Here is a 56,284-nt window from a genome sequence, read left to right on the forward strand (position 1 = left end):
GCTTTTTCATTTGCAGGCCCAGAAAGGGCAGTCCCTGCGGACTGCCCGCAGGGACGCGAAAAGCTTGCGCCTGCCGGCGCAATCCGGGGTCGCGCCCGGGTGACCGAGTCCTCTTCTGGGCCCCAATATTTGAACGCCCCGCTCACCGGGCAGGGCTTTTTCATCTCGGCAGTCTCTCCCGAATTTGGCGACTCGGCCGCTCGTCCGACATCGTCTCTCTCATCCGCGCTCTCCGTCTTTTAGCGGGCGGCACACCCCACATTCGTCTCTAACCATCGCGCGGCCTTTGACCTATGCTCAAGCTGATCGGGCATGGTCCACACAACGCCCGACGAGGTGGTTGCCATGTCCGTACAGCTGATGTGCGGGAGAGAGGAGCGTGCCGGACGGTTGTCTGGCAGGGCGCATGTCGCCCGCCTGCATGCGGGGCACCCCGGTCTCCCCCTGTGTTTCGTACTTGCGCTGCTGGCCTGCGCCGTGGTTCATGCCGAGGAGTCCCTGGACGGCATGTCAGGGCGTGATGCACTGCAGTTCGTCCAGGACGCGCGCGCCCCGGATACGCCGCCGCCCGACCGGGCCGCCCCGCCAGCCGTGCCGGAAGACACAGCACTATCGGTCGTGCCGCCGCGCATGGTGATCGGCAACGACGACCCCGACCTGCCGATTCCCGTCCATGCATCGCGGACGTCGCCGGAATCCGCGCCCGAGGCCGAACCCATCGCCATCAATCTGGCAAGCATCGATCGCGTCGTGGAGCGATTCAACAGTACGCCCCGGACACCGCTCGTCCATGTTGAAGATGCGACGACTGCCACCGGCCTTATCGACAGCCGTGCGCGCAGCATGGCCGTGGCGCTCGACGCGCCGTTGTCGCGCAGCGGCGCGGGCCTGACGCTGCAATCGCGGGTGGAAATGGCCTTTCGGCCAGGCATGGCGCCCGTCCCCAGTAACTGGGATGCGCCGCCCGGCGAGGTCAGCGCCACGGGGCTGGCAGTGCGACTCTACGGCTCCAAGCCGACGCGGCTCAACGGGGTCTATCCGTTCGTCGAGGCCGACTGGTGGCAGGACAACCGCGCGAAAACCATCAACATCAATGGCACACGTATCGATACCGATCTGCTGCGCGGCCTGTTCTCGTTCAACATCGGCGCACACAGCAGTTCGACCACGGGCCTGCGGCTCTGGATGAAGGCGCGCGCCGGACGCAACGCGGGCGGCACGGTGGGTGCCAGATATCGCTGGTAAACAAATACGGCAGCGTCCTGCGCAGGCAGTGAAATAATTTTCACAAGGGGCTTGCACGGAAGGTGAATTGCGATACAATGCGTCCCTCGCGTGCGGCTGTAGCTCAGTTGGATAGAGTACTTGGCTACGAACCAAGGGGTCGTGGGTTCGAATCCTGCCAGCCGCGCCACCTATTGGAAGGGCCTCCAGCAATGGAGGCCCTTCGTCATTTGGGGCCGGGATTTACGTCCCAAATCATTTCAGCTCCGATCATCAGGCCGCCATCATCGATGGCCGCCGTCACGGGTACCGCCATCGTATCCGTATCACCCAGGCCGCTCGCCGCACATCACCCCGTCCCGGCCTGACCGCCAGGGCAGTCGCGTGATGTCTTGCTCACAAATTACACCGCACCCCGCACGCGTTCCTATCAGTGTTCGGTATCGCCCGGAGGCGGACTCCGGAATCATTGACAGTGGCCGAGTCGCGGGCACATCATTCGTTCGGAATAGATGCGCCTCCGGAGCTACACGCGTCCCCCCCGGACCCGTCGTGCACATTCCCCCGGAAGGCCGCCACCATACTGGGAAACGGGGTCATGAACCGATCGATACGCCAACTGGCAAGCGTGGTCGCGCTTGCCGCCTTCCTTTCCGCCTGCGCATCCGCGCCGCCATCCGCGCCGGACATTCCCGCCGCGGAACAGCCGCCGTCGGATCAGGCGATGAAGGCACTGTCCGCCGAGGTATTTACTTATGGCTATCCGCTCGTGCTGATGGATGTCACGCGCGAGGTGATGACGGCCAAGACCCCGGTCAACACGTTCAACCATAGCCGCGCGTTCCCCGACGCCACCTACACCACGGTGGTGAGCCCGAACGCGGACACGCTGTACTCGACCGCCTGGGTGGACGTGTCCAGGGAGCCGGTCGTCCTGTCCGTGCCCGATACGGCGGGCCGCTACTACGTCATGCAGATGCTCGATGCCTGGACCAATGTGTTCGCGTCGCCGGGCAAGCGCACCACGGGCACGCGGCGCGGCGCATTTGCGATTGTCGGCCCCGATTGGGAAGGGACGCTGCCCAAGGGCGTGACGGAAATCCGTGCGCCGACCAGCATGGTCTGGCTGATCGGCCGGATCCAGACCAACAGCAAGGCGGACTACGCCAACGTCCACCGCCTGCAGGACCAGTTCCGCCTGGTGCCGCTGTCAGCCTGGCGCAAGGGCATCCGCACCACGCCGCCGGCCACGCCACGCGCAGGGATGATCGATACCGAAACGCCGCCCGCCGAGCAGGTGGCAGCGATGGATGCGCAGGCGTTCTTCAGCCGTATGGCCGCGCTGCTGCCGGAAAATCCGCCCGGGCCCGATGATGTGTCGATGCTCGAAAAGATGCAGCGCATGGGCGTCAAGGCCGGTGAGCCGTTCAAGACCACGGTGCTGGAACCGTCCACGGCGCGCGCCGTGCAGGAGGGCGCCACCGCCGCGCTGGCCACCATCGTCGCCAACGGCCGCAAGAGCGCTGCGGGCAGCACGGGCTGGCGACTGCAGCGCGACACCGGCGCGTACGGCGCCGATTTCGACCGCCGTGCCGTGGTTGCGATGTATGGGCTGGGCGCCAACCTTGCCGAGGATGCGGTCTACCCGGTTGCCCGCGCCGACGCGTCGGGTCGTCCGTTCGATGGCGGCAGCCGCTACGTCCTGCATTTCGACAAGGGCCAGCTCCCGCCGGCCAAGGCGTTCTGGTCGCTGAGCGCCTACAACAACAAGCAGGCCTTCGCCAGCAATCCGCTGCAGCGTTACACCATTGGCAGCCGCGACCGGCTGCGCTACAACCGCGACGGCTCGCTGGATATCTATATCCAGTACGAACGGCCCGCGTCCGACCAGGTGACGAACTGGCTGCCGGCACCGCCCGATGCGTTCAGCCTGATGCTGCGTGCGTACTGGCCCGAGCAGGTCGTGCTCGACGGCAAGTGGATGCCGCCGGCCGTGCAACGCGTGAACTGAGCGCGGCGCCCGCGGCGCCAGAATGCAAAAACCCTTCCGGTCCGGAAGGGTTTTTTCGTTTCCGGGCACCTGCCGGAGGCGTCCGCCTAGAACCTGTATTTCACCCCGGCGTAGAACGCGCGGCCCACGCCCGGATAGAACACGGCGGTGTTGGCCGTGCGCGCGTCGGTGACGGTACTGAAATCGCTGATGTAACGCTTGTCGGCCAGGTTTCGGGCGTCGAGGAACAGCGTCACGCCGCGCTCGAACTCGTAGCTGGCCTCGATGCCGAACAGCACATACGACGGCACCTTGAGCGTATTGGCGTAGTCCACGTAGGCACCTGTCGGCACCCAGTCGATCGTGCCCGCCACGCGCAGGCGGCTGTTGCGGCTGTAGGCCAACGTGGTGCGCAGCACGTGCTTCGGCACCCCGGCGATGCGGTTGTTGCCGTAGACCGGATCGTTGTCGAAGCGGAAATCGCTGTAGTTCCAGATCTGCGATACGGTGAACTTGTCGCCCTTGCCGACGATATCGCGCAACACCTCGGCGCTGGCGCCCAGTTCCACGCCCTGCAGCACCGTCTTGTTGGCGTTGAAGGTCGATGCCGGAATATCGGCGCTCACCGTGTACTGCAGCAGCTGGTCGCGCAGGAGCGAGCGGTACGCGGTGACATCCCACGCAAAGCGGTCCCACTTGCCGCGCGTGCCGAGTTCCAGCGTCCAGCCGTGCTGGGCCGCCAGCGGCACGAACTGCTGCGTGGCGCCGATGGTCTGGCTCAGGTCGGTAAAGTCCGGGACGTCGGCGCTGCGCGTGATGTCGATGAACGCCTGGATGTCGGGCTTCGGTTCCCACAGCACGCCAAATTTCGGATTGACGCCGCTGAAAGTCGCGCCGTCGGACTTGGCGGTGGGGTTGGTTGGCAGGCCGCCGTAGTCCGTGTATTCGCGCCGGTTGCGGTAGGCTTTGGCGCCCGCCATCAGCGCCACGGTGGGCAGCACGTACAGGCGGTCTTCCAGGTAGGCCTCGTAGTTGTACGCGTCCTGCTTCGCGTTCAGCGTCTGGGCGCCGCGATTGCCGTTGACGTTGACGTACTGCCGCGCGTCGTTGTTGCCGCCGAAGAAGCGCGCCCCGGCGATCAGCTGGTTGCGCAGGCCACCCAGCGTGAAGTTGCCCGTGTAGCGCGGCGCGAAGCCGTAGGTCCAGCTGTCCTGATCCACGACCTGGAAGATCGGGTGGTACAGGCTCTTGTGAATGCCCCAGGTGGTCAGGTCGATCTGGCCGTTATCGAGCTTGATGCTCGTGACGTTGGCCACCCGCTCGGTGCGGGTATTGCGCGCCTGGTCGCCCGCCAGCGCACTGGCCGACGCCATGCGCGGCGTGGTCAGCGCCTGATTCAGCGTCAGCGCGCCGGGCAGCAACTGGTCGACGATATAGGCCCCGAAGTAGAACCGCGTTTCCACCGACGGGCTGAAGCGATAGCCGACGTTGGCGTTGATCTGCTCGTACTGCCCGCGCTCGTGGTCGCGCCAGCCTTCGGAATGGCTGACCGTGGCATTCGCCAGGAAGTCCCACGGGCCGATCTGGCGCGATACCTGGCCGCTGCCGCGTATCGTGCCGAAGCTGCCGCCGTCCACGCGCACCATGTTCCGGGCTTCGGCAGTCAGCGCCGTCGGCGTGGTGAAATTGACCGCGCCGCCCAGCGTCGTGCTGCCATACGCCAGGCCGTTGCCGCCCTTGTAGACCTCGGCGGCCGACAGCGCCAGCGGATCGATCTGGTAGAAATCACCACTGCCGTCGGCAAAGTTCGTCGGTACCCCGTCCTGCAGTATCTCGATGCCGCGTGTGTGGTAGCCACGCGCCACGCCCGAGCCACGAATCGACAGGCGCAGTTCCTGGCCGTAGCGTTCCTGCACGTACACGCCGGGCGAATCCTTCAGGACGTCGCGCAGGTCGTATGCGTAGGTATTGGTGAACGACTGCGCGTCGACAAAGCCGACCGATCCGGCCGACTGGAACAGCGACTGCCGCTGCTGTGCCAGGCCGGGCGCGGTCAGCGACCCGACGGCGGCAGCCGTGGCGGTAACGGTGGGCAGGATAGGGATAGGGGCGGCATCCGGGCTGGTGATGGTTGCCGACTGGGCGAAGGCCGCGCTCGATAGTGCGGCTGCAGGAAGCGCCGCGACGCGGCGCCAGGGTGTGGCTCGTTTCATTCCTCTTGGTCGAAGATCGCGCCGGATGCCGACACGACCTCGCAATTTTCTTGTTTGGCTCGACCGAAAGGATACGGAGCCGCACGCGGCGCCGCCATGCGACACAGCGACGCAACGTGCGCTCCAGCGCATAAGCTCAGGCGTTCAGCGTATGACCTTACGCACTGGCCTGCCCTGCGCACGACGGTCCGCATGCCGCGCCATGCACATGCGAGGCGGGCCTGGCCGTGCCGGCGGGCCGCACCACGCGCTTCCAGGTGGCCGGCGCCTGGCCTGCCAGCTTCTGGCGCAGTGCCCGGGTGGCACTGACCATATTGGCCAGGGCCGCCTCGGTCTCGCTCCAGCCACGGGTCTTCAGGCCGCAGTCCGGGTTGACCCACAGGCGTTCCGGGGGGATCACCTCGCAGGCGCGCTCCAGCAGGCGCGTCATGGCTTCGACGGAAGGCACGCGCGGCGAGTGGATGTCGTAGACGCCCGGGCCGATCTCGTTCGGATAGTCGAAATCGCCAAACCCTTCCAGCAGTTCCATGGCCGAGCGCGAAGTCTCGATTGTGATCACGTCGGCATCCATGGCGGCGATGGCGGGCAGGATGTCGTTGAACTCGGCATAGCACATATGGGTGTGGATCTGCGTTTCGTCGCCCACGCCCGAGGCCGACAGGCGGAAGGCGCTGACGGCCCAGTCCAGGTAGGCGGCCCAGTCGTCCCGGCGCAGCGGCAGCCCTTCGCGCAGCGCGGGTTCGTCGATCTGGATCACGCGGATGCCGGCGGCCTCCAGGTCGCAGACCTCGTCGCGGATGGCCAGCGCCAGCTGGCGGGTGGTCACGGCGCGCGGCTGGTCGTCGCGCACGAACGACCACTGCAGCATCGTCACCGGGCCGGTCAGCATGCCCTTCATCGGCTTGTCGGTCAGCGACTGCGCAAAGCGCGCCGTATCCACGGTCATGGGCTCGGGACGGTACACATCGCCGAAGATCACCGGCGGCTTCACGCAGCGCGATCCGTAGCTCTGCACCCAGCCATTCTCGGTGAATGCGTAGCCGCATAGCTGTTCGCCGAAATACTCGACCATATCGTTGCGCTCGGCTTCGCCATGGACCAGCACGTCCAGGCCCAGCGCCTCCTGCTTGCGCACCGCGAGTTCGATTTCGGCGCGCATGCGGTCCAGGTAGTCCAGCGCGCCGATCTCGCCGCGCTTGTAGGCGGCCCGGGTCTGGCGAATCGCGGACGTCTGCGGGAACGAGCCGATCGTCGTGGTGGGCAGCGCGGGCAGCTTCAGCGCGTCGCGCTGGCGGACGATGCGCACGTCGAACGGGCTGTCGCGATCGGCCATGTCGGCGGTCACGGCTGCCAGCCGCTTCTGCACCTGCTGGTTGACCACGCGGCGCGATGTGCGGCGCGCGGCCTGCGCCGCATCGGACGCGGTAAGCTGCGCGGCCACCGCCGACTCGCCAAGGTTCAGCGCCTGGGCCAGGGTATGCAATTCTTCCAGCTTCTCGGTGGCAAACGCCAGCCATGCTTTCAGTTCGGGGTCGAGGCGGGTTTCGGTATCGAGCGACACCGGCACATGCAGCAGCGAGCAGGAGGGAGCCAGCCAGAGGCGGTCGCCCAGTTGGGCGTGCAGCGGCGTCACGGCCGCCAATACCTTGCGCAGGTCGGTGCGCCAGATATTGCGGCCGTCGATCACACCGACCGACAGCACGGCACTGCTTGGCAGCACGGCCTGCCACGCTGCCAATTGCTGGGGTGCCCGCACCAGATCGATATGAAAACCGTGTACCGGCAGGGCGGCGACGCGGGCGGCATGATCGGCGGCGGTGTCGAAATACGTGGCCAGCAGCAGCTTCACGCCGGCATCGGCCAGCGCCGGGTAGGCCTGGTCATAGGCATCGAGCCATTGCGGCGGCAGGTCCAGGCACAGCGCGGGTTCGTCGATCTGTACCCACTCGATGCCGCGCGCCTGCAGTTGGGACAGGATGCGGCGGTAGGCCTGCACCACCTTCGGCAGCAGACTCAGCCGGTCGAAATCGGCCGCGTGCGACTTGGACAGCCACAGGTAGGTGACCGGGCCGATCAGCACCGGACGCGTGGACAGGCCCAGCGCCAGCGCTTCGTCAATTTCGTCGAAATACCAGTTGGCACCGCCGTCGAAGGTGCTGTCGGCGTCGAGCTCCGGCACGATGTAGTGGTAGTTCGTGTCGAACCACTTCGTCATCTCCATGGCCGGTTGGGCTGCATTGCCGCGTGCCAGTTCGTAGTACTGCGCCAGCGTCAGCGCGGCCGGATCCAATCCGAATCGCCGGGGCAGGGCGCCCAGCAGGGTGGTCAGGCCCAGCATCTGGTCGTACCAGGCGAAGTCGCCCGCTGCCACCGTGGCCAGTCCCGCATCGGCCTGCAGCTGCCAGTGGCGGCCGCGCAGCGTGGCACCCACCTCGCGCAGCGCCGCTTCCGATGTCTCGCCGCGCCAGAACGCTTCCTGGGCGAACTTCAGTTCCCGTCGTGCGCCAATGCGCGGAAATCCCAAAACGTGTGTACGTGCCATGCCGTGCTCCAGTGATGTCTGATCTGGCGCACAGTGTCGTTTCGCGGCTAGAATGAATCAAGCGAGATGTTTTAAACAAAGTATGAATTTCATTCAACTCAAAAGTTCGGCTGGCTGGACGGGGCTGCGATGATCGAAGTCCGCCATTTCCGGTCGTTGGTGGCGATTGCGGACTCCGGCAAGCTGGCCACGGCGGCCGAACGGGTGCACGTGAGCCAGTCGGCGCTGTCCCATCAGATCAAGGCCATCGAGGCGCACTACGGCATGGCGCTGTTCGATCGCACGCGCCAGGGCCTGCGTTTTACGCCGGCCGGCGAGCGGCTGCTGACGCTGGCGCGCGAAACGCTTGCGGCCATCAGCGCCGCCGAGCGCGACCTGCTACGCCTGAAAAGCGACACGCGCGGTGAATTGCGCGTGGTGCTGGAATGCCATACCTGCTTTGACTGGTTGATGCCCGTCATGGACGAATTCCGGCGCCGCTGGCCGGAGGTGGAAATCGACCTCGTGGCCGGCTTCCACGCCGATCCGCTGGGGCTGCTGGCGCAAGGCAAGGCCGACATGGTGATCGGATCGAAGCCCCCCACCAGGCGCGGGCTGACCGTGGCCCCGCTGTTCCGCTTCGAGATCCTGGCGGTGATCGCCAACGAACACCGGCTGCGCAACAAGCGGCGCATCGAGGCGGCAGACCTGGCTGGCGAAACGCTGATTACCTACCCGGTGCCGGAGCAGCGGATCGACCTGATCCGCGAAGTGCTGGAGCCGGCAGGCATCCAGCTCGAACGGCGCACGGCCGAACTGACCGTGGCGGTGCTGCAATTGGTGGCGAGCCGGCGCGGCGTGGCGGCGCTGCCCAACTGGGGCGTCAAGAACTACGTCGACCACGACTACGTGCTGGCCAAGCGCATCGGGACGAGGGGGCTGTGGAGCGAACTCTACGCGGTACTGCCGTCGGCCATGGCCGATCGGCCGTATGTGGACGACTTCGTATCGATCGTGCGCGAGACCTGTGCGGCTGAACTGGATGGCATCGAACTGCTCGAAGACACCCCGCGCACCGCGTAATCAGGCCGCCAGGGCCTCGGGCTCCTTCAGCGTAGGCCGCTCGTCAGTGAATTCGGCGTCAACGATTTCCAGGTCCACGCCATGGGCCACGCGCCGCACGAACAGCTCCAGCAATTCCACCGTATCAGCTTGGCAGATGAGCCGCGCGACGTTGGCGCGGCCGGCATCGAACGACATCTGCTGAAGCGACAGGCCCGTACGACGGGCATTGGCCAGCACCCATTCCAGACTGCCGAAGGTGTCGCTCAGGGTGGAGCGGTCGAGTCGCAGGGCAAGATGAAGGGCGGGCATGGCGGGTTCCGGGTGGCGCATTGGAGGATGCGATGTGATTCGCAAGGAGTCCGGTAAATTTACCAGCCATGCCGCAAAATTGGCTTCCGAAATTTCTTCGATCGGCATCCGATAGGAGAATAATTCACCTTAATGATGTAAATTGACGGGTAAATCATCCTCAGCCCTCGGATTGCCGTGACAAACGTTCCCAAACTTGATGACATCGACCGCCGCATCCTGCGCGAGCTGCGCCGCGATGGGCGAATCTCCAACGCCAAGCTGGCCGAGCGGGTGGGGCTGTCCGCCACGCCCTGCTGGAACCGGGTCAAGGCGCTGGAGGACGCTGGGGTGATTGGCGGCTACGCGGCGCTGCTGAACCAGAAGGCGCTGGGACTGCCGGATACCGTGCTGATCGAGGTCACGCTGGACCGTCACGACGACGATATGCTGCACCGCTTCGGCGAGGCGCTGGCCGAATTGCCAGAAGTGCTGGAGGCCCATCTGCTGACGGGCGAGTACGACTACCTGATCAAGGTGGCCGTGGCAGGAACGGAGGGCTATGAGGAATTCCTGCGCCACAAGCTCTACAAGCTGCCGGGCCTGCGGCACAGCCATTCCACGTTCGTGCTACGCACGCTGAAGCGCGAGCTTTCGGTTGAGCCCTGACAAGCGCGATCCGCGCGATCAGCGCGACGCCAGGCGGCCCAACCGCGGCGCCAGCGCAGTGGTTACCACGCCCAGCGCGATCAATCCAAGGCCGATCGACAGATCCGCCGAAATCCGCTCGTGCCAGGCCACGGCGGACAGCACCAGCCCCAGCAGCGGCACGCCCAGCATGGCGATGGACGTGGCCGCAGGCGGCAGCGACTGCGTGACGTTGAGCACCACGATAAACGTCAGGGCCGTGGCCAGCGGACCAGTGTACAGGACGGCGGGCCAGATTTCACCGATGGCGGCCAGGTCGGGCGCTCCGTCCCGCAACAGGGCCAGCAGCACCAGCGGCACCGTCGCCACCGCGCATTCCCACGGAATCATGTCGGCACCGAGCCGCACGTGACGGTGGGCCCGCAGGTGGATGATGCTGACCGACCAGGCCAGCGACGCACCGAGCAGCATCGTCAGGCCCATGACCGTGTGCAGTTCCCAGCCGCCCAGCGCTGGGGCGACGATCACCCCGATGCCGGCGTAGCTGAAGCCGGTGGCCAGCCATTGCCAGCGCGACGGCCGCTCGCCCAGCACCAGCGACGACAGCGGAATGACCCAGATGGCCGTGGCGTAGGCCACCACCGAGGCGCGTCCCGGCGCCACATATTGCAGCGCCCACAATGCCAGCGCGGTAAAGGCGGCCATCTGCAGCAAGCCGACACTGAACACCAGCGGCCATTCCTCGCGCGACGGCAGGCGCAGCCGCTTGAGCGCGCCCAGCACGACAAGGCTGATCAGGGCAGCCGAGCCGAAGCGCAGCGCGGCAAACCATAACGGGCTGACGTGCGACAGTCCGAATTTCATGACGGGCCAATTGCCGCCCCAGATGATGACGGCGCCAATCAACGGCAGAAATGACTTGAAGGAGGCAGCACGTGCGCTGCCGGCGGGAGCAATGACGGACATGAAATCGTGGGGTGTCGGAGCGGGCCGGCGAGTCACCGAATGACTCGCCGAATGTCCAAAAGTCTACGATTCATTGCACCGCAGCATTGTCCGGATCACTTCGTCATGAACGGCCGATACAGCATAGAATGCCGGCAAACATGACTACCGAAGCCGAACATGCTGGACATCGATCTGGACGCCACTGACATCCGTATCCTGGGGGAATTGCAGCGCGACGGCAGCCTGACCAATGTGGAATTGGCCAGCCGTATCAATCTGTCGCCGTCGCCGTGCCTGGCCCGCGTGAAGCGCCTGGAAAAGATTGGCGTGATCTCGCGTCGCGTGACACTGCTGGATGCCCGGCGGCTGGGCCTGAAGGTGGTGGTGTTCATCTCCGTGTCGCTGGACAAACAGCGACGCGAAACACTCGATACGTTCGAGCGCAAGATCGGCGCGCTGCCGCAGGTGATGGAGTGCTACCTGATGTCGGGCGATGCCGATTACCTGTTGCGCGTGGTGGTGCCCGACGTGGAGGCATTGGAGCGGCTGATCATCGACCAGATCACGCGCATTCCTGGCGTCGCCAGCATCCGGTCGAGCTTTGCCCTGAAACAGGTGCTCTACAGTACCGCGCTGCCGCTCGGATGAGTGCAGTCATCGGCACTGCCGTATCATCGCGGGTTCGCCCGCGGGCCGCCGCCCAACACGCATCAAGCCATACCCAAGACGCCCCATGAATCCGTCCGCGCTAAATCCCGCTTCCATTTTCTTCGTGCAGGCCTGCCTGGTCGTGGGTGTGCCGCTGGTGTTGTGGCGCGGCCTGCGCATGGGCGGCATCGTGCCCCTGGTCGTGATGCAGATCGCTGGCGGCATCGTGCTCGGGCCGTCGGTGCTAGGGGCGCTCTGGCCCGACAGCTGGCACGTGGTGTTCGGCGCGCAGAAGCTCACCGCGCTGTCGGGGCTGCAATGGCTGGCGGTGGTACTGTTTGCGTTCCTGTCGGGGCTGCACGTTGGCGGCCCGGAGGCCCGGGGCCTGCGCCGTATCGCCCTGTGGGCCGCGCCGGGCTGCGTTGCGCTGCCGTTCGTGCTGGGTGTGGGCGCCGGTTATGTGCTCGGCGCCTGGCGCCCGACGTTGGCGGGTGAGGCGGCCACTCCCTGGCAGTTCGCCATTGCCGTGGGCGTGTCGATGGCGGTCACAGCGTTGCCGGTGCTCGGCGCCATCCTGCGCGAGATGAAGCTGACCGATTCCACGGCCGGACGCCTGGCGCTGGCCTGTTCGGCGTTCAGCGATGCCGCGATATGGATCGTGCTGTCATGCATCCTGGCCAGCACCGGCCAGGCCGCCGCGCAGCCGCTGAAGCTGGTGATCGGCGGCGCCATCTATCTGGCCGTGATGTTCGCGCTGGTACGGCCGTTACTGGCGCGCTGGCTGCCGGCCATGCGTGGGCACGATGCGCGGCTGGCGGCGGTGGTGGTGCTGATTTTTGCGTCGGCATGCACGTCGGAGCTGATCGGCCTGCACTACATCCTTGGCGGGTTCCTCGCAGGCGTGGTGCTGCCGCGCCAACTGGCCGCCGATATCGGCAGGCAGCTGGAGCCCACCACCGTGGTGGTGCTGATGCCGTTCTTCTTCCTCATGACCGGACTGCGGACCGATCTCAATACGGCCGGGACCGACGCGCTGATCGTCTTTGCCCTGACGACGGTGGTGGCCGTGGTCGGCAAGATGGCGGGCACTGCGCTGCCGGCACGATGGGCCGGTCTGGGCCGGCGCGATGCCTGGGCGGCTGGCGCACTGGCGCAGACCAAGGGCCTGATGGAAGTGGTGGTGCTGGCCATCCTGCTGGAAAACCGCCTGATCAGCACGCCGGCGTTCTCCGGCCTGCTACTGATGGCACTGGCCACCACGGTACTGGCCAAGCCGTTCACGCTCGCCGCCCTGCGGATGCGCGAGGACTGAGGCTTCAGCGCGACAACCGCGCCCGCACGGCTACCTGCAGCGCAGGCAGCAGCGCCGACTCGAACCACGGGTGCTGGCGCATCCAGAGCACCACGCGCCAAGACGGGTGGGGCAGCGGAAACACGTTAGGGCCGAAATTTCGGAAATCGGCTACCAGTTCGGTCATGGACCGCTTTGGCCGCGCCGGCTGCTTCGGCAGATAGGCGGCCTGGGCATAGGTGCCGACCAGCAGGGTCAGGCGGTTGTCGGGCAGGCAGGCCAGTACGCGTTCGTGCCAGAGCGGCGCGCATTCGCGCCGGGGCGGCAGGTCGCCGCTCTTGCCCTTGCCGGGGTAGCAAAACCCCATCGGCATGATGGCGATGCGCGAGGCGTCGTAGAAATCGTCTCGGGTCACCCCCATCCACGACCGCAGCCGGTCGCCGCTCGGATCATCGAACGGCACGCCACTGGCATGCACGCGCGAACCGGGCGCCTGGCTGATCACCACGATCCGGGACGTGGCGCTGAACTGCACCACGGGGCGCGGCCCGGCCGGCAGCTCGGCGGCGCAATGGGTGCAGGCGGCGATCTCGCGCTGCAGGGTCTGTATGGCACCCTGTGCGCGTTGTGGAGACTTCATGGTGGTCAGCGAGTTTCGTGGGGTATGCGTATATTACGAGGCTCGATGTATTGCGATGGAATATCACGATGACCACACAAACCGAAACCGCGATTCTGGCCGGTGGCTGCTTCTGGGGCATGCAGGACCTGCTGCGCCGCTACCCCGGCGTGCTGACCACGCGCGTTGGCTACACCGGGGGCGACGTGCCAAACGCCACCTACCGCAATCACGGCACGCACGCCGAAGGCATCGAGATCGTGTTCGATCCGAAGCAGATCAGCTATCGCCAGATTCTTGAGTTCTTCTTCCAGATCCACGACCCCACGACGAAGAACCGCCAGGGCAACGATATCGGCACCAGCTACCGTTCCGCGATCTTCTACCTCGACGACGAGCAGAAGAAGGTGGCCGAGCAGACCGCGGCCGACGTTGACGCGTCTGGCTTGTGGCCGGGCAAGGTCGTGACGGAAATCGCCCCCGCCGGGCCGTTCTGGGAGGCCGAACCCGAGCATCAGGATTACCTGGAGCGCATTCCGAACGGCTATACCTGTCACTTCATCCGTCCGGGCTGGAAACTGCCGCAGCGCGGGTAACCGGTCCAGGCAGGCTCAGGCGGGCCGGTCTTCCACCAGCAAGTCCAGCGGTACCGCCAGCGCGGTGGCCAGGGCGCGCAGCACATCCACGCTGCCGTCGCGCCTGCGGTTTTCGATCTGGCTCAGGTAGGGCTTGCTGACGCCGGCCGTGGTGGCCAGCGCGTCCTGCGTCAGCCGGCGATGGTCGCGCCACGCCTTGATCGGGTGGTCGCCCGCGAGCAGGGCGTCGAGCACGGCAGCAGGAATCCGGAAACCGTCGTCGGCGGCCATGGCGGCGTCGTGGATCCGGACATCTTCCATGGCTTCAAACAGGTGCTGGACGCGCTCCCACAGGTCGATCGGAACGATCGCATATTCCCGGTTGCCTTCGCGCTGGATGAACTGTATCGCGGTCATTGGTATGCACTCCCACGTGGTTTGACGGTCAGCACGACGACCACCAGTTGCCCGGCTTCGATCCGGTACAAAACCCGCCAGTCGCCAACGCGCAGCCGAAAGGCGTCCCGGCCCATCAGCTTGCGTACGTTCTGGTTCGGCGCATAAGGGTCCGCTGCCAGCAGACCTACCTTGGCCCGGATGTTGCGGGCCACGTTTCGTGGCATCGACAGCAACTGCTGTGTAGCCTCTCTGGTGAACTCGATCTCGTGCTGCATCCCGATGTTAGCGTATTGCTAATATTATGCAAACCATGTTTGCTCAATTCGGGGGCGACTTGAACGTGGGCATGCATTCTCGCGCAAGATCCGGTTGCAGTGACACGCGGTTTCCGAAATCAGAATTGTCTGCTGGCTGTCAGGAAGCCTGTACGTTTATACAGTATAGTTAGGGCACTTCCGCGCCCGCGTGGCGTGGTGAAAGCCATCCAAAGAACATTAAGTTCCGCATCCAACTCACTGATTCGAGGCAGGAAATTGTCACATTCCGGTACGATCCGCATTCGCGGTGCCCGTCAGCACAATCTCAAGAACGTTGATCTCGACCTGCACACCGGGCAAATGACCGTGGTGACGGGGCCGTCGGGGTCGGGCAAGTCGAGCCTGGTGTTCGACACGCTGTACGCCGAAGGCCAACGCCGCTATGTGGAGACCTTCAGTGCCTATGCGCGCCAGTTCCTCGACCGCATGGACCGGCCGCAGGTGGACAAGGTGGACGGCGTGCCGCCCGCCATCGCCATCGACCAGACCAACCCGGTGCGCAGCTCGCGGTCGACCGTGGGCACGATGACCGAGCTCAACGACCACCTGAAACTGCTGTACGCGCGTGCGGCCGAGCTTTTCGACAAGCAGACCGCGCTGCCGGTGCGACACGACTCGCCCGAGACGATCTACGCCGAACTGCTGGCCCGCACGGCCGCCGGCCAGCCGTTTGCCGATGCCCGGCTGGTGGTGACGTTTCCGGTGGAACTGCCGGAATCGGCCACCGAGGACGAAGTGACGCAATGGCTGTCGGTCAGCGGCTATACGCGCGTGCACGGGCAGCGCATCGTCGAATCGCCAACTGGCAATCGCAAGGTGCTCGATGTGGTGGCGGACCGCTTCCGCATCGGCAACGTCGAAAAGGCGCGCGCGATCGAGGCCATCGAGGCATCGCTGAAGCGGGGCGGCGGCCGGGTCAGCGTCAATGTGGTGACCGACGAGGGCGACGGTCCGGTGTGGAAGTTCTCCACGGGACTGCACAGCCCCGAGAGCGATATCCGCTATGCAGACCCGCAGTCGGCGCTGTTCTCGTTCAATTCCGCCTACGGGGCCTGCGAGACCTGCCGTGGGTTTGGCCGGGTAATCGGCGTGGATCTGGGCCTGGTGATCCCGGACGGGCGCAAGTCGCTGCGCGACGGGGCGATCAAGCCGATGCAGACGCCGGCCTGGAAGGAATGCCAGGACGACCTGATGCGCTATGCGGCCAAGGCCGGCATTCCGCGCGACCTGGCGTGGAACCAGCTCAGCGAGGCCGAGCAGCACTGGGTGATTCACGGGTCGCCTGACTGGAATGGCCAGTGGAACAAGCAGTGGTACGGCGTGATGCGGTTCTTCAACTACCTGGAGTCGAAGGCCTACAAGATGCACATCCGCGTGCTGCTGTCGAAATACCGCAGCTACACGCCGTGCGAAACCTGCTGCGGCGCGCGCCTGAAGACTGAAGCCCTGCTGTGGCGCCTGGGCAGCAAGGACAACGCCGACGCCGTGCTGGCGCCGGCCAGCCGCTTCCTGCCGAAGGGCGTGGACTGGAACCGCGCCCAACTGGAAAGCCTGCCGGGTTTGACCGTCCACGACCTGATGCTGATGCCGATTGCGCGCATCCGCCGCTTTTTCGACGACCTGACCCTGTCGAGCGCCTTGCTAGACGATGCGCTGAAGCTGCTGCTGGCCGAAGTCCGCACGCGGCTGAAGTACCTGTGCGACGTGGGCCTGGGCTATCTGACACTGGATCGCCAGAGCCGCACGCTGTCGGGCGGCGAGGTGCAGCGGATCAACCTCACCACCGCGCTGGGCACCTCGCTGGTCAACACGCTGTTCGTGCTGGACGAGCCCAGCATCGGCCTGCATCCGCGCGACCTGAACCGCATCGTCGAAGCCATGCACCGGCTGCGCGATGCCGGCAATACGCTGGTGGTGGTGGAACACGACCCGTCGGTGATGCTGGCGGCCGACCGCCTGATCGACATGGGGCCCGGCCCCGGCGAGCGCGGCGGGTCGATCATCTTCGACGGCACGCCGGACACCATCCGCAAGGAACCGACGCTGACGGGCGACTACCTGGGCGGCCGCCGGCGCGTGACCGATGCCACCGACTGGCGCCTGCGGCCCGTGGACGACACCACGCCGCGCCTGAAGCTGGAAGGGGCCACGGAGCACAACCTCAAGGATGTGACCGTCGAGATCCCGCTGAACCGGCTGGTCTGCGTGACCGGCGTGTCGGGTTCGGGCAAGTCCACCCTGCTGCAGGATGTGCTGTATCCGGCCATGGCGCGTCACTTCGGCAAGGCCACGGAATCGCCGGGGGCATTCCGCGAGCTGGTGGGTGCCGATCTGGTCGATGACGTGGTCTTTGTCGACCAGTCTCCCATCGGCAAGACCGCGCGTTCCAACCCGGCCAGCTACGTGGGTGCGTTCGACGAGATCCGCAAGCTGTTTGCCAAGGCGCCGCTGGCGCTGCAGCGCGGCTACACGGCAGGCACGTTCAGCTTCAACTCGGGCGACGGCCGTTGCCCCACCTGCGGCGGCTCGGGCTTCGAGCACGTGGAGATGCAGTTCCTTTCCGATGTCTACCTGCGCTGCCCGGACTGCGACGGCACGCGCTATCGCGCCGAAGTGCTCGAAGTGAAAATCGAGCGCGCCGCACGTGGCCAGGCGCCGCGCACGCTTAGCGTGGCCGATGTGCTGGAACTGACCGTCAGCGAGGCGACGGCGTTGTTCGAGGGCGATGCGGCCGTGTTGCGCGTGCTGGCGCCGATTGCCGACGTGGGCCTGGAATACGTGAAGCTGGGCCAGCCGGTGCCGACGCTGTCGGGCGGCGAGGCGCAGCGCCTGAAGCTGGCCGGCTTCCTGGCCGAAACAGCCGCCGCGCAGCCGGTGAAGAACCGCAAGGCGGTGGTGCTGCCCAAGCGGCTGTTCATGTTCGACGAACCGACCACCGGGCTGCACTTCGACGATATCGCCAAGTTGATGCGCGCGTTCGGCAAGCTGCTGGACGGCGGCCACTCGCTGATCGTGATCGAGCACAACCTGGACGTGATCCGAGCGTCCGACTGGATCGTCGATCTGGGCCCCGAAGGCGGGGATGCCGGGGGCGAGGTCCTCTGCGTGGGCACGCCCGACATGGTCAAGGGCTGCGCCGACTCGCATACCGGCCATGCGCTGCTGGCCTATGACAAGGCCCTGGGCGAATCGGGCACGCTGGCCGCCGAGCGCGAGGAACAGGCCAGGCACGGTTTGCCGCTGCAGGCCGCGGTGCAGGCGGCCCGGGCGCGCCGCGCCGTGGAAGGCGAGGGCGTGGTGCGCATCGTCAACGCGCACGAGCACAACCTGAAGGCGCTCAACGTCGACATTCCGCACGGCAAGTTCAACGTGATTACCGGCGTGTCGGGCTCGGGCAAGTCCACGCTGGCATTCGACATCCTGTTCCACGAAGGGCAGCGCCGCTATCTGGAATCGCTGAACGCCTATGCGCGGTCTATCGTGCAGCCGGCGGGCCGGCCGGAAGTGGATGCGGTCTATGGCATTCCGCCGACGGTGGCCATCGAGCAGCGACTGTCGCGTGGCGGCCGCAAGAGTACCGTGGCGACCACGTCCGAAGTCTGGCACTTCCTGCGCCTGCTCTACGTCAAGCTGGGCATCCAGCATTGCGTGCATGACGGGGCGCCGGTGACATCGCAAAGCCCGGCGTCGATCGCGGCCCAGTTGCTGCGCGACTATCGCGGCCAGCACGTGGGTCTGCTGGCCCCGCTGGTGGTGAATCGCAAGGGCGTTTATACCGACCTGGCCAAATGGGCCAAGGCGCGCGGGAATACGCACCTGCGCGTGGATGGTGAATTCCTGCCGGTGGATCCGTGGCCGCGCCTGGACCGTTTCCGCGAGCACACCATCGAACTACCGGTCGGTGACATCGTCGTTTCTCCAGACAACGAGGCCGCCCTGCGCGCCTTGCTGGATCAGACGCTGGAACTGGGCAAGGGCGTGATGCACTTGCTGGCGCCGCTGGACGGACTGCACGACGCCATGCACGACGGCAAGGGCTCGGGCGAGGTTGGTGAAACCAAGGTGTTTTCGACCAAGCGTGCCTGTCCGGTCTGCGGCACCAGCTATCCGGAGCTGGACCCGCGCATGTTCTCGTACAACAGCAAGCACGGCTGGTGCGGCACCTGTGTCGGCACGGGTCTGGCGCTGACGGGCGAACAGCGCGCGGCGTTCGATGACACCGTGCTGGGCGGCGACGACCGTGGCCGCGAGCAGAGCCTGCCTTCGGAGGAGCAGGAACCCGAAGGCGTGGCCGATACGCCATGTCCGGACTGCGGCGGCACGCGCCTGAACCCTGTGGCCCGGGCGGTCACGTTCGACGCGAATGCCATTACCGACGTGGCGCAATGGACGGTGTCCGACACCCGGGGCTGGGTCGATGGCCTGCGCCTGAAAGGGCGCGATGCCGAGATCGCCCGCGATGTGGTCACCGAAATCGCCAGTCGCCTGCAGTTCCTGGAAGAGGTGGGGCTTGGCTACCTGAGCCTGGACCGTGCCGCGCCGAGCCTGTCGGGCGGCGAGGCGCAGCGCATCCGCCTGGCGGCACAGCTTGGCAGCAACCTGCAGGGCGTGTGCTACGTGCTGGACGAGCCGACCATCGGCCTGCATCCGCGCGACAACCAGATCCTGCTCGATGCCCTGCGCAAGCTGGGCGACAAGGGCAACACGCTGGTCGTGGTGGAGCACGACGAGGACACCATCCGCCGGGCCGACCACATCATCGACATTGGCCCCGGCGCCGGCAAGCGCGGCGGGAACCTGGTGGCGCAGGGCGGCGTGGCTGCGCTGTCGGCCGCTGCCGATTCCACGACCGGCCGGTTCCTGGCACATCCGATGATCCACCCGCTGCAACCGCGCAGGCCGGTCAAGCCGGCACGAGCCGGCAAGGAAGCCGAGCCGGCCCAGTGGCTGACCGTCGAGGGCGCGCACCTGCACAACCTGCGGGACGTGACGGCGCGGATTCCGTTGGGGCGGCTGGTGGCCATCACGGGCGTGTCGGGTTCGGGCAAATCCACGCTGGCGCGGGACGTGCTGATGACCAACCTGCTGGATGCGGTGGGTCGCTCGGTGATGTCGTCGCCGGCCACGCGCCGTGCACGTGCCGCGGCCGAAAAGGCCGGCAAGCCCACGGCCACGAAGGCGCTCAGCGTGGAGCACGCGTGGCACGGCTGCCAGGCCATCAGCGGCTGGGAATCGATCGACCGCGTGCTGGAAGTGGACCAGACCCCGATCGGCAAGACGCCGCGATCCTGTCCGGCGACCTATATCGGCGTCTGGGATGCGATCCGCAAGCTGTTTGCCGAAACGCTGGAAGCCAAGGCGCGCGGCTACAGCGCATCGCGTTTCTCGTTCAACACCAGCGACGGCCGCTGCCCGGCCTGCGAGGGGCAGGGCGTACGCACCATCGGCATGAGCTTCCTGCCCGATGTGAAGGTGCCGTGCGACGTTTGCCACGGCCAGCGTTTCAACCCCGAAACCCTGGCGGTGACGTGGCGCGGCAAGAACATCGGCGACGTGCTGACGATGGAGATCGACGAGGCCGTGGAGTTCTTCGCGGCCATCACACAGATCGGCCATCCGCTCCAGCTGATGAAGGATGTCGGCCTGGGCTATCTGACGCTGGGTCAGCCGTCGCCGACGCTGTCTGGCGGCGAGGCGCAGCGGATCAAGCTGGTGACGGAACTGTCGAAGGTGCGGGATGACATCACGCGGCGCGGCCAGAAGGCCCCGCACACGCTGTACGTGCTCGACGAGCCGACCGTGGGCCTGCACATGGCTGACGTGGCGCGGCTGATCCGGGTGCTGCACCGGCTCACGGACGGCGGCCACAGCGTGGTGGTGATCGAGCACGACCTGGACGTGATTGCCGAGGCCGACTGGATCATCGACCTGGGGCCGGAGGGCGGCGCCCATGGCGGTACCATCGTCGGGGCCGCAGATCCTGAAACGCTGTCGCGCATCAAGGCCAGCCATACAGGTGCGGCACTGGTGCCCGTGCTGGCCCGTACGGCCCCCGACGCGGCCCGCGCCACGGGCTGATCAGCGCGGCCGGGCAGCCCTGGCCGGCTTCGGGGATGTCGCCGGCCCCAAGGCTGCCCCGGGCATGCTGCCCGGCGGCGGCCTTGGACCCGCCAGGGCCGCCGCACAGAAATCGATCAGCTCCTCCACGGGCGGCCCGCTGCGGGCCCGCTTGCTGCGTTCCCGCACCCAGTGGGCCAGCGAATACACCACCGTATCCATGAACCAGATCAGCCGAAGCTTCATGACGTCGCGTGGCACGTCGGGCAGCAGCGCATAGAGGTGTTCGCGCACCCGGTACAGCGCGCTCATGGCGGTCTTGTCGACCAGACCCTTGTTGAGCAAGGCCGGGCTGAACGTGGTCTGGGCCAGCACCTGCAGGTAGTTGGTGCCCCAGTCGGTATCCAGCACCACCTCGACCAGCGGACGGATGGTGGCTTCCACCACGCCGTGGATGTCGATCGGCTGGCCGCGGCCTTCCAGTTCGTCCAGATGCCGGTGGCGGATTTCGTTGACCTGATGCAGGCGCCGGTTCAGCAGGTGGCTGACCAGGGCCTCGCGCGATCCGAAATGGTAGTGCAGGGCAGAACGGTTGCGCTGGCCGCTTTCCACCACGATCTGGCGTAGCGGCACCTGTTCCACGCCCTGTTCGGCAAACAGGCGCTCGGCGATTTCGAGAATGCGCCGGGCGGTATCGGTAAGCCCGTCAAGGGCGGCAGGGGCGGTGGAGGCGGAGGCGGCAACGTCGGCCCGTTCGGCGCGTTCGGCGCGTTCGGCGTTTTTGACCCGTTCGGCGCTTTCGGCCTCGGGAATGCCTGTCGGCCGGCCGCCATCGGTGGCGTCGGCCTTGCGACCTGGCGTGCGGCGGGGGGCGTGCGCGGGTGGGCGGTGCTCATCCGCGATCATGGCGCGCGCTTGCTTGAGCTTCATGGCGTAGTGGCGTCGCTGGCAGGCTTGTCGTTAGCAAAATGAAAGCCTCGCAAGGATACGGAAAAATCCGATGTCCGACATCCATTTGACGTCGTATTTCCTTCAATTTCGTACCTCTCCGGGAAAATCCTAACTAACTGAACGTGCGTATGCCGTTAGCCTGCGGTCCATGTCAATTTAATACGAGAGATTAATTTGACGTGACGCGATTGGCGACGATCGCACCCGGGCGCTGGACGGAGGAGACCACTGGCGCCATCAGCCACCACACTCGGAACCCTAAAACAATGAAGAAGACGCTGTTCGCCGCCATTGCCGGCGCGCTGCTTGCGCCCGCCGCCTGGGCCCAATCGTCCGTGACGCTCTATGGCGTCGTCACGTCCAGCATCCAGTACGTCAACCACGTGCAGAACACCAGCAATGGGGTACTGGCACCGGGCAGCGGCTCGGCGGTGTTCATGAATTCGTCGGGCATCGCGCAATCGCGTTTCGGCCTGCGTGGCGTCGAAGAGCTTGGCGGTGGCCTGAAAAGCCTGTTCGTGCTGGAAAACCAGTTCAATACCGATGACGGCAAGATGGGCAATGGCGGGTTGCTGTTCGGCCGCCAGGCGTTCGTGGGCCTGCAGAACCAGTGGGGCAAGGTGACCTTCGGCCGCCAGTACACCTCGGCGTTCCTGACGATGGGCAGCTTCACGCCGGTGGCGTATGCACCGGAATTCGAGCCGGTCGTGGGTATCGCCGGCCCGAACTTCCGCGAGAACAACGTGGTGCAGTACCAGGGCACGTTTGGCCCACTCACGGCCATTGCGCACTGGTCGTTCGGTGAGCGCGCGGGCACGTTCGCCACGGGTTCCGCCTATGGCCTGGGCCTGTCTTATTTGAACGGCCCGCTCGGCATCGCGGCGGCCTATGACGAGGTCAAGACGCTCAACACCGCGCAGGCCGCCGGCACATCCGGATCGAACGACTATGGCCGCGATATGCGCGCGATGCTGGGTGCCAGCTACCGGCTGGGGCAGGTCAAGATGGTGGCGGGCTATCGCTGGGGCAACTCGGTGGCACCGGCGACCGGCACGCCAACCCTGCTGCCGCACCGCGACGACATGTACTGGGTGGGCGTGAACTGGGACGCCACCGCTGCACTGCGCCTGTCGCTGGCCTATTACTACGACGACATCAAGTCCGCGCGCATCGGCGGGGTGACGACCAACCCCAAGAATCCGCAGCAGTACCTGGCGCTGGCCGACTACAGCCTGTCCAAGCGGACCGATGTGTTCTTTGCGGTGAACTACGCGCGCAACGCGTCGCTGAACTGGGACAACATCACGTACCTGCCGAACGGCCAGTCGGTGGGGTACCTGCCTTCGACGTCGCAGGTCTATTACAAGACGCCCGACGCCAGCGGCCAGCTGGGCGTGTCGCTGGGTGTTCGGCACATTTTCTGATTCCGGAGCCGATTCCCGGGTCAATGCAAGGCAAGCGAGGGGCCGGCGCGGACTCCACGACGCGCAGGCATTGCGGCGCCACGACCAATGGTCGGGGCGCCTTTTTTCGCTGGGGCCGCGCTGGTTGTCGGCCGTTCCGATGGGGCTTTGGCCGATGCGCGCCGAAAGGTGGGTATCATCGGGCCGATACACCGACAAACGGGAACGACATGCAACGCAAGACTTTCCGCAACATGCAATGCCCGATCGCCCGCAGCCTCGAACGCGTGGGCGAGTGGTGGAGCATTCTGATTCTGCGCGATGCGTTCTATGGCACGAAACGCTTCGACGAATTCCAGCGCAACCTGGATATCGCGCCAAACATGCTCACGCGCCGGCTCAATGGCCTGGTCGAGGAGGGCCTGCTCGAAAAGCGCCAGTATTCGGAACGGCCCCCGCGCTACGAATACGTGCTGACTGACTGCGGGCGCGATTTCCGGCCCGTGCTGCTGGCGCTGCTGGCCTGGGGCAACCGCAATTTCGCGCCGGAAGGCGCCAGCGTGCAGATTGTCGACCGCGACACAGGCAAGGTGGTCGAGCCTCAACTGGTGGATGCGGCCAATGGCGAGCCGCTGCAGATGGGCAAGCGCCATGTGGTGCGGGCCGGGCCCGCGGCAGACGACCGCACGCGCGAGCGCCTGTCATCGGCGGCGTCCTACATGACGGCGCCGGTACCGGCCAAAGCCAAGGCGCCCGCCGCCTGACCTTGACGCGTCAGGTTGCTCCGAAAGCATTTCTGGCATAGAGTCCAAGAGATCAGCACCCCGTTTTCCGACGGTTTTTTCGCCGACTCCGGACAGACCCGATGCCACGTTTCACGACTTTTTCCCCGTTTTCGACAGCTCTCCTGGCGATGGTCCTGGCAGGCTGCGCCAGTGCGCCCTTGCCGCCGCCAACCCCGCCGCGCACGACGCAGCAGCCGACGACCATCATCACCACGCCGCAAACGGGGGTCAGCCGTGCGCAACTCGATGCCGCCGGCAACGCCTGCGAAAAGAGGGTGGCCGACGCGGTCAAGACACGCTATCCGCAGCCGGGCAGCGTGATGATGATGCCGGATCGCGAACGCATCGCGCAGCAGACGACCAACCAGACATCGATCAGCGGCGAAGGCACGTTCGAGCCCGATGCCAGCGAAGAGGCCATGGCCTTCCGCTACACCTGCCTCTACAACATGCGTACGCAGCGCGTGGACGATGTGCAGATGAAGTACGGGCCGCACTGACGGGTCGCCAGTTACGATCTGGTTCTGTTGCCGGGAATTTGCATGATGTTGGCCCGTGTTCGGCGACGAACACGGGCCAATCTGCTTTGTTCTTCCCAAAAATGGCGTCAGTGGCCCGCTCAGCACTGAAACGGCGGCCAGCACGCGGGCGCGTTTTGTCGTATCGTCTCGACTTGCGATACTTGACGGCGCAATGATTGCTGCGTCATTTGTACCGCTGCTTCCCATCCGTTCCAGCCCCACCTCGGATCGATATCGTGCAGAACCACGCAAGCCCGCCCGCCGAAAGCGACGCAGCAGCCCCGGCAAGCCCGGCCGCCGCCGCTGCCTTTCCCCCTGCAGACAGCCCGATGACCGCCCGCGAAAAGCGCGGGATGGCCGCCATCATGATCGCCGTGTCCCTGGCCACGCTGGACACGGCCATCGCCAATACGGCGTTGCCGAATATCGCCGCCGACCTGAACAGCACGCCGGCCGCGTCGGTGTGGATCATCAACGCCTACCAGCTGGCAATGGTGGCCACGCTGCTGCCGTTCGCCGCGCTGGGCGGCGTGCTGGGACATCGACGCATCTACCTGGGTGGCGTGGTGGTATTCATCGTGTCCTCGGTGGTGTGTGCGATGGCCTGGTCGCTGCCGTCGCTGGCGGCGGCGCGGCTGCTGCAGGGCGTGGGCGCCGCGGCCATCATGAGCGTCAACACGGCGCTGATCAGTGCCATCTTTCCGATTCACCGGCTTGGGCGCGGCGTGGGCCTCAACGCGCTGGTCGTGGGGGTATCGTTCGCCGTGGGACCGACGGTGGCCTCGGTGATCCTGTCGTTCGGCCCATGGCCATGGCTGTTTGCCGTCAACCTGCCGATCGGGCTGCTGGCGCTGGTCATCGCCTGGCCGTCGCTGCCGCAGACCAGGCGCAGCGAGCACGGTTTCGATCCGGTGGCGGCCGTGCTGAACGCCATCACGTTCGCCGCGCTGATCTTCGCGCTGGGCGAGGGTGTGCAGCGCGAGCCGGTGGAATACGTGCTGGCTGCCGCAGCCATCTTCGTGGTGGCCTTCGTGCTGCTGCTGCGCCGCGAGCGCGGGCATCCGGCGCCGATGCTGCCGGTGGATCTGCTCAAGCGGCCGATGTTTGCGTTGTCGACGGCCACCGCCGTCTGCTCGTTTGCCGCGCAGGGCCTGGCCTTCGTCTCGCTGCCCTTCTACTTCGAGCATGTGCTGGGGCGCAATCCGGTGGAGACCGGCTTCCTGCTGACGCCCTGGTCCGCCGTGGTGGCCGTGATGGCGCCGATTGCCGGCAGGTTGTCCGACCGCTATCCGCCGGGCCTGCTCGGCGGCATCGGCCTGGCGATCATGGCGGTGGGCATGGCGTCGCTGGCGATGATGCCGGCCGATGCCAGCGTGCTCAATATCGGCATCCGCATGGCGATCTGCGGTGCCGGATTCGGCTTCTTCCAGTCGCCCAACCTGAAGGCTCTGATGGCCAGCGCGCCGCGCGAGCGGGCAGGGGGCGCCAGCGGCGTGGTCGCCACCGCGCGACTGCTGGGCCAGGCAACGGGCGCGGCGTTGGTGGCCTTGTCATTCGGCATCGCCGGCAAGCACGGGCCGACCCTGGCACTGAGCCTGGGTGCCGGTTTCGCGGCGGCGGCAGCGGTCGCCAGCGGGCTGCGGCTCGTGACGCCACAGAGTGCCGATAGCGCCGCAATGCAGGGCGCCCGCAAATCTTCCTAGGCAGCAAGACCTGCGCGCAGGCCTTGTAGAAACTGCATGGCGCCGGTGCCTCCGGCGCCATTTTTCATGGTCGGCCGCTCCGGTACGAAACTTGCCGGCCTTTATGCATCGGGGGCGATCGTCGCCCCGGCTTCACGGAGGCATGGCAATGAACCGATCAGACGACTACGGCCGTCGCCGCAGGCCCGATCAGCAGTACGGAGGCTACGAGGAGGGCTATGGCAACGTGCCTGGCGACGATCGCCACTGGCGACGCCGCGATCTGTCGGCAGGCCGCTATGGCAATGCCGGCGAACGCAATCCGTACGACGCCTATGAAGATCGCGATGCACGCTCGCGGGACGAAGATCCACGCAACCGCGACGCCTGGCGCCAAGGACGCACCGCGCAACTGAGCGGCGGATGGCGTTCACGCGGCGCCACCGTCTACTATCCCGGCCGGCCCACTTACGATGAGTCGCGCGACGAAAGTTCGCCCCATAGCCCAGGCTACGTCAGCGCCTACAGCAGCGGCTACGAGGACGGTTACGACGCGGGCACACGGACGTCGAACTCGCCGATGCCGGGCCGCGACGAGCGGTGGAGCGGCACGCGCAGCGGCTATGAAGGGGGCTACGAACGGGGTCGCGAGAGTCAGCGTGGCTCGGGCTACGAGGACTACGGCGTCGAATCGGGCCGCAATTTCCGCCAGCGTCCGCGCCTGGGCCAGGCGGTGCATGGCCGCGGCCCCGAGGTCTATGGCCGCCGCCCGGCCGGCCCCAAGAACTACACACGCTCCGACGAGCGCATCCGCGAAGAAGTCTGCGAGCGCCTGACGCACGCGCCAACGCTGGACGTGAGCGACGTGACGGTGGCGGTGACGGGCAGTGTGGTGACCCTGACCGGCACGGTGGACAACCGGCGCATGAAGTACGAGATCGAAGATCTGGTCGACGACACGTATGGCGTGTCGGATGTGGTCAACCAGCTCCACGTTCGCCCGTACGGTGTGCTGGCATCGGAATAGTCATCGACAGATTCGGAACATTCGCGGCGCTTATCCGGACCACCCGCCTGCGAGCCCCGGCACTGCCGGGGCTTTTTACATGGCCCTGAGGTCAACGGACACGTTGCTACAGGTCGCTGCCGCTGGGCGGATTCTCCATCCGCTTGTCGGTCTGGTCGGCGCGATCCACCGGCGTATCGGCCGGCAGTTCCTCGGCGGCGCGTCGTACTTCGTCGAAAATCTCGTCCTCAGGCAGTTCGTCGTCGTCCGGCTCATGCCGCTCTCGCGATACGTCTCCGAGTTCCCTTTCGATGTCTTCGGTCGCTTCGCTGTCCAGGCGGGGGTCGAGCGTGCTGGGGATGCCTTCCGGGTCTGCGGCCTCCAGGTTCCGGCTCTTGCTGTCGGCGTCCGGACGGCCGTGTCGGGTGGTCTTGCTCATTGTCACTCCTGTTGTCGTATTGCATCGTCGGGTTTCAGGACATGCGGCAAGTTGCATGCCAATGGGGCATTGCAGGCGGCCGCGGCAAAGGATTCGCATGCGAGGGGCCCGGCGCCTATAGTGACTTCAGGGGACCGCCGCAGAACCAGTCGGCCGTACTGCCCGTGAAGAGGCTGGAACGGCAATTGCTGAAGCAAGGCAAGCATCGTGCGAGGGAGATAGCGATGAACCTGACCGGCGTCCTGGCCACCCTCAGCGTGGCTTCCTCCGTGGCCGTATCTTCCACGCCCGTCGAAAGACAGCTGCTGGCCATCAGCCCGCACGACTTTGCCCAGCAGTTCAACGTGGTGGCACACGATGTGGGCGCCAAGCTGACGCTGCCCGATTTCCGGGCCAAACCGGGTTGGCACCGCGCCAACACCAGCGAAGGTGTATCGGTCATGGTGCGCGCCGCGCATACCGGCTATGCCATTGACGAAGTGGTGGTGGTATGCCGGGCCGCCGAGCAGTGCATGATGACGATCTGCACGGCCGCCCGGGCCATCGACGCGACGGTGGAGCCCAATCTGCTGCAGTACTTCGTGGCGGCACGCATCGCGGGGCATCTGGGGGAAGTGGCCCTGGTGATGTCCGGACTGGTTTATCTGGTGGTGAATCCCGACGACGAGGACTATGTGGCGCTGGTGATCCGGCCCTATCAGCCGCAGCGGGAACTGACCGCACGCCGCCAGGCAGCACTGAGGCTGCCGCCGCGCACAACCTGAATCGGGATGGGCCGGGAATGCCTTGGCTGCCACCGCACTCGCATCCCACGCCCCGGCTGCTAATGCACCGGCTGCTAATGCACCGGCGGCACCATGCGGCGTGCGCTCGCGCCCGGTGATCGCGCCGGGGCGAATTCCATCGCGCGTTGTTCCAGCAGCCGCTGCAGTTCCGTGGCTCCCCGATAGTAATGCGCCAGCAGCAGGCGCAATTCCGGATCGGGAAGCGGCTCGCGCAGCAGTTCGCCATAGGCTGACGCGGCACGGCCGGCCTGCTGGGCGGCATGTCGCAACAGGGGCAGCTCGCCAGCCTCGGCGGGCGGCGAGACAGGTTGCGGGTCGCGCGCGCGGCCTTCGGCGCTAATGTGCTTGCCATCGCCGGCCGCCGCGGCACGCGCGCCCAGTTCGGCCGACGCGCAGCGTTGCATATTGGCACGGTGGGCCAGCACCGCTCGAATCTGCGGGTCCGATGCCGCGGCCGCCACGGCGGACAACGCCTCTGCACACTGCATGGCGTGACGGCTAAGCCGCGCCAGCGTGGTGTTCAGTGCATCCATGTACGTCTCCGGTTGATGCTCTAACTTTAGGTGAAGCGCGCTGGCTGGCGGCCGAATTGCACGGCCGGCGTGGTTAATCTTTTGCAGATCGGAATTCACCCGATTCGATACGGGCGGGATAGTCCGATCGACCCGGGCATGACACACGCAAAAAACGCGCCGCACGCTGCTCCGGTTTGGGGAACAACGTGCGGCGCGCCGCAAGCGGGTCTACGGGGCATGCCCGTGGAAAGGCAGACCCGCTGGCGAGACCTGACCGTTAAGGCTTTTGGACCGGATCGGGCGAATCGCCCTTCGGACCCGAAGGTGCGGTCGGCGTGGCTACCGGCGAGGCGTCCTGTTCGCGAGGCTTCTTCGCGTGCTGGCCAGTGTTCTTCTTGGTCTTGTGTGCGCTCTTGGCTTGCGTGTCCTTGTCGTGCTGCATGGTCGAGTCGCCGCTCATCATCGCGCCGCTGCCCGAACTGCCGCGTTGCGTTGTCGGACCTTCCGGAGCCGGCGGGGCGCTGGGGTTCGGTGCGGTGGGCGAGAGCGGCGGATCATTCTTGGGCTGGGCCATGGCCGGCATGCAGAGAATGGCACTGATGGCCAGGGCAGTGGTCGTGAGCAGGCGTTTCATCGGTCGTCTCCCGAAAATGTGTCGCGGTGACTTCACGATATGACTCAGCCACCCGTGCGCTCAGGGGGAGGCCACTGAATCGGGTGTAGGCCGTTGACTACAGCATGTGGAGCCCGTTGGCAGGATTTATATGGCCATGTAAATCGAACCGGCGTCCTGCATCGGGCAGGCGCCTGCCGGGCCCTGGCCCGGCCTGCTGGGGGCGCATGCCCGTCAGCGGTATGGAATTTGCGTCGCAGGGTCCGTATTGACTGTATTGACCCGGAACCGGAGACGCTCATGAACCAGGGAAACAACAGGGGTAGTGGTTCGGACGACCGCTACAGCGCCTATGGCGCGGACCGTGACGATCGCAGCGATCAGGACGAACGCGACGACCGCCGCCGGCAGGGCGGCACGCAGCGCCAGCAGGAGGCCTACAGCGGTGGAGACTGGCTCACCCACCGCCAGCAGGGCGGCAGCGACTGGCAGGGCCAGGGACGCAGCCAGTCACAGCCGGGCCAGCAGGGCGCGGGCAGCGACTGGCAGGGCAGCGGTCAGCAGCCCGGCGGTCGCCGCTGGAGCGGCGGGACGTCGTCGCAAGGTTCGACGCCGATATCGTCGAGCGGCTACGGCGGTTATGAAGGGCAGAACCGGCGCTTTGAGGAAGGCTATGGCGAAGGGCGCTATGGCGAGCACGGTGAAGGCCGGCAGACCGGGCGCCAGCAATTCGGCCAGTCCGGCCGGGACAGCGACGAGCGCAATTCCCCGCAGCGTCACGCCGAACGTGAACGGTGGGGCGACTGGCACCAGGAGGGCGCCTCCGGGCGCGGCAGCGAATGGTCGAGCCAGCAAGGCAGCCAGGGCGACGAATGGGGGCAGGGCCGCGGCGTCTGGGATCAGCCGGCACGGGGTGGATCGGCGCAGCGCCAGGGCGGATGGGAACAAGGGCGCGAAGGCCGTCAGCAGGGTCGCCAGTCGGCGGGCCGTGACGCCGGGGGCGCCTGGGGCAGCAGTTGGGAAGGCCCCACCGGATCGGAACCCGACATGCGCACCCACTATCGCGGCGGCTACGGCGTATCCGACTATGGCGACCAGGACCAGGGCGCCCAGCCCTGGCAACGCCGCGCTGGGGGCGACTGGCAGTCCGAGCGCGAACGGTACGGGTCGGGCCAGGGTTCCATGCGCGACCGTGGAGGACGTGGCTTCGGCGGCAGCACCGGCGCCGGCGGCTACGATCCGAACGAACGGGCCTACGAACATTTCACGGGCGCCAACGAACGCAGCGACCTGAACCGGGGCTATGGCGGAGCAGGTGGCTCCGCGGCGGCACGCCGGGCGCAACGCGCCGGCCCCAAGGGCTACCAGCGTTCCGACGAGCGTATCCGCGAAGACCTTTGCGAACGCCTGGCGATGAGTGGCCGCGTGGATGTGCGCGAGGTCGAGGTATCGGTCAGCAGCGGCGTGGTCACGCTGAGCGGCACGGTACAGGACCGTCAGCAGAAATACCGGATCGAGGACATGGCCGAGGAAGTGTTCGGCGTGAAGGACGTGCACAACCAGATTCGGGTCACGCGCGAATCAGCCATGGGCCGGGAAGGTAGCGGGGGCAGAGAAGGGCAGACCGGCGGGTCGCGCATGTCGCAAGGCATGGGCAGCCCCAGCGGCCAGGGCAGCACCGCGCCTTCCAGCGCGGCGGGCAGCTCGGGCAGCCTCGGAACCGGGATTGGCTCCGATACGTCATCCGGCGCTGGCTACGGCTCCGGCACGACGTCGGGCAGCACATCGGGCTCCACGTCGGGCAAGTCGGGAAGCTGACTGCCGACGCACTGCGCCAGCGTGTGGGGATGGCCCCGCGCGCTGGCGGCTTTACCTGCAAGCATCCATACACCAAGCATTCGAACGAGGAGATGCCCCATGCCTTTCGCCTATGCAGGAACCCGCCGCCGCCGGAATCGCGACAGGCGTCGCACTCACGAATCGCCGGAGAACAACGCCGCAACCCAGAACCGCGAGGGTGCACCCGATGCGCGGGATGCGCGGGATGTCAGGGAGGAGCGCGACCCGCTGGCCACCCGTCGTGCATCCAGCGAGGAAAGCCCCGGCGCGGGCGAGGGGCAGCGGGCTACCATCCGGCAGGAAGACCAGCCGGCCGGCATTGGAAGCCAGGATCTGCTGGACCCGGGCAGCCGCGATCCGGATGCGCCGCCGGTCGATAACCGCTCGTAGTCTCGCCAATGGATGACAGGAGCCCCACCATGCGACATGTACACCTGATTCCGACCCGTGCCCGCCGCGCCTTGTGCGTGGCCGCCTGCCTGTCACTGAGCGGTGTGGCGTGGGCCCAGACACCGTCTCAGACACCGAAGGTCGACAACCGGGCGCCCGGCACGGCCGCGTCCGATGTGGCGCCCGGGGCACGCGAGTGGGGATTGACCAAGGACGGGCATCGCAAGCCCGGTAGTGCGCCCGCGCTCAATGAGGGGGCGTCGTCAGCGCAGACCTATGACTATCCCGCTTCCGCGCCGAAGACGGCGCCGGCCAAGCGGCCCTAGCGATATGTGGCAAGCGGCCCGGCGTGCATCACTGGTGCACGTCGGCCGCATCCAGGGACCAGTAGCGTTCCGGCGCGCAGACATCGGCCAGTTCGGCGGGTGAGAACAATGCCAGCTGGCTGGCGTAGGCCTGCACGGCGCGCGCCTTCTGCGCCGTGAAGACGCTGATCGGCATGTGGACGGGTGAAGCGAGCAAGCCTTCCTGCCACCAGCCGGCCATCCGGCTTTGTACGGCGCCCGGCATGCGACGGTAAATCGCTTCCTCGTAGAAAATCCAGCGGAACGCGGGCATGTGCGGCTCGACTTCGGCATGCGGGACGGTTTCCGGCAAGTCGACAAAGGCTGCTTCGCGCACCAGCATGCATGCCGCATTGACCAGCATATGATCCGCATGCCGGAGCCCCATTGGCGCCACAACCGTGCCGCCGGGTTGCAATGCCAGCAGGCGCCCGAGCCGCAGCGCAATACTGACGGCGTCGTAGTGCTGGCCGTACTGCTGTTCCAGAAAGTCGAGCCAGACCGGGTCCGCACCCAGCGCGGACAAAGCGCGCGCATCTTCATGGCGCCGGGCTTCCATGGCGTCCCGGGCCGATACAAAACCGGCCGCACTGTCATGGGCCGGCGCCGCCAGATCCGGCCGTGGGAGGCCGGCAAACACCGTAATCACCATCGCCTGCCGGCTGGCGGCAAGCAGGCTGCCGCAACTGAAGACCGCGTCCTCAAGGTGCGGGGAAATTATCGTCAGCGGATGTGGAATTTCCATGATTTTGCAATGCCGACCGGGTGGTGATGAGCCCGACCCGCCATGGGCCGGGGTTACCTGTGGCATTGCAAGGGGCATGCCGGTCGGTCATACGACGGTATGACGCCGCCGACCGCCGTTCCGCGCTTCACTCCGGCAGCACCGCTACCGCCTCGATCTCGAACAGCATGCCGTCCAGCGCCAGCCGCGGCACCGGGATCAACGTGCATGCGGGCGCGGGCCAGTCACCCAGCAGCGCCTGCCAGGCCCGGCTGAAGATGGCCAGCCGCTCCATGGAATGGTCGACGATCAGCACGGTGATCTTGGCCACATCGGGGATATCGGCGCCCCCGGCCTGCAGCGCCACGCGCAGGTTGGCCAGCGCCTGATTGACCTGCGCGGAGAAATCGGCGCGCAAGCCGCCGCACATGTCCTCGCCGCCCTGGCCAGCCGCGAAGATGATCCGGGCGGGCCGGTTGACGATCGCCACATGGGAATAGCCGTTCAGCCGGGGGTCGTAGAGGTCTGGCGGATTGGCGAATTGTAGGTACGGCGCGCGGGGTGATTCAAGCAGCATGGCAGGGTCCTGAGTCAAGGTCGCGCCAGTATCAAACCTCAAGCGCACTTGAGGTCAAGCGCAGTTGCGATACCATCGCGCCCTGCAAGGGCTTTCGAATTTTCTTTAAAAAAGAGGGACCACCATGCCAAAGACCGTCGCCCCCGACATCGCCCCCGACATCGTCCCTGACGCCGTCCCGCATCGTGCGGAACGTCGGCTGCGGGCACGCGATCCCCTGACAGTCGGCGAAGTGGCCGACCGCAGCGGCATCGCGGTATCGGCGCTGCATTTCTACGAGTCGAAGGGATTGATCACCAGTACGCGCAGCGCCGGCAACCAGCGCCGCTATCCGCGCGGCATCCTGCGCCGGCTGGCCGTCATCCGCGTGGCCCAGCGCATGGGCGTGCCGCTGGCGACGATTGCCGACGCCTTCGCACATCTGCCCGCCAACAAGGCGCCGACGGTAGCCGACTGGCGCCGGTTGTCGGCCGCCTGGCGCGCGGACGTCGATGCACGCATCCGCACACTGACCATGCTGCGCGACCAGCTCGACGGCTGCATCGGCTGCGGTTGCCTGTCGCTCAAGGCGTGTCCGTTGCGCAACCCCCAGGACATGTTGGCGCAACAGGGGCCGGGAGCGCACATTGAGGAGGGCAGTTGCCAACATCGGCAAAAAGCGATGCGGCGTTGAATGTCACCGCGCCCACGCCGGATCGTGACAACGCGACAACTTCGTGCGATCTGAAAAAGCCGAGGGGGCGCTGGCGTCCATGATGAATCCTGTTCGCAACCCCTGCTGAAAAGGAGCAGATCATGAACACAATGAAGAAATTGCTGATCGCCGCCGCCATCGTCACGGCTCCCGCCATGTCATTCGCCCAGAGCGTCCAGAACGCCCAGGCGCCGGTCACCCGGGCTTCGGTCCTGGCCGACCTGATCGCCGTGGAAAAGGCGGGCTACCACCCCGGCCGCAACGACGACGACTACCCCGCCGACATCCAGGCCGCCGAAGCCAAGGTCGCAGCCGAACAAGGCATCCAGCCCGCCCCGGTAGTAAAGCCGACGGTCAAGGCATCCATGCACGCCGCCAACACCGTCCCCCGGATCGATCGTCCGCGGAATGCTTTTTATGATGGGGCTTGAGGGGTGGGGGGCCGGGCCGATAGGCTTGGCCCTTGTGCGGCGTGATAATGGTTTTGAGTCCGTGCCAAGAAGGCTCATTGGCTCTATTGATCATCCACGTCCGAAATGGTGCCGAACATTTCCCGGATGTTATCTTGGAGTTTGCAGTCGCGCGGCTTTGACGGGGTGCAGACGACTATAGCGCCTACAGAGACTTTTTCATTTCCCCAAAGAAGATGCATGCGGTGATAACGAACCGGTGCCCGGTTGGAAATACTCCGAAACGATGAAACTTCCGCTGCGTACAGGTACCTCCGCCCTGGCTTGTTACGTTCCAGGAATCAGTCGTTTCACCGAGGTATCCCATCTGCGTTGCGATTTCAGATTTTGGTTGCCCAATATATTTCACGGCCCCGTCAGAATAGTCTGAGGTAGAAAAGAGATATTCCGCCAATCGCTGGGCCACCGGGATGTTCGTCACCGTCAAAGCAAAGTGAACAAAATTATAATATTCGGCAACAGCTGGGTGGCCACTCGAACCTATTTTTCGCCCCCGCTCTATTACGCCCAGAATACATCGTTCATCAGGGTATGTGTTGTGCCGCTCCACAACCAGAATCTGAAGACCGGACGGCACTTTCATTCTGATTCCGCACCATTCGAATACGCGTGGTCGCTTCGGTTTTTCGCTATAGTGAGCCGTCCGTAGCTTATTACGTCGAAAACCTTATTATTATCCACAGCATGTACGAATTTGGCGTACCCGCCGCCAGCATCTGACGTCAATGCAAGCGCTTTCCGCCGGGGCGGGGCGGTCAAAAAGACCACAGATTACTTCCAATTGCAACCCGCCTCTGGCGTGGACCTGGCACTCGGATCAAATAAAAAGGTTTTCTTTGCGCCGGACCTTTTTTCAACGTACACCATCGAATACACCATGGCGCCTTGGCTGAACATTTCATATGTTCCAGAAACGCGATCACCATTTATTTCTAACCATGTCGTGACAAGTTGGATCGGGCGACCTTTGTCATGCAGCTCTTCGTCGGATGAGGCGAGCACCACGGTTCGCAAGGCCGAGGAGTTTTCATATTTAACAAATCCCCCGCTCCATTTGACCGTATTATCATAGTATGTACGCATCTCGAAACTGCTTACTCCTTCCTCCCAAGCCCGAAAACAGTATCCCTCCCGGCTCACTTCCCCGTAAGCTTTTGAAGCAATAAGAAGATATGCGGCAAAAAGAACAATCGAAGGGTTCATGGGGTCTGCCATTCGAGTGAGACATGCTTTTTATGATGGGGTTTGAGGGGTGGGGGCGGTCAAAAGGCTTGGCCCTTGTGCGGCGTGATAATTGGTTTTGAGTCCGTGCCAAGAAGGCTCATTGGCTCTATTGATAATCCACGTCCGAAATGGTACCGAACATTTCCCGGATGTTATCTTGGAGTTTGCAGTCGCGCGGCTTTGACGGGGTGCAGACAACTATAGCGCCTACAGAGACTTTTTCATTTCCCCAAAGAAGATGCATGCGATGATAACGAACCGGTGACCGGTTGGAAATACTCCGAAACGATGACACTTCCGCTGCGTACAATGTACCTCCGCCCTGGCTTGTTATGCTCCAGGAATCAGTCGTTTCACCGAGGTATCCCATCTGCGTTGCGATCTCAGATTTTGTTTGTCCGATATATTTCACGGCCCCGTCAGAATCGCCTATGGTAGAAAAGCCATATTCCATCAGTCGTTGCTGTACCGGGATTTCTTTCACGGTGAGAACGAAGTCGACCAATCCGGAATATCTACTGCCGGTCTCTCGCTTTACCGTGCCTACCGTTCGGCCCTTCTCCCGTACACCGAGAATACATCGCGCCTTTGGGTAGAGTTGGGAGTCCGGTACGACCAGCATCTTGAGGCCAGGAGGCACTTGCAAGCTGATGCCGCACCTTTCTTCTATTTCACTTCGTTTGATGCGCGCAACCTTATCGGAGTTCTCGGGACCTGAGCCATACACAAAACAAGGCTGAATTACCCACAAAATACCCAATACGGAGATTATTTGTTTATGAATATCCATTTCAAATCATTGACGTAATCACGACTTGTTACTGACTGCATCGTTGAGGATGACGTAAGCGTGATCAAAATAGCCTTGTCGAAGAGTGAAGTGGTTCATTCCAGGATTTATGCAGCGCGTCACATTTTTCTGTGCACCGAGAGTACTCCCTTCGTCCGCCCAATAATTGATACTCCGCTTGCCGAAATTCACAAGTTTCCGCTTGTTGTCATACTTGAGGCGTTGCTTTTCAACCCAGTAATACCCCGCTGCATCAGTAGCCTCGAATGATTGAGTCTGGATCAGCATGGACTCTTGATCGGATTCGTAGCTTCGCAGACAACCACTTGGGCAATACCGTGGCTGATCCAACTTCCGGTGGCGCTTTCAGCATCGGCTTGACCCGATTTCGGGTGTTATCAAGGTCCAGCAAATGCATGTACAGCGAGTAGAAGGTCATGACCCGACCTTCACCGGTCCCAGTGGTATGCCTGAGTAATACGAATCCGGTATTCGAATCCAGATGCTCCGTGCCCTCGTGGTTCTTGCGATGACACGAGATGGCCTTCTGGCGAACGGAATAGGCCACCACCTCGCCGTCCGCGATGGCATGCACCGGTACATATTTGCGTGGATTGAGATGCGCGCCGCAATGCCAACGGCCATCGAACGCGATCGGATAGATGCCGCTGTGGCCTAACTCATACTGATCGACCGCATCCATCAGCGAGTCCGGGCCGGCGTTCTTGATGAAGTCGGCGTCGAGGGTTGGCAGGAAGGGTGGGCTGAGGATCATGGTCCATGAGCACGTGACATATTGGTGCGACGCACGCTACATGGATTGCCCACTTCTGAGACCGCTGAATGGCTGTTGTCTAATTCAGCGCAAGATTGGAGGAGCTAAAGCGGAACTTCGTGACGTTGCGATAGACAAGGAACATCCAATGTGATGCCACGGCGGCGCGTCGCCAGATCACCCGCGACGCGCCGGGGCCGACTTCGGAAAACGCCTATTGATTCTTCATCGCCTCGGCCAGGCGCGAGATGATTTCGCCTTCGCTCTTGAAGGCCCTCTGGGCGTAGGCCGCGTATTGTTCCGGGCCCATGTAGTTGGTCACCATGCCGTACTGGCGGGTCACGTTCAGGAACTTGGGGTCCTTGAGCGCGTTGCGGAAGGCGTCGTCGAGGCGCTTGACCACGGCCGGTTTCATATTGGCCGGGCCAATGATGCCGAATGGCGAGTTCGACCACACCGGGTAGCCGATTTCCTTCAGCGTCGGGGCGTTCGGAAAGTCGGCTGCGCGCTTTTCGGAGAGGGTGGCGAGCACACGCATTTGTCCGTTCTGCACGTAGGGCAGCAACGTGTTCGACAGGACCGCCACATCGGATGAGCCGCTCAGCAACGCGGTGATGGCCTCGGCGTCGCCTTTGTAGGGCACGTGCGTCCAGTTTGATTGCGACACGCGCGCCAGTTCGGAGATTGTCAGGTGCTGGCTGCCGTAGATGCCGGTGGTGCCGTAGCTGATGCCTTTCTTGTCCGCCTTGGCGTCGGCGATCAGTTCCTGCATGGTCTGCCACTTCGCATCCTTCTTCACGGCCACCGCAAAGTTGTAGTCCGCGATCATCGATACGTAGGTCAGGTCCTTGAGCGGGTCGTAGCGCATCTTCTGCACGTGCGGCAGTCGGAAGATCACCACGGGCGCCATGCTCAGCGTGTAGCCGTCGGGCTCGGTGGTCACCATCTGGGTGGCGCCCAGCGTGCCGCTGACGCCGGGCTTGTTTTCCACGACGATGGATTGACCGAGTTCGCGGCCCGCCGCGTCGGCCAGCGCGCGTGTCACCTGGTCGGTCACGCCGCCGGCGCCGTACGGCACGATGAGCCGGATCGGACGGGTGGGAAAGTCATCGGCAGCCAGTGCCGGGGTGCCGAACGATGCCGCCAGCGACAGGCCCGAAGCGGCCAGCGCGGCGCGGAATAAACGACGTCGTTGCATGAGGTTGTCTCCTGATTGTCTGCCGGATCGTGCAGGTCCGGTCTGCGAGGTTGTTCGCGCAGTATGACAATGCCGCCGGGCGGCGGCTATCGGGAAACGGCGGGGGTGCCAGGCTTATCCACCGATTTCATCGCCCGCATGCGGTCGCTGCATGCGGGCTCGCGGGGAAACGGATATCGCCTAGCGGTTTTCGATCACGCGCGAGCGGATAAACGCGTCGTGCGCCATCAGCGTTTCGGCCCAGCCGGCCGGCGGCACCAGGCTGATATCGGTAATCACGTAGCCGATGTCGCCTTCGGTCTGCAATTGCTGGGCCTCGATGTTGGCGCCGATTTCGGCCAGCGCCTGGTTCAGATGGGACAGCGTGCCGGGACGGTTGTAGTGAATGTTCAGTACCCGCGCCGGCGAATCCAGCGGATTGGGCTGGATCTGCGGCAGATTCACCGCGCCGATTGTGGCGCCCGTTTCCAGGAAGTTGGCCAGCTTGGTGGCCACTTCCACGCCGATATTCTCCTGCGCTTCCTCCGTGCTGCCGCCCACGTGCGGCGTCAGGATCACGTTTGGCTTACCCTGCAGCGGGGTCACGAACCGGTCGGCGTTGCTGCGCGGCTCTTCCGGGAACACGTCGATGGCCGCCCCGGCGATGTGGCCATCGTCCAGCAGTTTCGCCAGTGCCTCGATATCGACGACGGTACCGCGCGAAGCGTTGAGCAAGATGCTGCCCGGTCGCATCGCGGCCAACGCCTTGGCATTGAGCAGGTTGCGGGTCTGGGGCGTGGCAGGGACGTGCAGCGTTACCACGTCGGCAGCGCCCAGGGCGTCTTCCAGCGAATGCATCGGCACCGCGCCGCCAATCGACAGGCGAGGGCGGATGTCGTAGAACACCACGCGCATGCCCATGGCTTCGGCCAGGATGCCCACCTGCGCACCGATATTGCCGTAGCCGATCACCGCGATGGTCTTGCCGCGTATCTCGAACGATCCCTTTGCCGACTTCTGCCACTCGCCCTGGTGCGCGGCGCGGCTTTTCTCGGGCACGCGGCGCATCAGCATGATGGTCTGGCCGATCACCAGTTCCGCCACCGAACGCGTATTGGAGAACGGCGCGTTGAACACCGGAATGCCGGCATGGGCTGCGGCGTCCAGGTCGACCTGCGACGTGCCGATGCAGAAGCAGCCCACACTCAGCAGGCGCCCGGTGTTGGCAAAGTGATCGGCGGTCAGGTGCGTGGCCGAGCGGATGCCCAGCAGGTCGTGGTCGCGTACGGCGGCCAGCAGCGGGTCGCCCGCCAGCGCCTTGCTCTGGGTGGCGACGTCGATATGGTGGCGGCCCAGTAGTTGCTGCCCGCTGGCGTGGATGTTTTCGAGGAGGATTGCGCTTGCCATGATTCGGGCGTACTTCAGGAGAGTTGAGAAGGCATGTCAGGCGTCCTGTCCCGGACGCGCACACCCAGACCATAGCACCGAACCTTTCCCGTGATGGCGATGTGGGCAAGGCACATCCGAAATGGATGTCATCATACAAGTGCTTGCTGAGCGGCGATTTTTCTCATAGGATGTCGGACAACTATAAAAGGTCCGTCCGGACCCCACAATCCGACGAGGAGACAACATGGAGAAGAAAAAGGCGGGCGTGGATGCCCATCGTCGTCACTGGCTCAAGGCCGGCGCTGCGCTCGGCGCTGCAGCCGCCAGCGGTCAGGCGCTGGCCCAGGCCTTCGAATTCAAGGCCGCGCAACGCTACCCGGACCCGGCGGTCGAGATCCTCGACCCGAGTTTCGGCAAGTACCGGCTGTTCAGTTCGACCGTGGAGCAGGTGGCCACCGGATTCCGCTGGGTGGAAGGTCCGGTCTACTTTGCCGACGGCCGCTATCTGCTGTTCTCCGATATCCCGAACAACCGCATCATCAAGTTCGACGAAACCTCGAACCAGTGGAGCGTGTTTCGCTCGCCGGCCAACTTCACCAACGGCCATTGCCGCGACCGGCAGGGCCGCCTCGTCAGCTGCGAGCACCTGACGCGGCGTGTCACCCGCACCGAGTACGATGGGTCGATCACGGTGCTTGCCGACCGTTACCAGGGCAAGCGTTTCAACTCGCCGAACGATATCGTCTGCAAGTCGGACGGTTCGCTGTGGTTCACCGACCCGCCGTTTGGCATCGCCGGCGACTGGGAAGGCGACAAGGCAGCCTCGGAACTGCCGCACGCGGTCTATCGGATCGATCCGAAGGACAACAGCGTGACGCAGGTCATTGCCGACCTGAATGGTCCGAACGGGCTCGCATTTTCGCCAGACGAGAAGAAGCTCTACGTGATCGAATCGCGCGCCCAGCCATATCGCGTGATGTGGGCCTACGACGTGGGCGCCGACGGCCAGCCTGGCAACAAGACCAGGCTGATCGACGCCAATGGACCGGGCGCGCTCGATGGATTCAAGGTGGACGTGGACGGCAATATCTGGGCTGGCTGGGGCAGCAGCGGCGCACCGGGCGCGGATCCGTCAAAGCTTGACGGCGTACGCGTATTCAACGCCCAGGGCAAGGCCATCGGCCATATTCACCTGCCCGAGCGTTGCCCGAACCTGTGCTTCGGTGGCCCGAAGCGCAATCGCCTGTACATGGCCAGCAGCCATTCGGTGTATGCGCTGTATGTGGAGACGCGCGGCGCGGTCTGAACGGCGTCGCGGGCGATTCGCCCATTCGCAGCCGGCAACCATGCGATCGATATCCGTACCAAGACGACAGTCGCAGACCGGCGTCGCCAGCGTCGGTGTGCGGGAATTCATGGCGTCGCAGCATGGTGAACTCCAGTTCGATAACGATGGCAGGAACGAAGGAAGCGGGAATAAAATCCCGCGCCGGATTCCATCGCACCTGCCTGTTATTCCGTTATCTGCGGTCAATACGAAAACCATGACGGACCGGATTTCAAGGCGACGCCACGATTCAAAAAAACATTGAATTCACTCGCCGAGAAAACTGAATTCCAGTTGGGCGGGAATCTGAGACGATTCAGTACCTTTTCCGTACCGCAGCGCCCATCGCCCGCAAGGAGACTCCATGAATCGCGCACGTTCGGCCGTCCTCGGTGTCATGACCGTGGGGAGTCTGCTGTCGCCTGTGGCCGGGCATGCTACCGAAGGCGCGCTCGGCCGGCCGGTGGCGGGCACTAGCGTGTCGGCGAACGTGGCGGTGATTCCTGACCAGCCGGTGTGGATTGCCAACCTGCAGCAGCTTTATATGGATGGCTCGATCAGCAGCGGCCGCGAGGTGCCGATTGGCGGGCGGACCACGGCGGGCATCGACGCCAAGATCGCGTTCACGCTGGCCACGATCATGAAGGTCTGGGACACCGGACCCGGTGCCTGGAATTTCGCGTCGAGCTTCACGCTGCCGTACGTCTGGACGACAGTGCATACCAGTGCCGTGTTCACCGGCCCCGGCGGCAGTACGTTCTCGCGCGGCGCCTCCGACCGCGCGTCGAACCTCTATGACATGTATTTCAGCCCGCTGATTGCCGGCTACCACTTCTCGAAGACCACCCATATGGCGTTGAGCTTCAACGTCTGGGCGCCCACCGGCCAGTACGACAAGAACGCGCTGGCCAATCCCAGCCTGAACAACTGGACGTTCGTGCCACAGGTGGCCTTCACGCACCTGATGCCGCAGTACGGGCTCGAATTCAACGCCGTGGCGGCCTTCCAGTTCTACACGCGCAATACGGCCACCGACTACCAGAACGCGCCGCTGCTCACGCTGGACGTGATGGGGGTGAAGAAGTTCGGCAATTGGGGGGCGGGGCTGGTCATGGGCACGGTGCAGCAGCTTGGCAGCGATACCGGCCCCACGGCCGACCGCCTGAACGGCTTCCGCGGCCACGATTTCACGATCGGCCCGATCGTCACGTACGACACCAAGCTGGGTGGCAAGGCGCCGCTGTCATTCAGCCTGCGCTGGGTGCCCACGGTGACCAGCAAGAACCGGCTCGACAGCACGGCCACGGTCATGGGCACCGCCACGCTGGTGTTCTGATTCCGGGCGCCAGCCGCCAAATTATCACGAAAACATCACTTTCCCGTCATGTGACGTTGTCATCATCGCGCACAGAGATGAGCCAGTCAGTGCGGCTGGACCTTTGGGCGCGCCGATCCGTTGACGTTTGACCTCAAGGCCGAAGGCGCGCGGCAAGTTGGGTCGAGATATCAACAGGATAGCAGGGAAGTTTCATGCATTACACGAAGTCTGCAATCAGCCTGGCGGCGGCATTGACCGTCGCTTTTGCGTTCTATGGCTGCAACGGCGGCGACAATACCAGCGGCACCGGCAGCAACAATGGCACCACACCGCCCGCCACTACCACGCCCCCCGCGCCTGAAAAGCCGCAGGCCGAAGTCACCGGCAGGTGGACCACCGGCGACCTGCACGTGCACACGATCGAATCCGACGATGCGCAAAACAAGCTCGTCGATGTGCTGGACCAGGCCATGATCACCAACAACCTGGACTGGACGGCCATCACGAACCATCTGCGCGTGTCCACGCGCGACCAGAACGGCACCGCCATCGTGGGCGGCCCGCTGCCTTTCTCGAAGGCGATGGCCGACTACGAGATCCCGGCCGTGCGCCAGCTCCAGGTCAATGGCAGCTACACCAGCAAGCTGATCTTCTCGGCGTTCGAATGGGACATGCCGACCCACGACCACATGAACGTGGGAATCTTCGCGGGCGCGCCGCTGGCAACCGCCACCAAGGCCGCGAACCAGTTCGAGTATTACTTTACCGACCGCCCGGCGGCCCAGTTCGACGCCGTGGACGTGGCCAACTGGAACGCCGCGGGCACCAAGGGCTACACCACGCACGCCGACGCCGTGCGCGCCGTGGCCTGGCTGCGTGACAACTTTCCCGACACCAGCTACGCGCTGATCAACCACCCGTCGCGCAATAGCGGCAAGTACACGGCCGCCGACTACCGCGAGTTCAACGACACCGCCCCGAACATCGTGTTCGGCGTGGAGGGCATGGTCGGCAACCAGATGGAACCGGACCGCGGCGGCTACACCACCGCCTATGTCGATGCCAACCTCAAGAACCGCGTCTATGGCGGCGTGGACTACGTGGTGGCGCAGGTCGGCGGCATCTGGGACGCCCTGCTGGGCGACGGCCGCCGCTTCTGGAACGTGGGCGACTCCGACCACCACTTCAAGACCATCGGCGCCAACAGTTCGGGCTATTTTCCGGGCGAGTACGCCAAGACCTATGTCTGGATCGAGAACAGGAACACCGGCATCAAGGGCGTGCTGGAAGGTGTGCGCTCGGGCAGGATGTTCTCGGTCTTCGGCGACCTGATCAACGCGCTGGACTTCAACATCGCCAGCGCTGACGGCAAGGGCGAAATGGGCGGCGAACTCAAGGCCCGTGCCGGCGAGACGGTAACCGTGACCATCCGCTTCAAGAGCCCGGACCGCAACAACTACCAGTATCCGGTCAATGGCGGCGTCAACGTCAACATGCGCCCGGTGGTGGACCATATCGACCTGATCGCCGGCGATGTCACGCCGCGCGCCGCGGCCGGCACGCCGGGCTACGGCAAGGACACCAACGACTCGACGAAGGTGATCGCCACGTTCACGTCGGCCGACTGGAAGGTGGACAAGGACGGCTACAACACGGTGAGCTATACCTACAAGGCCGCCAAGAACCAGTATTTCCGCCTGCGCGGCACGAACCTTGGCATGAATGTGGCCGGCGAAACGTCCAACGGCAATCCGTTGCCGGACCAGAAGATCACGGTGACGGAAGACAATGCGCGCTTCAACGCAATCAACGCGCGCAACTACAACGACCTGTGGTTCTATTCGAACCCGGTGTTCGTGACGGTCGGCTCCTGAGGCCGATCAGCGCCGGTGCCGCCTAGTGGCCCAGCGTCTGGAGCCAGAAGGGCAGGCCCGCGCCCGCCATGGCCACCGCCAGCGGTGCCAACTGGGCCAGGCCCGCGCCAAGGCTGCGCAGGGTGGGGTAACGCGGGGACGGGAGTGTGCGGGAACGTGACATGGTGCCGGGGTTGTGGGAATCTTGAGGGCATCATGCGCCGTGGTACCTGAATGGCACCTGAGCATACTGTTCAGGCGCCGTTCAGCTTGCCCGGCCGAGAATGCCGCCGATGACTGCCTCGCCCCCACCCACATCCGCCGTCGCGGGCTTGCCCGCCTTCCGTGCCGCCACACGTCTGCGCGGCGCCTGCCGCATGTTGATCCTGCTGGCCGTGCTGGGCGCGGCGGGCAGTGCCGGCGTGGCCCAGGCCGATACCGACGCCGACCGGGCCCGCGCGGCCCTGCGCTCCGGCGAGATCCTGCCGCTGGCCCGCATCCTCGACACCGTCTCGCGCCAGTATGCCGGTGACGTGATCGACGTGAAGCTGGATCGCGACGACGGCATCTGGCAATACGAAGTGAAGCTGCTGCTGCCCACCGGCACCGTCGCCAAGCTCGAATATGACGCCCGCGACGCCAGGCTGCTCAAGGCCAAGGGACATGATCTCGACCGCGCCCGCAAGCCCTGACCGCCATGCGCATCCTGCTAGTCGAAGACGAAAGCACACTGGCCGCCCAGCTTGCGCAGGCGCTGGCCCAGGCCGGCTATGCGGTGGACCATGCCGCCGACGGCATCGACGCCGAGCACCTGGGCACCGAACATCCCTATGACACGGTCGTGCTAGACCTGGGCCTGCCACGGCTCGACGGCCTGACAGTCCTCAAGCGTTGGCGCCAGGCCGGCAACGACGTGCCAGTGCTGATCCTGACCGCGCGCGACAGCTGGGTAGAAAAGGTGGAGGGCATCGACGCGGGCGCCGACGACTACCTGACCAAGCCGTTCCGCACCGAGGAACTGCTGGCCCGCATCCGCGCCCTGATCCGCCGCTCGGCCGGCCGCACGTCGCCCACGCTGGCGTGCGGCCCCGTGCTGCTGGCGCCGGGCAGCGGACAGGTCAGCGTCAACGGCAATCCGGTCACGTTGACTTCCCACGAGTTCAAGGTGCTCGACTACCTGATGCACCACCAGGGCGCCATCGTCAGCAAGACCACGCTGACCGAGCACATCTACGCCCAGGACTTCGACCGCGACAGCAATACCATCGAGGTCTTCGTGGGGCGGCTGCGCCGCAAGCTCGGTGTCGACGTCATCGAGACCGTGCGGGGCCTGGGCTACCGCATGCGGCCCCCGGCCAGCAGCGCATGAAGCGCGCCTCGATCGCCCGGCGCCTGCTGGGTATCGCCACGCTGTGGATCGCCGGCACGCTGTGCACCACCGGCTGGCTGCTGGATACGCTGTTCGGCCGGCACGTCGACCGCACCTATATTGCCGAACTGGACCGCGACCTGACCAGCCTGGCGGCCGCGCTGGAATGGCGCACCGACGGCAAGCTGGAACTGACGCGCCAGCCCGCCGATCCGCGCTTCGAACTGCCGTATGCCGGCGCCTACTGGCAGGCGTCCTCGGGCAGCCAGACGCTGCGTTCGCGTTCGCTCTGGGATGTCGATATCCCCGCGGCCGTGGCGCGCCGCGTGGGCGAGGGCGACGCCGATATCCGCGTCGGCCCGCGCGGCCAGTCGCTGCTGGTCAAGGCGCGCCGCCTGCAACTGACCGGCGCCGATACCCCGGTCGACATCACCGTGGCACTGGACCGCACCGAGCTGCGGCAGGCCAAGCGGTCGTTCCGCCATTTGCTGTGGCTGTCGCTGGGCGTGCTGGGCCTGGGCATTCTGGGCGCGGTATGGGCGCAGATCCGCTTCGGGCTGGCGCCGTTGTCCCGGCTGCGTGCGGCGGTGGCGCGCCTGCACGCGGGCCAGGAGCCGACGCTGCAAGGCGCCTGGCCCGCCGAGGTACAGCCGCTGGTCGACGAGATCCACCTGCTGCTACGGCGCAATCACGAGGCCGTGGAACGGTCGCGCCGGCAGGCGGCAGACCTGGCGCATGCGGTCAAGACGCCGCTGGCCATCCTGGCCAATGACGCGGCGACGTTGCCCGCGCCCGCGTCGCAGCGCGTGTCGCAGCAGGTGGACGCCATGCGTCAGCAGGTGGACCGCCACCTGGCGCGTGCCCGGGCGGCCGGGGCGGGCGGTGCGGCCGGGGGCGCGGTGGCGGTGCGGCCCGCCGTGGACGAACTGGTGCGCGCGCTGAGCCGCCTGCACGCCGACAAGCCCATCGCCGTCGATATCGAAGGCCAGGCCAGCTTCGCCGGCGACCGCCAGGATCTGGTCGAAATGCTCGGCAACCTGCTGGACAACGCGTGGCAGTGGGCTCAGACCAGAATCCGCGTCGACATGGTGACGCAGGCGGCCGAGCTGGAAATCCGCATCGACGACGATGGCCCCGGCATGCCGGCTTCCGCCATGACGCGGGCCGTGCAACCGTACGCGCGGCTCGACGAGTCGGCCGAAGGCAGCGGGCTGGGGCTGGCCATCGTGCGCGATGTCTGCGCGCTGTACGGCGGCCGCTTCGAACTGGCCACCTCGCCGCTGGGCGGGCTAGGCGTGCGCGTGCGGCTGCCGGCAGCGGTCGCGGCGAGCTGACGGTTTGCGCCCCCTCCCGCAAGGGGAGCAGGGTGCCGCATCGCCCATCGGGTATCATCGCGCCCTTTGCCGTTTGCGGTTCCCCCGCTGTCATCCCTTGTCTTCCGCCGTACCCCGCGCCGGGCAGGCCATTCGCCGGCGCCAGCGCCCGCCTGTCGCCCCGGCGCGCCTGCTCGGGCCGCAGCACTTTGCCTACTACCGTGGCTACCTGCAGGGTCTCGACCTGGGCCGGCTGGCCGCGCGCTATCTGACGCCGGGGCTGGACCTGCGGCAGGCACGCAGCACGGTCGCGTGGATCGAAACCGAGCTGGCTCGCGGCGTGAAACGGTTGGCCACCCGCCCACGCGCCGATGGCGAGGCGGCGCTCCTGACGGAAAAGACCTGGCTCGCGATGATCGTGCCGCCGGCCGCCGAGAGCGCCTCGGCGCGCCAGACGCGCCAGCGCAAGCTGCTGCGGGCGCTGGATGCGCTGCAGCCACTGCTGCTGGTGCGCCCATTGGCGGGCGATGCCGTGGCCGGGTGGTTCACGCCCGCCATCGCCGACCGGCTCGCGCAGACGGGCTGGACCACACTGGCGTCGCTTGCGGCAGCCATCGCCGCCGATCCGCGTCGCTGGCATCGCCACGCCCACGGCATCGGCGAAGCCACCGCGCGCGAGATCGAGGCATGGCTGGAGACACACGCGATGGCGCCGCACCGCGCGGGTATGCCCGACACGCGGCATGCCGAATCCCCGGTGCTGGTCCCGCTGGAATCACTGCGGCACGCGCCGGCGCAGGCCGATGTTCAGGCCATCCAGACCTGGCTCGAAGAGTACGGCCCGGAAGGCGGTCACACGTGGCGCGCTTACCGCACGCAGGCCGAGCGCCTGCTGCTCTGGGCCATTTTCGTGCGGGGCAAGTCTCTCGCCACACTGGACGCTGACGACTGCGAAGCCTACCTGGCGTTCCTGTCCGACCCGCAACCGGCCGCGCTATGGGTGGGCCGGCGTGGCTCGCCGCGTAATGGTCCTGACTGGCGGCCGTTCGAAGGCTCGCTGTCGCCGTCAAGCATTGGTCATGCGAGCCGGATCCTGAAGACGCTCTGTGCGTGGCTGACCCGGCAGGGCCAGCTGCTCGACAACCCGTTTGCATCGGCGGTACCGCCCGCCGCGGCCGCTGCGCCGCGCATCCAGGCGGAGCGCAGCCTCAGCCGCACCCAATGGCAGCATCTGAAGCGGTACGTGGGCGGGCTGCCCGCCGACGATCCGCGCACGGTACGCCTGCAGTTCATGCTGCGGCTGGTCCATGCCACGGGCCTGCGCGTATCGGAGCAGGCGCAGTTGACGGTGGCGCATCTGTCGCAATCCGATGGCTGGCGGCTGCACGTGCCGGGCAATCGGCCTCGCACGAACGACCTGCCCGAGACGGTTGTCGATGCCTTGCGCGATCACACCGAAGCGCGCGGGCTGGGGCGCGACGTCGAACGGTTGCCGGCCGACACGCCGCTGATTGGCCGCGTACTGGGCGAAGGCGATGACACGCCGTTATCCGTCGCACAGGTAGCGGCGATCTGGAAGCGGTGTTTCACGCGCGCGGGTCAAGCGCTGGCGGACGAAGATCCCACCGCGGCTACCCGGTTTGCCAAGGCCAGCGCGCACTGGCTGCGGCACACGGCCGGCGCCCACGCGCTGGCGCGAGGGATTGGCCGCAAGGCCGTGCAACACCAGCTGGGTCACGCATCGGTCAGCACAAGCGCCGCCTATGCCGACCCGGACCTGCACTGACCGCCAGACACACTGGCCGGTCCGGCCGCCATCGACCACCATTCCGGCGCGCCGCCACACAGGTGGCCACGTCCGACGCCGGGCAGGCGCCGGCGTCGCCTGCTCAGGCGTGATCGCCGTGCGGTGCGTTGCCCACGTAGGGAATCGCGTCCTCGACCACATCCCAGATATAGCGGCCCGACGGGCTCTGCTGTTCTTCGACGATGTGGGCCACCAGGCCGGCCGCGCGGGAAATCACCGCAAAGCCGCGCATCACGGCCGTCGGTACGCCGATTTCGCCCAACAGGGCGGCCACGGCGCCAGTGGCATTGATCGTGATCGCGCGGCCATAAACCTCGTCCACGGCGGTGGACAGCCGCTTCAGCGCGCCGATATGCGCCCCGTCCAGATCCGCTTCGGCTTCACCCAGTTCCAGCAGCTTGTAGGCGCGCGGGTCTACCGGCTTGTGCAGATGGTGGCCAAAGCCGGGCACGGGCGCCTTGCGCGCCTTGCAGTCGCTGGCAATGGCCAGCGCCTCGGCGTCCGGGTCCTGCGCGGCCAGGATGCGGTCCAGCAGCGCCGAGCAGTTTTCCATGGTGCCGACGAACGAACTGCCCACGGCCAGCAGCCCGGCCGACACCGCGCCCTGCAGGTTCTCGGGGGCGCTCATGTAGATCAGGCGCGTGGCAATTGCGCTGGGCGTCAGGCCGTGCTCCATCAGCACGACCAGCACCATGTCAGCGATGCGGATGTCCACCGGCCGGGGCGTGCGGCCCAGGATCTGCATCAGCATCACCTCGGTGAACGTGGTCTTGCCGAGCAGGTCTTCCACGAGATTGGCGTCGCCATAGTGAAGGCTGGTCAGCGTATGGCTGCAGAGGCGGGTCACCGGCTTGTCTTGTTGGCGCATGCTTGGTCTCCGGATGGCTGTGCGGCCAGGGCATGGTCGCGCACGGTGTTCTTCAGTACCTTGCCCACCGTCGAGCGCGGCAGGCTGGCGTGGAAATGAATCTGCTTGGGCGTCTGCACGGGCCCGAGCCGCTCGCGCACGAACGCGATCAGGTCCGCGGCGGCGGCCTCGCAGCCTTCGCGCAGTTGCACGGCCGCGTGGACGGCCTCGCCCCATTTGTCGTCGGGCACACCGAACACGGCGCATTCATGCACGGCAGGATGCTGGCCCAGGGCGTTTTCCACGTCGATCGGGTAGACGTTGAATCCGCCTGTGATGACCACGTCGCGCAGGCGGTCCTTCAGGTACAGGAACCCGCGCGCGTCGATCAGGCCCCGGTCTCCGGTATGCAGCCAGCCGTCGATGATTGTGGCGGCGGTCAGGTCGGGACGCTTCCAGTAGCCGGTCATGACGAGGTCGCCACGCGCCACCACTTCGCCCACTTCGCCGGCGGGCAGCAGGCGGCCGTCGGGGGCCATGATCGCCACGTCGCTGAACCAGGTCGTGCGGCCCACGGAGGCGAGGTTCCGCTCGTCGTCGAAATCGTCGGGGCCGATCACGGTCAGCAGCTGCGGCGCCTCGGTCTGGCCGTAGGTGGTGGCCACCACGGGACCGAAGAAATCGCGCGCCTGGCGGATCTTTTCCGGCGGCATCGGCGCGCCGCCATAGATCAGCCGGCGCAGGGCGGGGTAATCGGCGCGCGTGGTGCCCGGCAGCGCCATCAGCATGTAGATCAGCGTGGGCGGCATGAAGCAGACCGTGCCGCGCCGGTCGCGGAAGCAGGCGCGTACCGCTTCGGCGCCGCTGCCTTCCATGATCACGTGGCAGCCGCCCTGGGCCAGGATCGGCATTACGTAGGTGGACGTGCCGTGCGTGATCGGCGCGGCCATCACGTAGCGGTCCGCCTCGGTGAAGCCCCACGCGTGGATCTGGTTGACGATATTGGCCAGCCACGCGCGATACGGCTGCATCACCCCCTTTGGCGCGCCGGTGGTGCCGCCGGTGAACTTGATGGCCTGGGTGGCATCGCGGTCCAGATCCAGCACAGGGCGCGCGGCGTCGGCGTGCTGCACGATGGCCGAGGCCAGCGTCAGGCCCCGGCCCGGCGCGTGATCGGTGTAGATGCGCACGCCCGGCGCGCCGTCGAGCAAGGCTTCGCACGCGGCATCGAGCACGATGATGCCGGGCTCGGTGGCATCGATGATGCGCCGCAGTTCCGGCTGCGTGCTCTTGGGATTCAGCGGCACCCAGATCTTGCCGCTGGCCAGCACGGCCAGAAGGGCCACGATGTGCTGGGCCGAGTTGCCGGCGCAGATGCCCACGCAGGTCTGCGGCGCGGGGTCGAGCTTGATGAAGTGCGCGGCCAGCGCGGCCACCTGCGCAGCCAGCTCACGGTAGCGCAGCGCGCCGTCCGGGGCATCGATGGCGATGTTGTCGGGCCAGCGGTCGGCGGCGCGCCAGAACAGGTCGATCGGAAACATGATGCTGTCGGACTCCTTAGTTGACGCGTGCGCCCGATTGCTGCACCACGTCGTGCCAGCGTTTGATCTCGGACATCGCGAAGGTGCGGCATTGTTCGGGCGTGCCCGGTTCGGGCGTGGCCGCCAGGTCGCGCATGCGTTCGCGCACGTCGGCATTGCCGAGCGCTTTGTTCAGCGCGGCGTTGAGGCGGTCCACCACGGGGCGCGGCGTGCCGGCCGGAGCGGAGATGGCGAACCACGACTGCACGTCGAAGCCCGGATAGCCGGATTCGGCCACCGTGGGCACGTCGGGCAGCAGCGGCATGCGCTGCGCGCTGGTCACCGCGATGGCGCGCAGCTTGCCGGACTTCACGTGCGGCAGCGCCGAAGGGGTGTTGTCGAACATCGACTGCACCTGGCCGCCCATGAGGTCGGTCACGGCCGGCGCGCTGCCTTTGTACGGCACGTGCAGCATGTTGGCGCCGCTGCGGGCTCGGAAGATCTCGCCGGACAGATGGATCGACGATCCGCTCCCCGATGACGCGAACGTCACTCCATTTGGCGATGTCCTGGCGAGCTTCACGTAGTCGGCCACGGTCTTGACCGGCAGACCGGGATTGACCACCAGTACGTTGGGAATGCGGGCGATCATGCCGACCAGCTCGAAGTCCTTGGCCGGGTCGTAGCTGAGCTTGTCGTAGAGCGTGGCGTTGATGGTGTTGGCGATGGTGTAGACGTACAGCGTGTAGCCATCCGGCGCGGCCTTGGCCACCACCTCGGCGCCCACGTTGCTGTTGGCGCCGGCGCGGTTTTCCACCACCATCGGCTGGCCCAGCGCCTCGCCCATCTTCTGCGCCACCAGCCGGGCCAGCACGTCCGTGGCGCCGCCGGCGGCGTAGCCGACCACCAGCCGCACCGGGCGGCTCGGGAAGGCGGCGGCGTCGGCCAGCGCGGGCGTGGCACCGCACGCCAGGGCGGCGGCAACCAGGGCGGGAAATAGGGTGGGAAGTAGGGCGACGTGGCGAAGAAGGCGCCTGCGCGCCCGGCTGCGGATGGTCATGATGGCTGTCTCCTGTTATTGGATATCGTGGCCGGCACCCGCTGTCCCGATGCTTCTGCGGCATACTGCGGACTGCTTCCCGGCCAGCGAATTCTTTCCCATGCGTGCTCGTACTGCGAATCAAAACGTCCGCCAGGCGGACGTTCCGGCCCAGACCGCCGAAGAGGGCGCACGGGCGTTGCGGCGCGGCCTGACGCTGCTCGATGCCATCCTTGCCGGCGGCAAGGACGGGCTGCGCGTGGTGGATCTATGCCGCGCCGCGGAGCTGGAGCGGCCGACGGTCTATCGCCTGCTGGCCACGCTGATCGAATGCGGCTATGTGATGCAGCGCGGGCGCTTCCGGTACGTCAAGGGCCCCGCGCTGGAGGCGCTGCCGCAGCGCGGCGAGTCCGCCGACCTGGCCGGGCGCCTCAATCCGGTGCTGGCCCGCATCAGCCAGGCCTGCGGCGACGCAGCATTCGGTATCGTCCGCGACGGGGCGTTGTCGCGCTGTATCGCGCGCCATGTCGGTACGCATCCGGTGCAGGTGCTGGTGATCCAGGTAGGCACGCGACAGCCCCTAGGAGTGGGCGCCGCCGGTCTGGCGCTGCTGTCGGCGTTGCCCGACGGCGCCGTGGACGACGTGATCGCAAACAATGCCGACGCCCTGGTGCAGTACGGTGGCATGACGCCGGACCGCATGCGCATCCTGATCCGCGCCACCCGCGAGCGCGGTTATTCGGTGATCGGCAACCACGCCACGCGGGGTGCGCTGGCGGTGGGCATGGCCGTGGCGGATCGCGATGGCGAACCGGTGGCCGGCATCAGCGTGGCCACCACGCTGGCCCGCATGCCGCGCGAACGCCAGCAGCTGCTGGCGCGCGTGATGCGCGATGCGGTGCGGGACCTGCTGCCAGACGGGCTGTAGGCGCGCGCATGGTGGCGGCAACGGGGCCGCTTGCCGAAATCGCTAAATATCGACGCCAAAAAGTCTGAATTCGGTTTCCGCCGGTCACGGCGTAACCTGCCCGCATGCAGTCGGTCCGGCCCGGCCCGGGATGTTCCGACTGTCACGGGAGGACTCGCACGGTGAACGATCTGGCCGATATCGTCGCGCCGCCCCCGCCATCCTGGTGGCCCCAGACGGCGGGCTGGCTCGTGGTCGGCATCTGCGCGCTGTGCGCGTTGCTGTGGCTGGGCTGGCGGATGTGGCGGCACTGGCGCGCCAATCGCTATCGGCGCGCCGCCATCAAGGAACTGGGACGCCTGCAGGCGAGGCTCGACGCCAATGGCCCGGATCGCGCGCAGGCGCTGCTGGCGCTGGCCGAACTGCTCAAGCGCACCGCGCTGGCCGCGTGGCCGCGCGAGACCGTGGCGGCGCTTTCCGGCACATCGTGGCGCGATTTCCTGCTGGCCCATGCCGGCAAGGCAGCGGATGCCGTGCCACCCCTGGCCATGCTGATCGAAACCGAATACCTGGACCGCGCGGCGCTCGGACGCTGGCCGGCGCAACAGAGCCGCGACACCGTTGCCGCCTGCCGCCGCTGGATCGCAGAACATCAGGCGCCGCCGGCATGATCGCGTTTGCCTATCCATGGCTGTTCGCGCTGCTGCCGCTGCCGTTGCTGGTGTGGTGGCGGGTGCCGCCGTACCGCGAAACCAGCGCCTCGGTGCGGCTGCCGTTCTTTGGCGAGGTGGCCAGCGCGGCCGGACTCCAGCCCGCCGCAGGCGCCCACGTGCCACGACGCAACCTGATGCAGCATCTGCTGGCGCCGCTGGCCTGGGCCCTGGTGGTGACGGCCCTTGCCCGGCCGCAATACCTGGAGCCGCCGGTCTACAAGAGCGAGCCCGTGCGCGACCTGCTGCTGGCGCTGGACCTGTCGCAGTCGATGGACACCCGCGACTTCAAGGACCCTTCCGGCGTGGTTGAAGCGCGCGTGCAGGCCGTACGACAGGTGGTCAGCAATTTCGTGGCCCACCGGCCCGGAGACCGCATCGGCCTGATCGTGTTTGGCGATGCACCCTATCCGCTGGCGCCGTTCACGCTCGACCATGCGCTGGTGCGCACGCTGATCGACGACATGGTGCCCGGCATGGCCGGCGCCAGTACATCGCTGGGCGATGCCATCGGGCTCGGCATCAAGATGTTCGACGGCAGCCACGCCGCCGAAAAGGTGCTGATCCTGCTGACCGACGGCAATGACACGGCCAGCCGCATGCCGCCGGCCCAAGCCGCCGACATCGCCCGCACGCGCGGCGTGGTGGTGCACACGGTGGGCATCGGCGACCCTGCCGCCACGGGCGAGCAGAAGGTAGACCTGCAAACGCTGCAGCGCATTGCCGGCACCACGGGCGGGCGCTACTTCTTCGGCGCGGACCAGACAGCGCTGGCGTCGATCTATGCCACGCTGGACCGCGTGACGCCGCACAAGGAAAAGACGCTGAGCTGGCGCCCGCGCCGCGAACTGTTCATGTGGCCGCTGGGCGCCGCCGTGCTGCTGGTACTGGCGTACCAGGTCGCCATGGCGGTCTACGCATACACCGTGGCACGCGCGGCGGTGCCCGACGGACGCAAGGAGTCCTCGGCATGAGCGACGGGTTCCACGCGCTGGCGCAGTTCCATTTCCTGCGGCCCGCATGGCTGCTTGTGCTGATTGCCGCCGTGTGGCTGCCCTGGGCCGTCCGCCGGCAGAGGGATGTGCGGCGCAGATGGCGAGGGACCATCGCGCCACATCTGCTCGATGCGCTGGTGGTACGCGAAGGCCGCCATCGTCCGGTGCGCCCGGTACACATGACCGCGCTGGCTCTGGCGCTGGGAGCGATTGCGCTGGCCGGTCCCACGTGGGAACGCGAGCGGCCGCCGTTCCTGTCTGACAAGGCGCCGCTGGCCATTGCCGTGGACCTGACGCCCGACATGGACGCGATCGACGTCACGCCGACGCGGCTGGAACGCGCCAAACTCAAGATCAAGGCGCTGCTGGCCCATCGCGACGGCGGGCGCACGGCGCTCTATGCCTACGCCGGCTCCACCCATCCGGTACTGCCGCTGACCGACGACGCGGCGCTGTTGCAGACCTTTGTCGATGCGCTGCAGACGGCCATCATGCCCGTGCCGGGCAAGGATACGGCGCGGGCGGTCCAGACCATCGGCGCAGCGTTGTCGAAGGAGCCGGTGCCCGGCACCATCCTGCTGCTGACCGATGGCGTGGAGCCTGCCGCCACGACCGCCCTGCGGCAGCGCGACCCGCGCACGCAGATCGTCGTGCTGGCCATCGGCACGGCGGCAGGCGGACCTTTGAAGGCGGGGAACGGCGCGGCGCCGGGGCTCGATGCTGCGGCGCTGCACCGGCTGCGCGACACCGGCGTCCCGGTGGCGACGCTGACCTCCGACAGCGACGACGACGTGGCCTGGGTGCAGCGCCACGTCCAGTCGCATGTGGAGCAGGGCAGTGCGCAGGACACGCTGCGCTGGCACGACGCCGGCTGGCCGCTCACGATACCGATTGCCGTGCTGGCGCTGCTCTGGTTCCGCAAGGGCTGGACCATCCGCTGGATGGCCTCGCTGACGCTGGCCGCGCTGGTGGCCGCGCCGCCGGCGGACGTGCGGGCCCAGTCCAGCCCGCCGGCACGCGGCTGGCACTTTGTGGATCTCTGGCTCACCCACGACCAGCAAGGCCGGCGCGCCTTCGCACGTGGCGATTACGCGGCGGCGGCCACGCTGTTCGATGATCCGATGTGGCGCGGCGTGGCGTACTACCGCGCCGGGAAGTTCAACGATGCGGCACGGGCGTTTGAGCAGATCGGCACCCCCGACGCCCAGTACAACCTTGGCAACGCGCTGGCGCGACAGAACAAGTACCCCGAGGCGGCCGCCCGTTACCGGCTGGTACTGCAGCAACGGCCCGGCTGGGCGCCCGCCCAGCGCAACCTGGCGCTGATGCAGCAGGCCATCGAGCGCCAGAAGCAGGCCGAGAAGAACGACAAGGGCGACGAGG

54 protein-coding genes and 1 tRNA gene (1 of these 55 only partly in view) are annotated in these 56,284 nt (G+C 66.0%); 31 read left to right on the top strand and 24 right to left on the bottom strand.

Annotation, left to right across the window (positions count from 1 at the left end; translation table 11 throughout):
• Positions 1-507 precede the first annotated feature (507 nt).
• The 3 genes from BLQ58_RS18015 to BLQ58_RS18025 all read left to right on the top strand — a co-directional run bounded on the left by BLQ58_RS18015 (position 508) and on the right by BLQ58_RS18025 (position 3,235).
• Positions 508-1,245, top strand: a complete 738-nt coding sequence (locus BLQ58_RS18015; protein WP_254776009.1) for a hypothetical protein — start codon at positions 508-510, stop codon at positions 1,243-1,245.
• A gap of 92 nt (positions 1,246-1,337) precedes the next feature.
• Positions 1,338-1,414, top strand: a tRNA-Arg gene (locus BLQ58_RS18020).
• A 408-nt stretch (positions 1,415-1,822) separates the two neighbouring features.
• Complete coding sequence (locus BLQ58_RS18025; RefSeq protein ID WP_092600789.1) at positions 1,823-3,235, top strand: DUF1254 domain-containing protein; 1,413 nt, start codon at positions 1,823-1,825, stop codon at positions 3,233-3,235.
• Positions 3,236-3,321: 86 nt separating this feature from the next.
• Here BLQ58_RS18025 and BLQ58_RS18030 read toward each other — a convergent pair whose 3' ends face one another.
• Positions 3,322-5,427, bottom strand: a complete 2,106-nt coding sequence (locus tag BLQ58_RS18030) for a TonB-dependent receptor family protein (RefSeq protein ID WP_092600797.1) — start codon at positions 5,425-5,427, stop codon at positions 3,322-3,324.
• Positions 5,428-5,584: 157 nt separating this feature from the next.
• Positions 5,585-7,969, bottom strand: a complete 2,385-nt coding sequence (gene metE, locus BLQ58_RS18035) for a 5-methyltetrahydropteroyltriglutamate--homocysteine S-methyltransferase (RefSeq protein ID WP_092600799.1) — start codon at positions 7,967-7,969, stop codon at positions 5,585-5,587.
• Positions 7,970-8,098: 129 nt separating this feature from the next.
• Here metE and BLQ58_RS18040 point away from each other — a divergent pair, with 129 nt between their 5' ends.
• Entirely contained in the window at positions 8,099-9,031 is a 933-nt protein-coding gene (locus BLQ58_RS18040; RefSeq protein ID WP_092600801.1) for a LysR family transcriptional regulator, read from the top strand.
• On the opposite strand, the gene BLQ58_RS18045 is transcribed toward BLQ58_RS18040, so the two are convergent.
• Positions 9,032-9,322, bottom strand: coding sequence for an AsnC family transcriptional regulator (locus tag BLQ58_RS18045; RefSeq protein ID WP_092600803.1), 291 nt, complete (start codon positions 9,320-9,322; stop codon positions 9,032-9,034). It lies immediately after the preceding gene.
• Positions 9,323-9,499: 177 nt separating this feature from the next.
• On the opposite strand from BLQ58_RS18045, the gene BLQ58_RS18050 reads away from it, so the two are divergent.
• Complete coding sequence (locus tag BLQ58_RS18050; RefSeq protein ID WP_066740198.1) at positions 9,500-9,970, top strand: Lrp/AsnC family transcriptional regulator; 471 nt, start codon at positions 9,500-9,502, stop codon at positions 9,968-9,970.
• 18 nt (positions 9,971-9,988) lie between these two features.
• Here BLQ58_RS18050 and BLQ58_RS18055 read toward each other — a convergent pair whose 3' ends face one another.
• Positions 9,989-10,915: a DMT family transporter gene (locus tag BLQ58_RS18055; protein WP_092600805.1), complete on the bottom strand. Its 927-nt coding sequence runs from the start codon at positions 10,913-10,915 to the stop codon at positions 9,989-9,991.
• Positions 10,916-11,074: 159 nt separating this feature from the next.
• On the opposite strand from BLQ58_RS18055, the gene BLQ58_RS18060 reads away from it, so the two are divergent.
• Positions 11,075-11,545 (top strand): Lrp/AsnC family transcriptional regulator, encoded by a 471-nt coding sequence (locus BLQ58_RS18060; protein ID WP_066739987.1) that lies wholly within the window; start codon positions 11,075-11,077, stop codon positions 11,543-11,545.
• 85 nt (positions 11,546-11,630) lie between these two features.
• A complete protein-coding gene (locus BLQ58_RS18065) occupies positions 11,631-12,857 on the top strand; it encodes a cation:proton antiporter (protein ID WP_092600807.1) in 1,227 nt (408 codons plus the stop codon).
• 4 nt (positions 12,858-12,861) lie between these two features.
• Here the strand turns inward: BLQ58_RS18065 and BLQ58_RS18070 are convergent, their stop codons facing one another.
• Positions 12,862-13,476, bottom strand: a complete 615-nt coding sequence (locus tag BLQ58_RS18070; protein ID WP_092600809.1) for a uracil-DNA glycosylase family protein — start codon at positions 13,474-13,476, stop codon at positions 12,862-12,864.
• Between the two features lie 68 nt (positions 13,477-13,544).
• On the opposite strand from BLQ58_RS18070, the gene msrA reads away from it, so the two are divergent.
• The gene (gene msrA, locus BLQ58_RS18075) at positions 13,545-14,051 is read left to right on the top strand and encodes a peptide-methionine (S)-S-oxide reductase MsrA (RefSeq protein WP_092600811.1); all 507 of its coding nucleotides are present in this window, start codon (positions 13,545-13,547) and stop codon (positions 14,049-14,051) included.
• A 15-nt stretch (positions 14,052-14,066) separates the two neighbouring features.
• Here the strand turns inward: msrA and BLQ58_RS18080 are convergent, their stop codons facing one another.
• Positions 14,067-14,447 (bottom strand): helix-turn-helix domain-containing protein, encoded by a 381-nt coding sequence (locus BLQ58_RS18080; protein ID WP_092600813.1) that lies wholly within the window; start codon positions 14,445-14,447, stop codon positions 14,067-14,069.
• A complete protein-coding gene (locus tag BLQ58_RS18085) occupies positions 14,444-14,704 on the bottom strand; it encodes a type II toxin-antitoxin system RelE family toxin (protein WP_092600815.1) in 261 nt (86 codons plus the stop codon). Before BLQ58_RS18085 ends, BLQ58_RS18080 begins: the two co-directional genes overlap by 4 nt.
• A gap of 258 nt (positions 14,705-14,962) precedes the next feature.
• Here BLQ58_RS18085 and uvrA point away from each other — a divergent pair, with 258 nt between their 5' ends.
• Positions 14,963-20,824, top strand: coding sequence for an excinuclease ABC subunit UvrA (gene uvrA / locus BLQ58_RS18090; RefSeq protein ID WP_092600817.1), 5,862 nt, complete (start codon positions 14,963-14,965; stop codon positions 20,822-20,824).
• Here uvrA and BLQ58_RS18095 read toward each other — a convergent pair whose 3' ends face one another.
• Positions 20,825-21,733, bottom strand: coding sequence for a TetR/AcrR family transcriptional regulator (locus BLQ58_RS18095; protein ID WP_302847652.1), 909 nt, complete (start codon positions 21,731-21,733; stop codon positions 20,825-20,827).
• A gap of 287 nt (positions 21,734-22,020) precedes the next feature.
• On the opposite strand from BLQ58_RS18095, the gene BLQ58_RS18100 reads away from it, so the two are divergent.
• The 5 genes from BLQ58_RS18100 to BLQ58_RS18120 all read left to right on the top strand — a co-directional run bounded on the left by BLQ58_RS18100 (position 22,021) and on the right by BLQ58_RS18120 (position 27,172).
• Complete coding sequence (locus BLQ58_RS18100) at positions 22,021-23,178, top strand: porin (RefSeq protein ID WP_092600819.1); 1,158 nt, start codon at positions 22,021-22,023, stop codon at positions 23,176-23,178.
• 209 nt (positions 23,179-23,387) lie between these two features.
• On the top strand, positions 23,388-23,921 hold the full coding sequence (locus BLQ58_RS18105; RefSeq protein WP_092600821.1) for a winged helix-turn-helix transcriptional regulator: 534 nt from the start codon (positions 23,388-23,390) through the stop codon (positions 23,919-23,921).
• Positions 23,922-24,022: 101 nt separating this feature from the next.
• Positions 24,023-24,442, top strand: coding sequence for a short-chain fatty acid transporter (locus tag BLQ58_RS18110; protein ID WP_092600823.1), 420 nt, complete (start codon positions 24,023-24,025; stop codon positions 24,440-24,442).
• 350 nt (positions 24,443-24,792) lie between these two features.
• Positions 24,793-26,166, top strand: a complete 1,374-nt coding sequence (locus BLQ58_RS18115; protein WP_092600825.1) for an MFS transporter — start codon at positions 24,793-24,795, stop codon at positions 26,164-26,166.
• A 148-nt stretch (positions 26,167-26,314) separates the two neighbouring features.
• Positions 26,315-27,172, top strand: coding sequence for a BON domain-containing protein (locus BLQ58_RS18120; RefSeq protein WP_254776010.1), 858 nt, complete (start codon positions 26,315-26,317; stop codon positions 27,170-27,172).
• Between the two features lie 106 nt (positions 27,173-27,278).
• Here the strand turns inward: BLQ58_RS18120 and BLQ58_RS18125 are convergent, their stop codons facing one another.
• The gene (locus tag BLQ58_RS18125; protein ID WP_092600829.1) at positions 27,279-27,590 is read right to left on the bottom strand and encodes a hypothetical protein; all 312 of its coding nucleotides are present in this window, start codon (positions 27,588-27,590) and stop codon (positions 27,279-27,281) included.
• Positions 27,591-27,814: 224 nt separating this feature from the next.
• Between BLQ58_RS18125 and BLQ58_RS18130 the strand changes: the two genes are divergently transcribed.
• Positions 27,815-28,354, top strand: a complete 540-nt coding sequence (locus BLQ58_RS18130; RefSeq protein WP_092600831.1) for a malto-oligosyltrehalose synthase — start codon at positions 27,815-27,817, stop codon at positions 28,352-28,354.
• A gap of 74 nt (positions 28,355-28,428) precedes the next feature.
• Here BLQ58_RS18130 and BLQ58_RS18135 read toward each other — a convergent pair whose 3' ends face one another.
• On the bottom strand, positions 28,429-28,908 hold the full coding sequence (locus tag BLQ58_RS18135) for a hypothetical protein (RefSeq protein WP_092600833.1): 480 nt from the start codon (positions 28,906-28,908) through the stop codon (positions 28,429-28,431).
• A 259-nt stretch (positions 28,909-29,167) separates the two neighbouring features.
• On the bottom strand, positions 29,168-29,524 hold the full coding sequence (locus tag BLQ58_RS18140) for a hypothetical protein (protein WP_092600835.1): 357 nt from the start codon (positions 29,522-29,524) through the stop codon (positions 29,168-29,170).
• Between the two features lie 279 nt (positions 29,525-29,803).
• Between BLQ58_RS18140 and BLQ58_RS29525 the strand changes: the two genes are divergently transcribed.
• From BLQ58_RS29525 to BLQ58_RS28865, 3 genes are all read left to right on the top strand, one after another.
• Positions 29,804-31,321, top strand: coding sequence for a BON domain-containing protein (locus BLQ58_RS29525; RefSeq protein ID WP_254776011.1), 1,518 nt, complete (start codon positions 29,804-29,806; stop codon positions 31,319-31,321).
• A 99-nt stretch (positions 31,322-31,420) separates the two neighbouring features.
• Positions 31,421-31,732: a hypothetical protein gene (locus tag BLQ58_RS18150; protein WP_092600837.1), complete on the top strand. Its 312-nt coding sequence runs from the start codon at positions 31,421-31,423 to the stop codon at positions 31,730-31,732.
• 29 nt (positions 31,733-31,761) lie between these two features.
• A complete protein-coding gene (locus tag BLQ58_RS28865) occupies positions 31,762-32,058 on the top strand; it encodes a hypothetical protein (protein ID WP_139186133.1) in 297 nt (98 codons plus the stop codon).
• Between the two features lie 28 nt (positions 32,059-32,086).
• On the opposite strand, the gene BLQ58_RS18155 is transcribed toward BLQ58_RS28865, so the two are convergent.
• Positions 32,087-32,821 carry a PIG-L family deacetylase gene (locus tag BLQ58_RS18155; protein WP_092600839.1) on the bottom strand — a complete coding sequence of 245 codons (735 nt, stop codon included), beginning with the start codon at positions 32,819-32,821 and terminating at the stop codon, positions 32,087-32,089.
• A gap of 127 nt (positions 32,822-32,948) precedes the next feature.
• Positions 32,949-33,377, bottom strand: a complete 429-nt coding sequence (locus tag BLQ58_RS18160) for a RidA family protein (RefSeq protein WP_092600841.1) — start codon at positions 33,375-33,377, stop codon at positions 32,949-32,951.
• Positions 33,378-33,501: 124 nt separating this feature from the next.
• Between BLQ58_RS18160 and soxR the strand changes: the two genes are divergently transcribed.
• Together soxR and BLQ58_RS18170 are read left to right on the top strand one after the other, a co-directional pair.
• Positions 33,502-34,050 (top strand): redox-sensitive transcriptional activator SoxR, encoded by a 549-nt coding sequence (gene soxR / locus BLQ58_RS18165; protein WP_092600843.1) that lies wholly within the window; start codon positions 33,502-33,504, stop codon positions 34,048-34,050.
• Between the two features lie 122 nt (positions 34,051-34,172).
• Positions 34,173-34,502: a DUF4148 domain-containing protein gene (locus BLQ58_RS18170; RefSeq protein ID WP_092600844.1), complete on the top strand. Its 330-nt coding sequence runs from the start codon at positions 34,173-34,175 to the stop codon at positions 34,500-34,502.
• 184 nt (positions 34,503-34,686) lie between these two features.
• On the opposite strand, the gene BLQ58_RS28870 is transcribed toward BLQ58_RS18170, so the two are convergent.
• The 7 genes from BLQ58_RS28870 to serA form a co-directional block, all read right to left on the bottom strand.
• Positions 34,687-35,124 (bottom strand): hypothetical protein, encoded by a 438-nt coding sequence (locus BLQ58_RS28870; RefSeq protein ID WP_139186134.1) that lies wholly within the window; start codon positions 35,122-35,124, stop codon positions 34,687-34,689.
• A gap of 188 nt (positions 35,125-35,312) precedes the next feature.
• Entirely contained in the window at positions 35,313-35,744 is a 432-nt protein-coding gene (locus tag BLQ58_RS28875; protein WP_139186135.1) for a hypothetical protein, read from the bottom strand.
• 127 nt (positions 35,745-35,871) lie between these two features.
• Positions 35,872-36,555 (bottom strand): hypothetical protein, encoded by a 684-nt coding sequence (locus BLQ58_RS28880; protein WP_139186136.1) that lies wholly within the window; start codon positions 36,553-36,555, stop codon positions 35,872-35,874.
• Positions 36,556-36,573: 18 nt separating this feature from the next.
• Positions 36,574-36,843 (bottom strand): hypothetical protein, encoded by a 270-nt coding sequence (locus tag BLQ58_RS28885; RefSeq protein WP_139186137.1) that lies wholly within the window; start codon positions 36,841-36,843, stop codon positions 36,574-36,576.
• On the bottom strand, positions 36,809-37,330 hold the full coding sequence (locus BLQ58_RS18175) for a M23 family metallopeptidase (protein ID WP_092600846.1): 522 nt from the start codon (positions 37,328-37,330) through the stop codon (positions 36,809-36,811). The genes BLQ58_RS28885 and BLQ58_RS18175 overlap by 35 nt, the downstream gene beginning before the upstream one ends.
• 214 nt (positions 37,331-37,544) lie before the next feature.
• Entirely contained in the window at positions 37,545-38,528 is a 984-nt protein-coding gene (locus BLQ58_RS18180) for a tripartite tricarboxylate transporter substrate binding protein (RefSeq protein WP_092600848.1), read from the bottom strand.
• Between the two features lie 180 nt (positions 38,529-38,708).
• Positions 38,709-39,914, bottom strand: coding sequence for a phosphoglycerate dehydrogenase (serA, locus tag BLQ58_RS18185; protein WP_092600850.1), 1,206 nt, complete (start codon positions 39,912-39,914; stop codon positions 38,709-38,711).
• Positions 39,915-40,140: 226 nt separating this feature from the next.
• Between serA and BLQ58_RS18190 the strand changes: the two genes are divergently transcribed.
• From BLQ58_RS18190 to BLQ58_RS18200, 3 genes are all read left to right on the top strand, one after another.
• Positions 40,141-41,202 (top strand): SMP-30/gluconolactonase/LRE family protein, encoded by a 1,062-nt coding sequence (locus BLQ58_RS18190; protein WP_175459945.1) that lies wholly within the window; start codon positions 40,141-40,143, stop codon positions 41,200-41,202.
• 385 nt (positions 41,203-41,587) lie between these two features.
• Complete coding sequence (locus BLQ58_RS18195; protein WP_092600852.1) at positions 41,588-42,559, top strand: SphA family protein; 972 nt, start codon at positions 41,588-41,590, stop codon at positions 42,557-42,559.
• Between the two features lie 194 nt (positions 42,560-42,753).
• Positions 42,754-44,415 (top strand): S-layer protein, encoded by a 1,662-nt coding sequence (locus BLQ58_RS18200; protein ID WP_254776012.1) that lies wholly within the window; start codon positions 42,754-42,756, stop codon positions 44,413-44,415.
• 22 nt (positions 44,416-44,437) lie between these two features.
• Here BLQ58_RS18200 and BLQ58_RS29190 read toward each other — a convergent pair whose 3' ends face one another.
• Positions 44,438-44,578 carry a hypothetical protein gene (locus BLQ58_RS29190; protein WP_175459946.1) on the bottom strand — a complete coding sequence of 47 codons (141 nt, stop codon included), beginning with the start codon at positions 44,576-44,578 and terminating at the stop codon, positions 44,438-44,440.
• A 193-nt stretch (positions 44,579-44,771) separates the two neighbouring features.
• Between BLQ58_RS29190 and BLQ58_RS18205 the strand changes: the two genes are divergently transcribed.
• From BLQ58_RS18205 to BLQ58_RS18220, 4 genes are all read left to right on the top strand, one after another.
• Positions 44,772-45,086, top strand: coding sequence for a PepSY domain-containing protein (locus BLQ58_RS18205; RefSeq protein ID WP_343655426.1), 315 nt, complete (start codon positions 44,772-44,774; stop codon positions 45,084-45,086).
• A gap of 5 nt (positions 45,087-45,091) precedes the next feature.
• Positions 45,092-45,763, top strand: coding sequence for a response regulator transcription factor (locus BLQ58_RS18210; RefSeq protein ID WP_092600854.1), 672 nt, complete (start codon positions 45,092-45,094; stop codon positions 45,761-45,763).
• Positions 45,760-47,097: a sensor histidine kinase gene (locus BLQ58_RS18215; RefSeq protein WP_092600856.1), complete on the top strand. Its 1,338-nt coding sequence runs from the start codon at positions 45,760-45,762 to the stop codon at positions 47,095-47,097. Before BLQ58_RS18210 ends, BLQ58_RS18215 begins: the two co-directional genes overlap by 4 nt.
• Positions 47,098-47,194: 97 nt before the next feature.
• On the top strand, positions 47,195-48,862 hold the full coding sequence (locus BLQ58_RS18220) for a tyrosine-type recombinase/integrase (RefSeq protein WP_254776013.1): 1,668 nt from the start codon (positions 47,195-47,197) through the stop codon (positions 48,860-48,862).
• A gap of 103 nt (positions 48,863-48,965) precedes the next feature.
• On the opposite strand, the gene BLQ58_RS18225 is transcribed toward BLQ58_RS18220, so the two are convergent.
• From BLQ58_RS18225 to BLQ58_RS18235, 3 genes are read right to left on the bottom strand one after another with little or no spacing between them, the layout of a single operon-like run.
• Positions 48,966-49,751, bottom strand: a complete 786-nt coding sequence (locus tag BLQ58_RS18225; RefSeq protein WP_092600858.1) for a citryl-CoA lyase — start codon at positions 49,749-49,751, stop codon at positions 48,966-48,968.
• Complete coding sequence (locus BLQ58_RS18230; protein WP_092600860.1) at positions 49,727-51,271, bottom strand: class I adenylate-forming enzyme family protein; 1,545 nt, start codon at positions 51,269-51,271, stop codon at positions 49,727-49,729. Before BLQ58_RS18230 ends, BLQ58_RS18225 begins: the two co-directional genes overlap by 25 nt.
• A gap of 16 nt (positions 51,272-51,287) precedes the next feature.
• Positions 51,288-52,310: a Bug family tripartite tricarboxylate transporter substrate binding protein gene (locus BLQ58_RS18235; protein WP_092600862.1), complete on the bottom strand. Its 1,023-nt coding sequence runs from the start codon at positions 52,308-52,310 to the stop codon at positions 51,288-51,290.
• Between the two features lie 100 nt (positions 52,311-52,410).
• Here BLQ58_RS18235 and BLQ58_RS18240 point away from each other — a divergent pair, with 100 nt between their 5' ends.
• The 4 genes from BLQ58_RS18240 to BLQ58_RS18255 form a co-directional block, all read left to right on the top strand.
• Positions 52,411-53,217, top strand: a complete 807-nt coding sequence (locus tag BLQ58_RS18240) for an IclR family transcriptional regulator (RefSeq protein WP_092601161.1) — start codon at positions 52,411-52,413, stop codon at positions 53,215-53,217.
• 161 nt (positions 53,218-53,378) lie between these two features.
• On the top strand, positions 53,379-53,867 hold the full coding sequence (locus tag BLQ58_RS18245) for a DUF4381 domain-containing protein (protein WP_092600864.1): 489 nt from the start codon (positions 53,379-53,381) through the stop codon (positions 53,865-53,867).
• On the top strand, positions 53,864-54,880 hold the full coding sequence (locus BLQ58_RS18250) for a vWA domain-containing protein (RefSeq protein WP_092600866.1): 1,017 nt from the start codon (positions 53,864-53,866) through the stop codon (positions 54,878-54,880). Before BLQ58_RS18245 ends, BLQ58_RS18250 begins: the two co-directional genes overlap by 4 nt.
• Positions 54,877-56,284, top strand: the 5' portion of a protein-coding gene (locus tag BLQ58_RS18255) for a vWA domain-containing protein (protein ID WP_092600868.1). Its footprint extends 197 nt past the window's final position; the window shows 1,408 of its 1,605 coding nt (coding positions 1-1,408); its start codon is at positions 54,877-54,879; its stop codon lies off the right edge, out of view. The genes BLQ58_RS18250 and BLQ58_RS18255 overlap by 4 nt, the downstream gene beginning before the upstream one ends.

Source organism: Ralstonia sp. 25mfcol4.1, assembly GCF_900104095.1.
Classification (GTDB): Bacteria; Pseudomonadota; Gammaproteobacteria; order Burkholderiales; family Burkholderiaceae; genus Cupriavidus.

Bases quoted from the DNA above. Each gene is read 5' to 3' on its own strand.
- BLQ58_RS18025 (WP_092600789.1), top strand. From the start codon at position 1,823: ATGAACCGATCGATACGCCAACTGGCAAGCGTGGTCGCGCTTGCCGCC.
- BLQ58_RS18125 (WP_092600829.1), bottom strand. From the start codon at position 27,590: ATGAGCAAGACCACCCGACACGGCCGTCCGGACGCCGACAGCAAGAGC.
- BLQ58_RS18060 (WP_066739987.1), top strand. From the start codon at position 11,075: ATGCTGGACATCGATCTGGACGCCACTGACATCCGTATCCTGGGGGAA.
- BLQ58_RS18140 (WP_092600835.1), bottom strand. From the start codon at position 29,524: ATGAAACGCCTGCTCACGACCACTGCCCTGGCCATCAGTGCCATTCTC.
- BLQ58_RS18240 (WP_092601161.1), top strand. From the start codon at position 52,411: ATGCGTGCTCGTACTGCGAATCAAAACGTCCGCCAGGCGGACGTTCCG.
- msrA (WP_092600811.1), top strand. From the start codon at position 13,545: ATGACCACACAAACCGAAACCGCGATTCTGGCCGGTGGCTGCTTCTGG.
- BLQ58_RS29190 (WP_175459946.1), bottom strand. From the start codon at position 44,578: ATGTCACGTTCCCGCACACTCCCGTCCCCGCGTTACCCCACCCTGCGC.
- BLQ58_RS18110 (WP_092600823.1), top strand. From the start codon at position 24,023: ATGCCACGTTTCACGACTTTTTCCCCGTTTTCGACAGCTCTCCTGGCG.
- BLQ58_RS18070 (WP_092600809.1), bottom strand. From the start codon at position 13,476: ATGAAGTCTCCACAACGCGCACAGGGTGCCATACAGACCCTGCAGCGC.
- BLQ58_RS18095 (WP_302847652.1), bottom strand. From the start codon at position 21,733: ATGAAGCTCAAGCAAGCGCGCGCCATGATCGCGGATGAGCACCGCCCA.
- BLQ58_RS18235 (WP_092600862.1), bottom strand. From the start codon at position 52,310: ATGACCATCCGCAGCCGGGCGCGCAGGCGCCTTCTTCGCCACGTCGCC.
- BLQ58_RS18210 (WP_092600854.1), top strand. From the start codon at position 45,092: ATGCGCATCCTGCTAGTCGAAGACGAAAGCACACTGGCCGCCCAGCTT.
- BLQ58_RS18085 (WP_092600815.1), bottom strand. From the start codon at position 14,704: ATGCAGCACGAGATCGAGTTCACCAGAGAGGCTACACAGCAGTTGCTG.
- soxR (WP_092600843.1), top strand. From the start codon at position 33,502: ATGCCAAAGACCGTCGCCCCCGACATCGCCCCCGACATCGTCCCTGAC.
- BLQ58_RS18150 (WP_092600837.1), top strand. From the start codon at position 31,421: ATGCCTTTCGCCTATGCAGGAACCCGCCGCCGCCGGAATCGCGACAGG.
- BLQ58_RS18155 (WP_092600839.1), bottom strand. From the start codon at position 32,821: ATGGAAATTCCACATCCGCTGACGATAATTTCCCCGCACCTTGAGGAC.
- BLQ58_RS18080 (WP_092600813.1), bottom strand. From the start codon at position 14,447: ATGACCGCGATACAGTTCATCCAGCGCGAAGGCAACCGGGAATATGCG.
- BLQ58_RS18190 (WP_175459945.1), top strand. From the start codon at position 40,141: ATGGAGAAGAAAAAGGCGGGCGTGGATGCCCATCGTCGTCACTGGCTC.
- BLQ58_RS18200 (WP_254776012.1), top strand. From the start codon at position 42,754: ATGCATTACACGAAGTCTGCAATCAGCCTGGCGGCGGCATTGACCGTC.
- serA (WP_092600850.1), bottom strand. From the start codon at position 39,914: ATGGCAAGCGCAATCCTCCTCGAAAACATCCACGCCAGCGGGCAGCAA.
- BLQ58_RS18205 (WP_343655426.1), top strand. From the start codon at position 44,772: ATGTTGATCCTGCTGGCCGTGCTGGGCGCGGCGGGCAGTGCCGGCGTG.
- BLQ58_RS18130 (WP_092600831.1), top strand. From the start codon at position 27,815: ATGAACCTGACCGGCGTCCTGGCCACCCTCAGCGTGGCTTCCTCCGTG.
- BLQ58_RS28875 (WP_139186135.1), bottom strand. From the start codon at position 35,744: ATGAACCCTTCGATTGTTCTTTTTGCCGCATATCTTCTTATTGCTTCA.
- BLQ58_RS18135 (WP_092600833.1), bottom strand. From the start codon at position 28,908: ATGGATGCACTGAACACCACGCTGGCGCGGCTTAGCCGTCACGCCATG.
- BLQ58_RS18195 (WP_092600852.1), top strand. From the start codon at position 41,588: ATGAATCGCGCACGTTCGGCCGTCCTCGGTGTCATGACCGTGGGGAGT.
- BLQ58_RS28880 (WP_139186136.1), bottom strand. From the start codon at position 36,555: ATGGATATTCATAAACAAATAATCTCCGTATTGGGTATTTTGTGGGTA.
- BLQ58_RS18250 (WP_092600866.1), top strand. From the start codon at position 53,864: ATGATCGCGTTTGCCTATCCATGGCTGTTCGCGCTGCTGCCGCTGCCG.
- BLQ58_RS18100 (WP_092600819.1), top strand. From the start codon at position 22,021: ATGAAGAAGACGCTGTTCGCCGCCATTGCCGGCGCGCTGCTTGCGCCC.
- BLQ58_RS18225 (WP_092600858.1), bottom strand. From the start codon at position 49,751: ATGCGCCAACAAGACAAGCCGGTGACCCGCCTCTGCAGCCATACGCTG.
- BLQ58_RS28865 (WP_139186133.1), top strand. From the start codon at position 31,762: ATGCGACATGTACACCTGATTCCGACCCGTGCCCGCCGCGCCTTGTGC.
- BLQ58_RS18105 (WP_092600821.1), top strand. From the start codon at position 23,388: ATGCAACGCAAGACTTTCCGCAACATGCAATGCCCGATCGCCCGCAGC.
- BLQ58_RS18120 (WP_254776010.1), top strand. From the start codon at position 26,315: ATGAACCGATCAGACGACTACGGCCGTCGCCGCAGGCCCGATCAGCAG.
- BLQ58_RS29525 (WP_254776011.1), top strand. From the start codon at position 29,804: ATGAACCAGGGAAACAACAGGGGTAGTGGTTCGGACGACCGCTACAGC.
- BLQ58_RS18230 (WP_092600860.1), bottom strand. From the start codon at position 51,271: ATGTTTCCGATCGACCTGTTCTGGCGCGCCGCCGACCGCTGGCCCGAC.
- BLQ58_RS28870 (WP_139186134.1), bottom strand. From the start codon at position 35,124: ATGAAAGTGCCGTCCGGTCTTCAGATTCTGGTTGTGGAGCGGCACAAC.
- BLQ58_RS28885 (WP_139186137.1), bottom strand. From the start codon at position 36,843: ATGCTGATCCAGACTCAATCATTCGAGGCTACTGATGCAGCGGGGTAT.
- BLQ58_RS18040 (WP_092600801.1), top strand. From the start codon at position 8,099: ATGATCGAAGTCCGCCATTTCCGGTCGTTGGTGGCGATTGCGGACTCC.
- BLQ58_RS18065 (WP_092600807.1), top strand. From the start codon at position 11,631: ATGAATCCGTCCGCGCTAAATCCCGCTTCCATTTTCTTCGTGCAGGCC.
- BLQ58_RS18180 (WP_092600848.1), bottom strand. From the start codon at position 38,528: ATGCAACGACGTCGTTTATTCCGCGCCGCGCTGGCCGCTTCGGGCCTG.
- BLQ58_RS18175 (WP_092600846.1), bottom strand. From the start codon at position 37,330: ATGATCCTCAGCCCACCCTTCCTGCCAACCCTCGACGCCGACTTCATC.
- BLQ58_RS18170 (WP_092600844.1), top strand. From the start codon at position 34,173: ATGAACACAATGAAGAAATTGCTGATCGCCGCCGCCATCGTCACGGCT.
- BLQ58_RS18015 (WP_254776009.1), top strand. From the start codon at position 508: ATGTCAGGGCGTGATGCACTGCAGTTCGTCCAGGACGCGCGCGCCCCG.
- BLQ58_RS18055 (WP_092600805.1), bottom strand. From the start codon at position 10,915: ATGTCCGTCATTGCTCCCGCCGGCAGCGCACGTGCTGCCTCCTTCAAG.
- metE (WP_092600799.1), bottom strand. From the start codon at position 7,969: ATGGCACGTACACACGTTTTGGGATTTCCGCGCATTGGCGCACGACGG.
- BLQ58_RS18215 (WP_092600856.1), top strand. From the start codon at position 45,760: ATGAAGCGCGCCTCGATCGCCCGGCGCCTGCTGGGTATCGCCACGCTG.
- BLQ58_RS18045 (WP_092600803.1), bottom strand. From the start codon at position 9,322: ATGCCCGCCCTTCATCTTGCCCTGCGACTCGACCGCTCCACCCTGAGC.
- BLQ58_RS18115 (WP_092600825.1), top strand. From the start codon at position 24,793: ATGACCGCCCGCGAAAAGCGCGGGATGGCCGCCATCATGATCGCCGTG.
- BLQ58_RS18030 (WP_092600797.1), bottom strand. From the start codon at position 5,427: ATGAAACGAGCCACACCCTGGCGCCGCGTCGCGGCGCTTCCTGCAGCC.
- BLQ58_RS18160 (WP_092600841.1), bottom strand. From the start codon at position 33,377: ATGCTGCTTGAATCACCCCGCGCGCCGTACCTACAATTCGCCAATCCG.